Source organism: Streptomyces sp. NPDC059897 (genome assembly GCF_042730865.1).
GTDB lineage: Bacteria > Actinomycetota > Actinomycetes > Streptomycetales > Streptomycetaceae > Streptomyces.
On record NZ_JBHWKQ010000053.1, the window covers coordinates 1 to 50271 of the forward strand.

Annotated in this window: 39 protein-coding genes and 1 tRNA gene; 24 read left to right on the forward strand and 16 right to left on the reverse strand. The window is 71.3% G+C overall.

Going from position 1 to position 50271, the window contains the following annotated elements; translation table 11 throughout:
- Nucleotides 1-117: 117 nt before the first annotated feature.
- Genes ACFV9W_RS35005 through ACFV9W_RS35015 form a run of 3 tightly spaced genes read right to left on the reverse strand, consistent with a single transcriptional unit; the run spans nt 118 to nt 2661 of the window.
- Nucleotides 118-357 (reverse strand): hypothetical protein, encoded by a 240-nt coding sequence (locus ACFV9W_RS35005; protein WP_385769334.1) that lies wholly within the window; start codon nt 355-357, stop codon nt 118-120.
- Between the two features lie 20 nt (nt 358-377).
- Nucleotides 378-2420: a 4-alpha-glucanotransferase gene (gene malQ / locus ACFV9W_RS35010; RefSeq protein ID WP_385769336.1), complete on the reverse strand. Its 2043-nt coding sequence runs from the start codon at nt 2418-2420 to the stop codon at nt 378-380.
- 4 nt (nt 2421-2424) lie between these two features.
- The gene (locus tag ACFV9W_RS35015) at nt 2425-2661 is read right to left on the reverse strand and encodes a hypothetical protein (RefSeq protein WP_385769338.1); all 237 of its coding nucleotides are present in this window, start codon (nt 2659-2661) and stop codon (nt 2425-2427) included.
- 292 nt (nt 2662-2953) lie between these two features.
- On the opposite strand from ACFV9W_RS35015, the gene ACFV9W_RS35020 reads away from it, so the two are divergent.
- The 5 genes from ACFV9W_RS35020 to ACFV9W_RS35040 all read left to right on the forward strand — a co-directional run bounded on the left by ACFV9W_RS35020 (nt 2954) and on the right by ACFV9W_RS35040 (nt 9192).
- Nucleotides 2954-5929: a beta-N-acetylglucosaminidase domain-containing protein gene (locus ACFV9W_RS35020; protein WP_385769340.1), complete on the forward strand. Its 2976-nt coding sequence runs from the start codon at nt 2954-2956 to the stop codon at nt 5927-5929.
- A gap of 138 nt (nt 5930-6067) precedes the next feature.
- On the forward strand, nt 6068-6511 hold the full coding sequence (locus ACFV9W_RS35025) for a hypothetical protein (protein ID WP_385769342.1): 444 nt from the start codon (nt 6068-6070) through the stop codon (nt 6509-6511).
- 70 nt (nt 6512-6581) lie between these two features.
- Nucleotides 6582-7871: a hypothetical protein gene (locus ACFV9W_RS35030; protein WP_385769344.1), complete on the forward strand. Its 1290-nt coding sequence runs from the start codon at nt 6582-6584 to the stop codon at nt 7869-7871.
- On the forward strand, nt 7868-8455 hold the full coding sequence (locus tag ACFV9W_RS35035; protein WP_385769346.1) for a hypothetical protein: 588 nt from the start codon (nt 7868-7870) through the stop codon (nt 8453-8455). Before ACFV9W_RS35030 ends, ACFV9W_RS35035 begins: the two co-directional genes overlap by 4 nt.
- Nucleotides 8452-9192 (forward strand): ABC transporter ATP-binding protein, encoded by a 741-nt coding sequence (locus tag ACFV9W_RS35040; protein WP_385769348.1) that lies wholly within the window; start codon nt 8452-8454, stop codon nt 9190-9192. The genes ACFV9W_RS35035 and ACFV9W_RS35040 overlap by 4 nt, the downstream gene beginning before the upstream one ends.
- Before the next feature lie 43 nt (nt 9193-9235).
- Here ACFV9W_RS35040 and ACFV9W_RS35045 read toward each other — a convergent pair whose 3' ends face one another.
- Nucleotides 9236-9409, reverse strand: a complete 174-nt coding sequence (locus ACFV9W_RS35045) for a DUF397 domain-containing protein (protein WP_385769350.1) — start codon at nt 9407-9409, stop codon at nt 9236-9238.
- Between the two features lie 3 nt (nt 9410-9412).
- Entirely contained in the window at nt 9413-10255 is an 843-nt protein-coding gene (locus tag ACFV9W_RS35050) for a helix-turn-helix domain-containing protein (protein WP_385769403.1), read from the reverse strand.
- A gap of 260 nt (nt 10256-10515) precedes the next feature.
- On the opposite strand from ACFV9W_RS35050, the gene ACFV9W_RS35055 reads away from it, so the two are divergent.
- Nucleotides 10516-11397: an ATP-binding protein gene (locus tag ACFV9W_RS35055; RefSeq protein ID WP_385769352.1), complete on the forward strand. Its 882-nt coding sequence runs from the start codon at nt 10516-10518 to the stop codon at nt 11395-11397.
- Nucleotides 11398-11459: 62 nt separating this feature from the next.
- Here the strand turns inward: ACFV9W_RS35055 and ACFV9W_RS35060 are convergent, their stop codons facing one another.
- On the reverse strand, nt 11460-12536 hold the full coding sequence (locus ACFV9W_RS35060; RefSeq protein WP_385769354.1) for a mechanosensitive ion channel family protein: 1077 nt from the start codon (nt 12534-12536) through the stop codon (nt 11460-11462).
- Between the two features lie 316 nt (nt 12537-12852).
- On the opposite strand from ACFV9W_RS35060, the gene ACFV9W_RS35065 reads away from it, so the two are divergent.
- The 14 genes from ACFV9W_RS35065 to ACFV9W_RS35130 all read left to right on the forward strand — a co-directional run bounded on the left by ACFV9W_RS35065 (nt 12853) and on the right by ACFV9W_RS35130 (nt 31236).
- A complete protein-coding gene (locus ACFV9W_RS35065; RefSeq protein ID WP_326023161.1) occupies nt 12853-13389 on the forward strand; it encodes an HNH endonuclease in 537 nt (178 codons plus the stop codon).
- Nucleotides 13390-13595: 206 nt separating this feature from the next.
- Complete coding sequence (locus ACFV9W_RS35070) at nt 13596-14777, forward strand: ROK family protein (protein ID WP_385769356.1); 1182 nt, start codon at nt 13596-13598, stop codon at nt 14775-14777.
- Between the two features lie 52 nt (nt 14778-14829).
- Nucleotides 14830-16167, forward strand: coding sequence for an ABC transporter substrate-binding protein (locus ACFV9W_RS35075; RefSeq protein ID WP_385769358.1), 1338 nt, complete (start codon nt 14830-14832; stop codon nt 16165-16167).
- A gap of 18 nt (nt 16168-16185) precedes the next feature.
- Nucleotides 16186-17121 (forward strand): carbohydrate ABC transporter permease, encoded by a 936-nt coding sequence (locus ACFV9W_RS35080; protein WP_385769360.1) that lies wholly within the window; start codon nt 16186-16188, stop codon nt 17119-17121.
- A 5-nt stretch (nt 17122-17126) separates the two neighbouring features.
- Nucleotides 17127-18038 (forward strand): carbohydrate ABC transporter permease, encoded by a 912-nt coding sequence (locus ACFV9W_RS35085; protein WP_385769362.1) that lies wholly within the window; start codon nt 17127-17129, stop codon nt 18036-18038.
- A gap of 9 nt (nt 18039-18047) precedes the next feature.
- The gene (locus tag ACFV9W_RS35090) at nt 18048-19313 is read left to right on the forward strand and encodes a 6-phospho-beta-glucosidase (RefSeq protein WP_385769364.1); all 1266 of its coding nucleotides are present in this window, start codon (nt 18048-18050) and stop codon (nt 19311-19313) included.
- Entirely contained in the window at nt 19304-20293 is a 990-nt protein-coding gene (locus ACFV9W_RS35095) for an N-acetylglucosamine kinase (RefSeq protein ID WP_385769366.1), read from the forward strand. Before ACFV9W_RS35090 ends, ACFV9W_RS35095 begins: the two co-directional genes overlap by 10 nt.
- A gap of 225 nt (nt 20294-20518) precedes the next feature.
- Nucleotides 20519-21976, forward strand: a complete 1458-nt coding sequence (locus ACFV9W_RS35100) for a hypothetical protein (protein ID WP_385769367.1) — start codon at nt 20519-20521, stop codon at nt 21974-21976.
- Nucleotides 21977-21990: 14 nt separating this feature from the next.
- Nucleotides 21991-23043: a glutamate ABC transporter substrate-binding protein gene (locus ACFV9W_RS35105; RefSeq protein WP_385769369.1), complete on the forward strand. Its 1053-nt coding sequence runs from the start codon at nt 21991-21993 to the stop codon at nt 23041-23043.
- An 83-nt stretch (nt 23044-23126) separates the two neighbouring features.
- Nucleotides 23127-24443 (forward strand): hypothetical protein, encoded by a 1317-nt coding sequence (locus tag ACFV9W_RS35110; RefSeq protein WP_385769371.1) that lies wholly within the window; start codon nt 23127-23129, stop codon nt 24441-24443.
- Between the two features lie 53 nt (nt 24444-24496).
- A complete protein-coding gene (locus tag ACFV9W_RS35115) occupies nt 24497-27187 on the forward strand; it encodes a tetratricopeptide repeat protein (RefSeq protein WP_385769405.1) in 2691 nt (896 codons plus the stop codon).
- A gap of 2 nt (nt 27188-27189) precedes the next feature.
- Nucleotides 27190-28482 (forward strand): protein phosphatase 2C domain-containing protein, encoded by a 1293-nt coding sequence (locus tag ACFV9W_RS35120; protein WP_385769373.1) that lies wholly within the window; start codon nt 27190-27192, stop codon nt 28480-28482.
- A 47-nt stretch (nt 28483-28529) separates the two neighbouring features.
- Nucleotides 28530-29876, forward strand: coding sequence for a VWA domain-containing protein (locus ACFV9W_RS35125; protein ID WP_385769375.1), 1347 nt, complete (start codon nt 28530-28532; stop codon nt 29874-29876).
- Between the two features lie 58 nt (nt 29877-29934).
- Entirely contained in the window at nt 29935-31236 is a 1302-nt protein-coding gene (locus ACFV9W_RS35130) for an FHA domain-containing protein (RefSeq protein WP_385769377.1), read from the forward strand.
- Nucleotides 31237-31285: 49 nt separating this feature from the next.
- Here ACFV9W_RS35130 and ACFV9W_RS35135 read toward each other — a convergent pair whose 3' ends face one another.
- Entirely contained in the window at nt 31286-32278 is a 993-nt protein-coding gene (locus ACFV9W_RS35135; protein ID WP_385769379.1) for a methyltransferase domain-containing protein, read from the reverse strand.
- Between the two features lie 115 nt (nt 32279-32393).
- Here ACFV9W_RS35135 and ACFV9W_RS35140 point away from each other — a divergent pair, with 115 nt between their 5' ends.
- Nucleotides 32394-32798 carry a globin gene (locus ACFV9W_RS35140; protein WP_385769381.1) on the forward strand — a complete coding sequence of 135 codons (405 nt, stop codon included), beginning with the start codon at nt 32394-32396 and terminating at the stop codon, nt 32796-32798.
- A 137-nt stretch (nt 32799-32935) separates the two neighbouring features.
- On the opposite strand, the gene ACFV9W_RS35145 is transcribed toward ACFV9W_RS35140, so the two are convergent.
- Genes ACFV9W_RS35145 through ettA form a run of 3 tightly spaced genes read right to left on the reverse strand, consistent with a single transcriptional unit; the run spans nt 32936 to nt 35699 of the window.
- A complete protein-coding gene (locus ACFV9W_RS35145) occupies nt 32936-33619 on the reverse strand; it encodes a hypothetical protein (protein WP_385769383.1) in 684 nt (227 codons plus the stop codon).
- Nucleotides 33616-34035: an acyl-CoA thioesterase gene (locus tag ACFV9W_RS35150; RefSeq protein ID WP_385769385.1), complete on the reverse strand. Its 420-nt coding sequence runs from the start codon at nt 34033-34035 to the stop codon at nt 33616-33618. Before ACFV9W_RS35150 ends, ACFV9W_RS35145 begins: the two co-directional genes overlap by 4 nt.
- A complete protein-coding gene (gene ettA / locus ACFV9W_RS35155) occupies nt 34035-35699 on the reverse strand; it encodes an energy-dependent translational throttle protein EttA (RefSeq protein ID WP_385769387.1) in 1665 nt (554 codons plus the stop codon). The genes ACFV9W_RS35150 and ettA overlap by 1 nt, the downstream gene beginning before the upstream one ends.
- 262 nt (nt 35700-35961) lie before the next feature.
- Here ettA and ACFV9W_RS35160 point away from each other — a divergent pair, with 262 nt between their 5' ends.
- Nucleotides 35962-39006, forward strand: coding sequence for a BTAD domain-containing putative transcriptional regulator (locus ACFV9W_RS35160; protein ID WP_385769389.1), 3045 nt, complete (start codon nt 35962-35964; stop codon nt 39004-39006).
- Between the two features lie 59 nt (nt 39007-39065).
- Here the strand turns inward: ACFV9W_RS35160 and ACFV9W_RS35165 are convergent, their stop codons facing one another.
- The 5 genes from ACFV9W_RS35165 to ACFV9W_RS35185 all read right to left on the reverse strand — a co-directional run bounded on the left by ACFV9W_RS35165 (nt 39066) and on the right by ACFV9W_RS35185 (nt 46187).
- Nucleotides 39066-39860, reverse strand: coding sequence for a PE-PPE domain-containing protein (locus tag ACFV9W_RS35165; RefSeq protein WP_385769391.1), 795 nt, complete (start codon nt 39858-39860; stop codon nt 39066-39068).
- Nucleotides 39861-40050: 190 nt separating this feature from the next.
- Nucleotides 40051-41571 carry a Cys-Gln thioester bond-forming surface protein gene (locus ACFV9W_RS35170; RefSeq protein WP_385769393.1) on the reverse strand — a complete coding sequence of 507 codons (1521 nt, stop codon included), beginning with the start codon at nt 41569-41571 and terminating at the stop codon, nt 40051-40053.
- A 307-nt stretch (nt 41572-41878) separates the two neighbouring features.
- Entirely contained in the window at nt 41879-42412 is a 534-nt protein-coding gene (locus ACFV9W_RS35175; RefSeq protein ID WP_385769395.1) for a single-stranded DNA-binding protein, read from the reverse strand.
- Nucleotides 42413-42537: 125 nt separating this feature from the next.
- The gene (locus ACFV9W_RS35180; RefSeq protein ID WP_385769407.1) at nt 42538-44538 is read right to left on the reverse strand and encodes a GTP-binding protein; all 2001 of its coding nucleotides are present in this window, start codon (nt 44536-44538) and stop codon (nt 42538-42540) included.
- Between the two features lie 5 nt (nt 44539-44543).
- A complete protein-coding gene (locus tag ACFV9W_RS35185; protein WP_385769397.1) occupies nt 44544-46187 on the reverse strand; it encodes a dynamin family protein in 1644 nt (547 codons plus the stop codon).
- A gap of 333 nt (nt 46188-46520) precedes the next feature.
- On the opposite strand from ACFV9W_RS35185, the gene ACFV9W_RS35190 reads away from it, so the two are divergent.
- Both ACFV9W_RS35190 and ACFV9W_RS35195 read left to right on the forward strand, forming a co-directional pair.
- Nucleotides 46521-46593, forward strand: a tRNA-Arg gene (locus ACFV9W_RS35190).
- A 377-nt stretch (nt 46594-46970) separates the two neighbouring features.
- A complete protein-coding gene (locus ACFV9W_RS35195; protein ID WP_385769399.1) occupies nt 46971-48503 on the forward strand; it encodes a CBS domain-containing protein in 1533 nt (510 codons plus the stop codon).
- Nucleotides 48504-48537: 34 nt separating this feature from the next.
- Here the strand turns inward: ACFV9W_RS35195 and ACFV9W_RS35200 are convergent, their stop codons facing one another.
- On the reverse strand, nt 48538-50124 hold the full coding sequence (locus ACFV9W_RS35200) for a serine/threonine-protein kinase (RefSeq protein ID WP_385769401.1): 1587 nt from the start codon (nt 50122-50124) through the stop codon (nt 48538-48540).
- Between the last annotated feature and the right edge of the window lie 147 nt (nt 50125-50271).

Consider the following 50271-nt stretch of genomic DNA (forward strand, 5'->3'; position numbering starts at 1 on the left):
CACTTCTGCGTGACGTCCTGGAGACGGCGGGCGGCACGTCCCCCACGCCAGGGGGGGGCCCCCCCGCCCCCCCGGGGGGGGGCCCCCTCGACGGGGAAACCTCGGGGAAGCTGAGCCTCAGCCCTGCTTCGGCTGCTTGCGGGACTTGTCGCCGAGCGCGACCAGACCGGCGATCACCAGGAACAGCACGATCGGCGTCACCACGTAGAGGCCGAGCGTCTCGATCACGCTCAGGCCGGTACCCGGGTCGTCGCCGTCGTCGCGCGTGAGCGCGAGCGCGGGGGACGACATCAGCAGCATCATCAGCGTCGTACCGGAGGCCAGGGCGCCGGCGCGCAGGGCGTTCTTCTTGTCCACGAGCCCAACGTAGCGAACGCCTAAACGGGCCGCGCGTCCGGGGGGCCTGTAAGGGGCACTTCGGCTCCCGGGCGCGGCTCCGCGAACACGCCGAGCAGGGCGTGCGCGCGGGGCGACGCGGCCAGTTCCTCCAGCGTGACGGGCCGGCCCGCGGCGTCGGCGACGGGCAGCCGCCAGTTCGGGTACTCGGCCCAGGTGCCGGGCAGGTTCTGCGGGCGCCGGTCGCCCACCAGGTCGGGCAGCCACACGCCCGTCATCCGGGCGGGCGTGCGCCACAGGAACCGGTGGACGGCCCGCACCGCCTCCTCCTCGTCGTGGGTCCCGCGCGCGAGCAGGCCCATCCGGGCGAACAGGGCGAGCCACTCCGCGACCTCGGCCGCCGCCTCGGCCCCGCTCGCCGTCGACAGGCCGAGCCGCTCCCGCAGCCGTACGTCGTCGCCGCTCAGGCGGGCGGCGGTGGACGGCAGGTCGTGGGTGGTGGCGGTGGCGACGCAGTCCGTGCGCCACGCCTCGGCGGGGACGGGCCGCCCGTCGCCGTCCCAGTCGCGCTCGAACCACAGCACCGACGTGCCGAGCACCCCGCGCGCGTGCAGCGTCCCGCGCACGCCCGGCTCGACGGTGCCGAGGTCCTCCCCGATGACGTACGTGCCCGAGCGCGCCGCCTCCAGGAGCAGCACGGCGAGCATGGCCTCGGCGTCGTACTGGACGTAGGTGCCCTCGGTCGGGGGTTCGCCCTCGGGGATCCACCAGAGCCGGAACAGGCCCATCACATGGTCGATGCGGACGGCGCCCGCGTGCCGCATCACATTGCGCAGCAGGTCGCGGAACGCGGCGTAGCCGGTCTCCGCGAGCCGGTCGGGGCGCCACGGCGGCAGGCCCCAGTCCTGGCCGCGCGCGTTGAACGCGTCCGGGGGCGCGCCCACGCTGATGCCCTGCGCGAAGACGTCGCGCTGCGCCCACGCGTCGGCGCCGCCGGGGTGCACGCCGACCGCGAGGTCGTGCACGAGCCCGACCGGCATGCCCGCCTCGCGCGCGGCGCGCTGCGCGGCGGCGAGCTGCCCGTCCGTGAGCCAGGCGAGGCGGCAGTGGAAGTCGACGCGGTCCATCAGCTCCCGGCGGGCGCGGCCGGTGGCCGCCGAGCGCGGGTCCTGGAGGGCGGCCGGCCAGGCGTGCCAGTCGGGGCCGTGCACCTCGGCGAGCGCGCAGTAGGTGGCGTGGTCCTCCAGGGCCGTGCCCTGCGCGGCGAGGAAGTCGCAGTAGGAGGCGCGGCGGCCGGGGGTGAGCGGCACCGCGTGGATCGCCTCGAGCGCCGTCCGCTTCAGCGCCCACACCGCGTCCCGGTCGATCAGTCCGCCCCCGGTGAGCACCGCCTCGCGCAGCCGGGCGGCCTCCCTGGCGTGCTGGGGTACGTACGCGTACTCGGGGATGTCCTCGATCCGCAGATGGACGGGGTCGGGGAAGCGGCGTGAGGAGGGGCGGTACGGGGAGGGGTCCGTGCCGCCTTCGGGGCCGCTCGGCACCGCCGCGTGCAGCGGGTTGACCTGGACGAATCCGGTGCCGTGGGTGCGGGCCGACCAGGACGCCAGATCGGCGAGGTCCGCGAGGTCGCCCATGCCCCAGGAACGCGAGGACAGCAGCGAGTACAGCTGGACCAGCAGGCCGTGGGTGCGCGGCGGCGGGGCCGGGGCGGTGGGCGGCGCGGCGATGAGGTGGGCCTCCGCGGTGCGCCCGTCGGGCGTGGCGACGCGCAGCCGGTGCGCGCCGGGCGGGGTCGCGGTGCCCGGGTCCCAGGGGTCGAAGCGGTCCCCGCCCTCGGGCCGCAGCCGCAGCTCGGCCCCCGCGGGCAGGCGCGCCGCCCAGTGCGGGACGCTGCCGTCGGCCCACACCACCACGGTCGGCGGCAGCAGCCGCTCGGGCGCCTCGGCGGGGTCGGCGGTGACGTCCACGCCGAGCGCCGCGAGGGCCGCCGCCACCGCCGTGTCCGAGGCGTGGACGGTGCGGCCCGGCGCCGGGGAGTAGGAGGTGGCCACTCCGTGCAGCGCGGCGACCCGGGCCTGCGTCATGGGCTCAGAGGAGGCCGCTCGGGCAGCCCGCGGCCAGGCCGTTCGGCGTGGGCTCGGAGGTGAGCGGCGCCTCGTCGTTCATGGGCGGCTCGGAAGTCAGGGGGGCGTAGTCCGTGAAGGCGGGCTCGCTGGTGAGGGGAGATTCGAAGGAAGAGGTGCTGGTGACGTCGGCGTCGTCGAGCATGCTGAGGTCCGCCTGTTTGGAGAGGGCCGAGAGCAGGAGCTGAGCTGATGCGGCCACGGGGGCCTCCTTCGTCGTAAGGCGTCGGGAGTCGGAGCCCTACCCAGAAGGTACGGGCGCAGACCTTTTCCGTGGGACAACGTGTTGCTGGTCACATTGTGTATGACGAAAGGAACTTGATCAGAGGGCCGGGGAAACCGAAAAAACTCCCGTCCGACCAGGCAACTCGTCGGTAGGGCCGGTTCCCGCCCATCGACGGCCGCCTCCCTTCTATCCTTGTGCCTCTTGAGTCGGATTCGAACCCACATCGGCTTCGAACCGGCATCGGCTTCGGACCAATGAGGAGTACGCCGTGCAGCTCCGGCGCAGGAAGAGGGCGGCCGCCCTCGCGGTCGCCGTCATCGCCGGGACGCTGGGCGGCGCGACGGGTGCCGCGGCCGCTCCCCCGAGGCCGGGGACGACCACGGGCGACCTGAAGCCGGACGCGAAGCTGCCCGCGGTGTGGCCGCGCCCGCAGTCCCTCAAGGCGTCGGACGAGGCGGCCGGGGTCGAGGTCCCGGACCAGGTGACGCTCGTGGTGCCGCGGGGCTCCGACCCGTACGCGGTGGACGCGCTGCTCAAGGCGCTGAAGGACGCGGGGGCGCGGGACGTCCGGCAGGTCCACGCCGAGGCGGACGTGCCCCGGGGCGCGCGGCTCGTGGTGCGGCTCGCCACCGAGTCCCCGCAGGTCAGGAGTGGCGCGGGCGACTACCGCCCCGACTCGGGCAAGGGGCGGACGGGCCCGCTCGACGCGACGCTGCGGGGCCTCGGCGCGAGCGCCCGCGGCGATCTGCCGTCCGGCGGCTACCGGCTCGCCGTGGGCCGCGCGGCCGGCACGCCGACCGTCGCCATCGAGGGCGTCGGGGACGACGGCCTGTTCCACGCGGCGCAGACGTTCCGGCAGCTGATCGACGGGCGGACCGTCGCGGGAGTCGTCGTACGGGACTGGCCGGGCACGGCGGTCCGCGGTCTGACGGAGGGTTTCTACGGCACGCCGTGGACGACGGAGCAGCGTCTTGAGCAGCTCGACTTCATGGGCCGCACCAAGCAGAACCGCTATCTGTACGCGCCCGGCGACGACCTGTACCGCCAGGCCCGCTGGCGCGAGACGTACCCGGCCGACCAGCGCGCCGACTTCCGAAGGCTCGCCGAGCGGGCCCGCGCCAACCACGTGACGCTCGGCTGGGCGGTGGCCCCCGGCCAGGCGATGTGCATGTCGTCGCCGGACGACATCAAGGCGCTGACCCGCAAGCTCGACGCGATGTGGGCGCTCGGGGTGCGAGCGTTCCAGCTCCAGTTCCAGGACGTGTCGTACAGCGAGTGGCACTGCGAGTCGGACGCGCGGGAGTTCGGCTCCGGGCCCGACTCCGCGGCGAAGGCGCAGGCGAAGGTCGCGAACGCGGTGGCACAGCACATGGCGGCCCGGCACCCGGGCGCCGAGCCGCTGTCCCTGATGCCGACCGAGTACTACCAGGACGGCGCGACGGAGTACCGCACGGCACTCTCCCGCGATCTGGACGACGCGGTGGAGGTCGCGTGGACGGGCGTCGGCGTGGTGCCGCGCACCATCACCGGCGGTGAACTGGCGGGCGTGCAGAGCGCGTTCGGCGGCGGGCACAAGCTGCTCACGATGGACAACTACCCGGTCAACGACTTCGCGCAGGACCGGATATTCCTTGGCCCGTACATGGGCCGGGAGCCCGCCGTGGCCTCCGGTTCGGCTGCGGTCCTCGCGACGGCGATGGAGCAGCCCGCGGCCTCCCGCATCCCGCTGTTCACGACGGCGGACTACGCCTGGAACCCGCGCGACTACCGGGCGCAGGAGTCCTGGAAGGCCGCGATCGACGACCTCGCGGACGGCGACGAGCGGACCGAGGAGGCCTTGCACGCCCTCGCGGGCAACGACGCGTCGTCCGTGCTCGGCGCGGACGAGTCGGCGTATCTGAAGCCGCTGATCTCGGCGTTCTGGAAGGCGCGCACGACGACGGACCCGGACGGCAACAAGGCGGCGGCGAAGGCCCTGCGGGACGCGTTCACACAGATGCGCCGCACGCCCGCGGCCCTCGACGGCACGGACCTCGACTCCGAAGTGCGGCCCTGGGCCGACAAGTTGGGCCGCTACGGGCAGGCGGGCGAGGCCGCCGTCGACATGCTGGAGGCGGCGGGCCGCGGCGACAAGGCGGCGGCATGGAAGGCGGCACGCCGCCTGTCCGCCCTCCGCGAGGACGTGAAGAAGTCGAACGTCACGGTCGGCAAGGGCGTCCTCGACCCCTTCCTGAAGCGGGCCGAGAAGGGGTTCGCCGCCTGGTCGGGCACGGACCGCGCGGACGCGTCGAAGGGCACGAAGGCCGAACTCCCGCGCCCCCGCGCCCTGTCCACGGTCACGGTCCTCGCCGACCCCGACACCTCGGGCACGGTCGAGGCGCACGTCCCCGGCGAGGGCTGGAAGCGGATCGGCTCGCTCGCGGACGGCGGCTTCACGGAACTGAAGGCGCACAACACGCGCGCGGACGCGGTCCGCGTGCGGGGCGCGTCCGACGACGCGGTCGCCCACATCGTCCCCTGGTACGCGGACTCCCCCGCGGCCTCCGTCACCCTGGCCCGCACCGAGGCGGACCTGGAGATCGGCGGCAGGACCGAGCAGGTGACGGCCCACCTGACCGGGCAGCGGCCCGACAACGTGCGCGGGAAACTCACGGCGAAGGCCCCGCACGGCATCAAGGTCGAGCTGCCGGACCAGTCCGAACTCCCGCGCGGCACCAAGGTCGACGTACCGGTGAAGGTGACGGTCCCCTCGACCACCCCGGCGGGCACGTACGAGATCCCCCTCCGCTTCGGCGACGAGACCCGCACCTTCTCGGTGCGCGCCTACCCCCGCACGGCGGGCCCCGACCTGGCCCGCTCCGGCAAGGCCTCCTCGTCGGGCGACGAGACCCCGGACTTCCCGGCCTCCGACGCCAACGACGGCAAGGCGACGACCCGTTGGTCCTCCCCCGTGAAGGACGGCGAATGGTGGCAGGTGGAACTCCCCGAGCCCACCCGCCTCGGCCTGGTCACCCTCCACTGGCAGGACGCCTACGCCAAGCACTACCGCGTCCAGACCTCCCCCGACGGCCGCACGTGGCGCACGGCGGCGACGGTCCGCGACGGCCAGGGCGGCCACGAGTCGGTGCGGATGGACGCGAAAGACGTGCGCTTCGTGCGGGTCGTGGGGGACAAGAGGGCGACGCAGTACGGGTTTTCGTTGTGGTCGGTGGGGGCGTACGGGGTGGCGTCCGAGCGCGACTGACGCATCTCGGCCAACCATTTCGGCCAACCCCAGAGATCAGTTGACGCGTTCACGGCAGCACCATAACTTTACGCCGTTCACCGGAGATTCACTTTCCGGATGACCTCTTCTCATCCATAACTCCCTGGGGGGGGACGCATGTCCGAGAGCATGTCAGCGAGGAAGAGAGTCGCAGGAATCATCGGAATCACATCCGCTCTGATCCTTGCAGGGGCGCCGGCGGCGTGGGCCAACTGGTCCGGCTCGATCGGCAGCGCGGGCAGGGGATTCGAGTCCCGCCGCTGGGACGATTCGAGCTACTCGCAACTGTGGTTCACAGACTGCGCCATACAGTCGCCCAGCAACACCAAGCAGACGGAAGTCGCCATCTGGGAAGACAACCTGGCGTCACCCGACAACAATCACGGCACCAAGACGTTCACCAACTGCTTCAACGGCAATTCGGCACAGAGCATGGGCGAATGGCACGGCCTGCCGTCGGACAACTACTACTTCCGCCTCCAGGACGTCGGCAGCAATGGTGACGGTCTGCTGTGGGTGACCAAGGTGACTGTGGACACAAGCGCGGCCGACCAGAACTGAGGCCTGGAAACACCTTGCTGGGGCGTCACGCGCAGAGCGTGGCGCCCTTGCCTCGGCCCTGGAGAGCCACGTGAACTTCCGTACCAACCTGAGCGCGAGCAGCGCGCGTTGGGCAGCACCATTCGCACTGGGACTCGCCCTCTTCTATTACTTCGGCAACGGGCTGTCCGTGATGCCGTCGGCAGAGCACTACGCGCCCGCACTGGCATCAACGTCCATCAGCACGGTCTACGCGGTCGCCTACGCAGTCGCGGCGGGACTGGCCGCTTGGGAGAGCGGGCGGGTCGCACGGTCAGGGGTCTGGCTCCTGGCGCCAGCCCGTTCCCGTTACCGGATCGCGTTGAACGCACTCACCCCAGCCCTCCTCCTGGCCTGGCTCATGCTGTGCCTCCCGGTGGCGCTGGCCCTCGGCAGCGCGGGCACCCTCCCGACTCTGCCGTCTCTCGGCCCGCTCGTGATGGCCCTGCTGCTCTGCTGCGCGCACAGTGCTATCGGCTTCGCGATCGGGATGCGTCTCAATCCTGTGATCGCCGCCCCCATCCTCGCTGTCGTGGTCTGGGTCGCCGTGGCGTTCTCCTGGGCCACAGACACGTTCTGGCTGCGCCATGTCCTCGGCCAGTACCCGACCGACATGGATTACGGCGAGGCCGCCTCCCTGAGCTCGCTCCTTCCTCACATTCTGCTCACCGGCGGGCTCGCCCTCGCGGTTGCCCTGTGGTGGCTGCCAATCCGCTACGCGGCCCTGCGGGCCGTGCTCTGCGTGGCCGTGGCGGTCGGTGGGCCCGCTCTCGCCCACCGAATGACCGCGGACTGGGGTCCCAACCCGCCGTTGCTCACCGGACAAGTAGACATGCGGTGCCTCGGGAAGAGCCCTCGGGTCTGCATGCCCGAAGAGACGTCCCCCGCCGACATCGCACGCGTACGACGTGAGTCCGTGGCCGTACTCACCGCACTCTCCGAAGCAGGTGTCCCTGCGAAGCCGGCAGTCATCACGGACCGCATCGTCGACGGCCGCTTCGGCCGCCCCTCGACCGACCGTGTCTGGCGCGTCTCCCTGACGGATGCCGTCCGTCAGAACGGGGTGCGGTATCGACTCCTTGCCGCCGCCGTTCGGTTCCCCTGCTCACGGCCCGACACGGAAGAGGCGCGCCCCGCCATGTTGTGGGCCGCCGCCGTCACAGGCCAGGCCGACGTCTACCAGCGGCGGATGGCGGCCGAGGACGACCCTCAAGTGGACAACAGTGCAAAGGCATTGGCCACATTGACGGCACAGGTGAGGAAGGTGCGTGAGCAGCCGGCCGCCTCGCAGGCCCGCTGGTTCGAGCAGGCTGTGACCCACTCCTGTGCGAGGACGCCATGACTTGGTGGTTCAAGGCGCGGCAGACGCACACCGTGCTGGTCGCGGCGCTCGTGGCATTCACGCTGCTTCTCGCATTGGTGCACAACGTCACGGTGATGTTGCCCTCTCTCACCGGTGGCAGCGCACATGTCGTCCTCACCTTGTTCGTGCCCGTGCCTCTGATCGCGGCCCTCGCGCACTGCTTGGATTCACGGGCCCGCGACCCGGAAACCACCGGGGTCCGTCCCATCGCCGTACTGGACGTGGCGCTCAGTCTGGCGACCGTGCTGGCTTCCGGAGTATTGAGCTTCTGCACGGCTCTGTGGGTCGAGGACGGGCAGCCGCTGGCAGCGGTTCGCAACACTGCTTTCCTCGTCGGGCTGATGCTGAGCGCCCGGCCGCTGATGGGCTTGTCCTCATCACTCGTACCTGTCGGCTGGCTCCTGGCCGTCTGCCTGCTCGGGTTCCGCTCGACGAACGACCCCGCCTGGTGGACTGTGGTGCCGGAGCCGCCAGGTACCCCACACGCTGCCGTGGGCGCCGCCCTCGCTCTCGTGATCGGCCTGAGCATCCAGCTCCGTACCGCAAGGACATTGAAGGCATGACCCTGGAAATCGATTCGTGCACGTACTCGTACAGCCGACGCAAGCCCCCGGTGTTGGCCAACCTCTCCTACCAGCTCCCTGAAGGGCTGACCATCCTGCTCGGCCCGAACGGGGCAGGAAAATCAACGTTGTTGAAACTCGCCGCCTCGGTGCACCGGCCGGCCTCGGGTTCGATCTCCCTGGACGGTCTGGCCTCCACGACCAGCGCGTACCGTCGGTCAGTCGCGTGGATGCCACAGGACATCGTGCGGATGCCGTCCCTCACCGCTCGCGAGTACGTCGCCTACATCGGCTGGTTGAAGGGCATGCGCAAGGACTCCGCATGGAAGGAGGCCCGCCGCGCCCTGACCCGGGTCGAGCTCACGGACAAAGCCGACACCAAGACCAGCCAGCTCTCGGGCGGCCAACTGCGCCGCGTAGGCGTGGCCGGCGCCCTGGTCCACAATGCCCGCGTACTCCTCCTGGACGAGCCGACCGCGGGGATGGACCCTCGCCAACGTCGCGTCTTCCGGGACGTGCTGCGCGGCCTCACGGGTGACATACGCGTGCTGATGTCGACCCATGACATCGCGGATCTCGCCGAGGAAGCGGACCATGTCTCCGTCCTCTACGACGGACGCATTCTGCAGGACGGACCCACCACCTCTTTCCTCGCACACACCCCACCCGGCACGGCTCCGGGCCGTGCGGCCGAGGGCGCCTACTCGGCGATCCTCACGCGACATGGAGCGGACTGACGGGGCGCCCGGATGCGCCGGGGCGGTCTTTTCAGCCCCCGACTCATTGCAGCTCCTTGATGAAGCGAACCCAACTGGCCGCGGTGACCCGGACTATGACCCCGTCGACACCCTTCGAGTCGCGGACCGCCACGGTCCGGGGAACGTTACGGGCGACTTCGACGCACTCTCCGCCCGTGTTGCTGTAGCTGGACTTGACGAAGACGAACTGGGACACGGGTCAGATCTCCTGGTGAATCTTGGCGATGAGCTCGGTCGAGTCGCGCTGTGCGAGGCTCAGGCGGGCGGTGCGGTCGAAGAAGTCGCTGTACGCGGCGCTTTCGGCCTCGTTCTCCACCCACACCGTAGACGCGATCGTGTCGGCGTGGACGACGTCGACCGCCGCGGATTCCGCGAACGAGACGATCGTGAACGGTCCAGTGATGCAGGGGTGTCCACCTGCGTGGTACGGCAGGACCTGAAGGCGGACGTTCGGCAGTTCGGCCACGCTCATCAGGTGCTTCAACTGAGCCCGCATGACGGCGACGCCTCCGATCAACTGCCGGAGCGCCGCCTCCCACACGACGGCGTACACCTGCAAGGGGCGGTCGCCGTGCAGCCGCTCCTGTCGGCGCATGCGCACTTCCACGAGACCTTCGATCTCGTCGGGATCCTCCCAGACACCGGCTCCCTCACTGACCGCGAGCGACCTGGCGTACTCAGGGGTTTGGAACAGCCCGGGAACCAGGGAGAGTTGCCAGGTGCGCAGTTGGCTGGCGGCGTCCTCCATCGCGATGTACTCGGTCAGGGTCCCGGCGTTGGGGGCCTGCTGCCACCAGCCCTTCGCCTTGCGGCGTTCGCGGTCGAGCCTGGCCAGCTCGGACAGCCTGGCCACGGCACTGCGGTCCTCCAGACCGTAGAACTCGCACAGCGCGCGGATGTCCGGATCCCGCATGGGGACCCACCCGCGCTCCATTTTCACGATCTTCGAGTTGGTCGCGCTGATGGCCTCGGCCGCCTGTTGCTGCGTCCGCTCCGCGGCGTCGCGCAGCCGCAGAAGCTCACCACCGAGCCTTCGCCCCAACACAGTTGAGACCCGATTGCCAAGTTGTGCCGGTCGATTCACCGGCTCAGTGTCGCCCAGTGAGCGTCGTCTCGTCGACGACCATCACTCGTTGGGGACAATTGTCTCCGAGCCGATTGCGCCCAGCCCACCGGTCCCGCTACGTTCCGTACTCAACAAGCCACCCGGCGCAACCAGTTGGCGGAAGTGCACCGACCTGCCCACCCGCAGGCGCGGCAGAGCCACCGTCGACCACCCGACCGCACAAGGAGGTGCGCGTCATGGCCGACCCCGAATCCGAAGGCGATCAAGGCGCTGTCCGCCACGCCGACACCGTCGACTACACACCCGTGGCCCGCAGCGTCCCGCTCGCCCGCCGCCGTACCGCGCGGCTCGTGGCCGAGTGGGGGCACCCGGGCCTGGCCGGGGACGCGGCGCTCGTCGTGTCGGAGCTGCTCACGAACGCGCTGCTCCACGGCAGCCTCCGCGACCGCCTGATCCGCGTGCACCTCCACACCACCGACACCGTGCTCCACGTAGAGGTCAGCGACCCGCGTGGCGAACGACCGCCGAGCCCGCGCGCGGCCGACGGCACGGACCAGTTCGGACGCGGCCTGCTACTGGTGTCGATGCTCGCGGACCGCTGGGGCTGGGCGCCCCGGACCGTGGGGAAGACCGTGTACGCGGACTGGGACGCCTGCGCCACCGGCGCCCCGTCCGAGCCTTCTTCGCTCGTCGACGAGAAGGTGCGACGGGAATGGCGCTGGCGTGGGCCCGTGCCACAGGAGAGCCCTCTCGTTCCCGCACCCGGGCTGACGCTGCCCGCGTTGCGGCAGGCCGTGGCCACCGTCGCGCCGTCCCGGCTGCCCGAGTTCTTCCAGGACCTGCAGAGGGCGTTCGTACGAGCAGGCGACGAGGACAGTGTCGTACCGATCCGCATGTTCCATCGGCAGTGGGGCGTGATCGTCGAGATCGAACGGCATCCGGAGACCGCGCGCAGGCTGCACGCCGCAGAAGAGGCCGTGAACAGCCCGGACCCCGAGGTGCGGGAGCGGGCCGTCCAGGAGGCCGGCGACATCGTACGGGCGGCGCATCGACGGATCGGGATGCCCGAGGAGGAGCGAGCCGGCGTTCACACTGAGACCCACATCCAGGCCACCTAGACATGACGACGGGGGTGCGGGAGAACCGTCTCCCGCACCCCCGTCGCCGTACCGACAGCCGCCTACTTCGACAGATTCGCCGGCGGAATCGGCGACGCCGCCAGTGACTGCGGTGACGTGGACGACGCGTAGGCCGACGGGGCCGACATGCCGGCCGTCGGGTCGGCCGGGGTCTCGCCCTCCGGCTGGATCGGGATGCCGCCGACGATGCGGATGCCCGCCTCGTCGAAGGCCCGCTTGATGCGCCAGCGCAGCTCGCGGGAGATGGTCAGGGCCTTGCCGGGCATCGTCTTGGCGGAGACGCCGACCACCATGGAGTCGAGGAGGACGCTGTCCAGGCCGAGGACCTCGACCGGGCCCCACAGCATCTCGTTCCACGGCTCGGACTTGCTCATGTCCTCGGCGACCGCCGTCAACGTGTCCTTGACCTTGTCGAGGTCCTCGTCGGAGCGGACGGTGACGTCGACGGCCGCGGTCGACCAGCCCTGGGAGAGGTTGCCGATCCGCTTGACCTCGCCGTTGCGCACGTACCAGATCTCGCCCTGCTCGCCCCGGAGCTTCGTCACGCGCAGGCCGACCTCGATGACCTCGCCGGAGGCGACGCCCGCGTCGATGGAGTCCCCGACGCCGTACTGGTCCTCAAGGATCATGAAGACGCCGGAGAGGAAGTCGGTGACGAGGTTGCGCGCGCCGAAACCGATCGCCACACCGGCCACACCGGCGGAGGCCAGCAGCGGCGCGAGGTTGATCTTGAAGGCGCCGAGCACCATGAGGGCCGCGGTGCCGAGGATCACGAACGAGGCCACGGAGCGCAGCACGCTGCCGATGGCCTCCGAGCGCTGGCGCCGTCGCTCGGTGTTCACAAGAAGACCACCGAGTGCGGTGGTGGCACCGCTCTCGCTGCGGCGGTTCATCCGGTCGACGAACTTGGTGATGGCGCGGCGTATCACCGCGCGCAGCACGAAGGCGATGACGATGATCAGCAGGATCCGCAGGCCCACGCTCAGCCAGGTGGACCAGTTCTGCTCGACCCAGCCGGCGGCCTGTCCGGCCTGCTCCTGGGCGTCCTTGAGGGTGGGTTTCGCGGGGTCGGACGAGGCGTCGCTCGCCCCCGTTTCCGACAGGACGGACAAGATCACGGCAGGTACCTCCAGGCGTAGCCATCTGCCCGCCTCGGGACGATGCTCGGGGACAGGAGCGGGCAGACCCACCACACTAACGGGGCATTGTGTGTGGATCATCGTCACATTCGACGGAGAGACGGTGCTCACGTGAAGCCGCGTGGCGCAGCAGGGGACTTCACCGGCCCAGGACCGGGAATGAGGTTCCCTGTGGTCGAAAACACTCCAAGGCCGTTACGCGGACATGGTGGCGCCATGACCAGCCGTGAGGGGAGACTGGCTAGGAGATCGTCCCGGCGCGAGCCACGCGCCGCCGGCGTACAAGGAGGCATCCGTGCCGCATGTCCTGGTCCTCAACGCGTCGTACGAGCCCCTTGGCGTCGTACCGCTCCGCCGCGCGCTCGTACTCGTCCTCGAGAACAAGGCCACGTGCCTCGAGGAGTCCGGCGCCTTCATGCACAGCGCAACACGTACCGTCGCCGCTCCCAGCGTCGTCCGGCTCAAAAGGTTCGTCCGGGTTCCCTACCGGGGGCCCGTTCCTCTGACCCGACGCGCACTGTTCGCCCGTGACGGCGGCCGGTGCATGTACTGCGGTGGCGTCGCAACCAGCGTCGACCACGTGATCCCGCGCAGTCGCGGGGGTCAGCACGCCTGGGAGAACGTGGTGGCGTCGTGCCGCCGCTGCAATCACACGAAGGCCGACCGCCACCTGGTGGAGATCGGCTGGCGTCTGCGCCACAAACCGGCTCCGCCGTCGGGCCTGGCCTGGCGCATCATCGGGACCGGACATAGGGATCCGCGCTGGCTGCCCTACTTGCAGCCGTTCGGCGCGGACGAGGCCCTGGCCCGGATCGAAGGCATTTCAGCCTGACTTCGATCCGGGCTTTCGCTGTCCCGCGCAGCTTTCCGGCGCGGGTGTCCTACGCGAGTCCCGCGCGGGTGTTCTCCGCGCCTTGAGGGGCCGCGCACGTGAAGTGCGCGGCCCCTCCCCTATTGACCGCACCCGTACGGGCGGCTTAGTTTCCTCGCACCCCGATAGGAAAGTTTCCTAACAGTACGAGGAGGCGGGTCCCCGCAATGGTCCACACCGCGGCCGGCACCCCCGGCACCCCCAGCGTCCTGCGCGCCATGAACGACCGCGCCGCGCTCGACCTCCTCGTCGCCCACGGCCCGCTCACCCGCACCCGGATCGGCGAGCTGACCGGGCTCTCCAAGCCGACGACCTCCCAGCTCCTCGGCCGCCTCGAAGCGGCCGGGCTCGTGCGCACCACCGGCAGCCAGAGCGGACGGCCCGGCCCCAACGCCCTGCTGTACGAGATCGACCCCGGCGCCGCGCACGTCGCCGCCCTCTCCGCCGACCCCACCGGCATCACCGCCGTCGTCGCCGACATCACCGGCGCCGAACGCGGCCGCCGCCGCATCGAGGCCCACGCCGTCAGCGAGGACGTCCGGCACCGCACCGCCCAGCTCGTCGCCGAGGCCGTCGACGGGGCCCTCGCCCAGGCCGGGCTCGGGCACGGCGACCTGACCGCCACGGTCATCGGCACCCCCGGCGCCATCGACCCGCACACCGGACAGCTCCGCTACGCCCCGCACCTCCCGGGCTGGCACTCCCGCACGCTGCGCGACGACCTCGCGCAGGTGCTCGGCACCCCCGTCTCCATCGAGAACGACGTCAACCTCGCCGCCGTCGCCGAGCAGTACGAGGGCGCCGCGCAGGACCACGACGACTTCGTGCTCGCCTACGTCGACGAGGGTGTGGGCGCCGCGATCGTGCTCGGCGGAACGCTGCTGCGCGGGGCGACCGGCGGCGCGGGCGAGATCGGCTACATGCCGCTGCCGGGGGCTCCCCTGGCGCGCGGCGGCTCCGACTCCGTCGCCCGCTCGGACGGGGGCGGCGGGCTCCAGAGCCTCGTCGCCGCCGCAGCGATCCGTGAACTGGCCGGTGGGGTAAAGGACTTGGGCGAGGCGCTCGCCGCGCAGGACGTCCTCGACGAGGTCGCCCGGCGGCTCGCGACCGGCCTCGCCGCCGTCGTCGCCGTCGTCGACCCCGAACTCGTCGTCCTGTCCGGCCAGGTGGCCCGGTGCGGCGGCGACGCCCTGCGCGACCGAGTCGAGGCCGAGCTCACCGGGCTCGCTCTGCCCCGCCCCCAGCTGCGGATCAGCGACCTGCCCGGCGACCCCATCCTCACCGGCGCCCTGCGCACCGCCCTCACCCAGGCCCGCGCCACCGTCTTCGACACCAGCACCCCCGCGTAACCCCTCTCCCTCCACAGCACCCCAACCCCCGTACACGTAAAGGACGTTCGCCATGCCGCGATGGCGCATACCCCTGCGCGCGCCCGTAGGGCTCGCCGCGGCCGGACTGCTGCTCGCCGGCTGCGCCAATCCGAGTACCGGCAGCGCCGCCGACGACCCGACGAAGCCCGTGACGCTGAAGTTCTGGCACGGCTGGTCGGCGCCCGGCGAGGTGAAGGCGATCAACGAATCGATCGCCCGCTTCGAGAAGCTGCACCCGAACATCAAGGTCGAGGCCACCGGCAATGTCACGGACGCCACGACCAATCAGGCCCTGCGGGCCGGTGGCGACGAGGCCCCCGATGTCGTCTCCTCGTTCACCACGAACAACGTCGGCCAGTACTGCGACTCCGGCATGTGGGCCGACCTCGACCCGTTCATGAAGAAGACCGGACTGAACAAGGACAAGGTCTTTCCGAAGTCGCTTCTCGACTACACGAGTTACCGCGGCAATCAGTGTGCGCTGCCGCTGCTCGCGGACGCCTTCGGCATGTACTACAACAAGGACGCCTTCAAGGAGGCGGGCATCGAGCGGCCGCCGCGGACCATGTCCGAGTTCGTCGCCGACTCCAAGAAGCTCACCGTCAAGAACGGCTCCTCGTACAAGCGCGTCGGATTCATGCCGGACTTCCGGCTCTACCAGAACAGCCCGGACCGGCTGTTCGCCCAGTGGGGCCCCAAGTACTTCGACAAGAAGGGGAATTCACGGCTCGCCGAGGAGCCCGCCTCGTACGAATTCTTCAGGACCGCGAGGAAACTCCGGGACGCGCAGGGCGGATACAAGGCGCTTGAGCGGTTCCGGACCTCGTTCGGCGACGAGATGTCGAACCAGAACGCCTTCCTGAGCGGAAAGCTCGCCATGCACATGGACGGCGAGTGGCGCGGGCTCATGCTGAACGAGGCCAAGGCGAAGTTCGACTGGGGCGTCGCCCCGCTGCCCGTCCCCGACGACCAGGCGGAGACGTACGGGCGCGGCTATCTGACCGGCACCGTCGCCGGTATCGCGCACAGCAGCAAGCACCAGAACGCGGCCTGGGAACTGGTGAGGTTCCTGACCTCCGACACCGACCAGGTCGTGAAGTTCGCCAACGCCATTCACAACGTGCCGTCCACGTTCGCCGCGCTCAAGTCACCGGAGCTGGACGCCGATCCGACGTTCCGCACCTTCCTCGACATCGCGGAGAACAAGCACAGCCAGGTGATGCCGCCCTCGGCGAACGGCGGCATGTACATCACGCAGTTGCAGGACTTCTCCTACGGCGAGGAGGCCGGTGAGGTCCGCGACCTGAAGTCGGGTCTGCGGCGCCTCGACAAACTCATCGACGCCGACACCCTGCAGTCGCAGAACTGAGGAACGGGACATTCTCGTATGGCACTCACCCTTTCCAGGCCTGCCCGCCGCAGACTGCGCACCGTGGGCTTTCTCTCCCCCTGGCTGATCGGATTCAGCGCCTTCTTCGCCTATCCGCTGCTCGCCACCGTCTATTTCTCGTTCATGCACTACAACCAGATCAAGGCGCCCACCTTCGTGGGGCTGCGGAACTGGGTGTACGTGTTCCGGGACATGCCGCTGTTCGGGCCCGCGCTGTGGAACACGGTGTGGCTCGTCGTCGTGATGGTGGCGCTGCGCGTGGTGTTCGGGCTCTCGCTCGGACTGCTCGTCACGAAGATCAAGAGCGGTGTCGGATTCTTCCGGACGGCCTTCTATCTGCCGTACCTGGCGCCGCCGGTGGCCGCGACCGTCGCCTTCGTCTTCCTCCTCAACCCGGGCTCGGGCCCGGTCAACGAGCTGCTCGCCAAGGTCGGCATCGAAGGACCCAACTGGTTCAACGACCCGACGTGGGCCAAGCCCTCGCTCGTCCTGCTCTCGCTGTGGGGCATCGGCGACCTCATGGTCATCTTCATGGCCGCGCTGCTCGACGTACCGAAGGAGCAGTACGAGGCCGCCGAGCTCGACGGCGCGGGACCCTTCGCCAAGTTCCGCTACGTGACGTGGCCCTCGATCACCCCGATCGTCATGTTCGCCGTGGTGACGGGCGTCGTGCAGACGATGCAGTACTACACGCAGGCCCTCGTCGCCGGAAAGATCGCCTCTGGCGTCTCCATCGGCCCCGGCACCGTCATCCAGCCGGGATACCCCGACCACTCGACGCTCACCGTCCCGCAGCTCGTCTACTCGATGGGCTTCCAGAACTTCAACACCGGCGCGGCGTGCGTGCTCTCGCTCGTCCTGTTCGCCATTGCCATGGCCGTGACCTCGCTGCTCATGCGCAAGCGCTCGGGTCTGCTCGCGGCGGAGGACTGATCGACATGACCACTACGACACTCACGCCGGCCCCGTCCGTCACCGCCTCGGGGTCCGCCCCCGAGCGCGGCCCGGCAGCGCGCCGCGCCCGCCGCCAGCGCGTCCTCCACTGGATCGCCGTGCACAGCATCGCGATCGCCGTGGCGCTGCTCTTCGTCCTCCCCTTCGTCTTCGTCTTCCTCACCTCGGTGATGAGCGACGGGCAGGCGATGAGCGGCGACCTGTGGCCGGACTCCTGGCACTGGGAGAACTACAAGGCGGTCCTCCAGACGGACGGCTTCCTCGACTGGTGGAAGAACTCGCTGCTCTACGCGGGCCTCGGCACGCTGTTCACCGTGTGCTCGGCGATACCCGTCGCCTACGCGCTCGCCAAGTTCCGCTTCCGCGGGCGGCGCACGGCGATGCTCCTCGTCATCTCGACGATGATGCTGCCGCCGCAGGTCATCGTGATCCCGATGTACCTGGTGTGGGCGCAGCAGTTCCACCTGTCGGGGTCGCTGTGGCCGCTGATCATTCCGATGGCGTTCGGCGACGCGTACTCGATCTTCCTGCTCCGTCAGTTCCTGCTGACGATCCCGAAGGAGTACATCGAGTCGGCGAAGGTCGACGGCTGCGGCGAGCTGCGCACGCTGCTGCGGATCGTGGTGCCGATGGCCAAGCCGGGCATCGCCGCGGTCGCCCTCTTCCAGTTCTTCTATTGCTGGAACGACTACTTCGGGCCTCAGATCTACGCGGCCCAGAACCCCGCTTCCTGGACGCTGAGTTACGGCCTGGAGTCCTTCAAGTCCGCGCACAGCGTCAACTGGAACCTGACGATGGCGGCCACACTGCTCGTGATGGCGCCGGTCTGCCTCGTCTTCTTCTTCGCACAGAAGGCCTTCGTCGAAGGCGTCACCCTCACCGGAGTAAAGGGCTAAGGGATTTCTATGAAGCTCGCCGTGGTCGGCGGAGGATCGACCTACACACCCGAACTCATCGACGGGTTCGCGCGGCTGAGGGACACGCTGCCGATCGAGGAGCTCGTCCTCGTCGACCCGGCCGCGGACCGCCTCGAACTCGTCGGCGGCCTCGCCCGCCGCATCTTCGCCAAGCAGGGGCACCCGGGCGTCATCCGTACGACGTCCGACGTGGACGCGGGCGTCGCCGGCGCCGACGCGGTCCTCCTCCAGCTCCGCGTCGGCGGCCAGGCCGCCCGCAACCAGGACGAGACGTGGCCGCTCGACTGCGGCTGCGTCGGCCAGGAGACGACCGGCGCGGGCGGCCTCGCGAAGGCGCTACGCACGGTCCCCGTCGTCCTCGACATCGCGGAACGGGTGCGCCGCGCCAACCCGGACGCCTGGATCATCGACTTCACCAACCCGGTGGGCATCGTGACCCGCGCACTGCTCCAGGCGGGCCACAAGGCCGTCGGCCTGTGCAACGTCGCGATCGGCTTCCAGCGGAAGTTCGCGAAGCTCCTCGACGTGGCGCCCGCACAGGTCCACCTGGACCACGTCGGCCTCAACCACCTCACGTGGGAGCTGGGCGTCCGCCTCGGTGGCCCCGAAGGCGAGAACGTACTCCCCCGCCTGATCGCCGAGCACGGCGACGCCATCGCCGAGGACCTGCACATGCCGCGCGCGGTGGTCGACCGCCTCGGCGTCGTCCCGTCCTACTACCTGCGCTACTACTACCAGCACGACGAGGTCGTACGGGACCTGCGCACGAAGCCCTCCAGGGCCGCCCAAGTGGCGGAGATGGAAGCTCAGTTGCTGAAGATGTACGCGGACCCTTCCCTCGACGAGAAGCCCGAACTGCTCGCCAAGCGGGGCGGCGCCTTCTACAGCGAGGCGGCGGTCGACCTGGCCGCTTCCCTGCTGGGCGGCGGCGGTTCGCCCCACCAGGTGGTGAACACGTACAACAACGGCACGCTCCCCTTCCTCCCCGACGACGCGGTGATCGAGGTCCAGGCATCGGTCGACGCGAAGGGCGCGAAGCCGCTGCCCGTCCCGCCGCTCAACCCCCTCTACTCGGGCCTGATCGCGAACGTCACGGCGTACGAGGACCTGGCCCTCGACGCGGCCCTCAAGGGCGGCCGGGACCGCGTCTTCAAGGCGCTCCTCTCCCACCCCCTCATCGGCCAGATCGAGTACGCGGAGAAGCTCACCGACGAACTGATCGCACACAACCGGGAGCACCTCCCGTGGGCATGACGGTCCTCGCCATCGACGCGGGGAACAGCAAGACCGACGTCGCGGTGGTCGCGGCCGACGGCACCGTCGTCGGCGCGGCCCGCGGCGGCGGCTTCCAGCCGCACCGGACGAACGCCGAACCGGCGGTCGACGTCCTGGCCGAAGCGGTCGACCGGGCGTTCGCGCAAGCGGGGGTGACATCGGTCGACCACGTCTCGGCATGCCTCGCCAACGCCGACCTCCCCGTGGAGGAGCGGCAGTTGGCGCACGCCCTGACCGCCCGCCGCTGGGGCTCCCGGGTCGACGTCCGCAACGACACGTTCGCCGTGCTGCGCGCAGGCCTCCTGGAGGACGCCGAACCGCGCGGCGTCGCGGTCGTGTGCGGGGCGGGCGTCAACTGCGCCGGCATGCTCCCCGACGGCCGCACGGCCCGCTTCCCCGCGATCGGCCGCCTCTCCGGCGACTGGGGCGGCGGGGGCGGCCTGGCGGAGGAGGCCATCTGGTTCGCCGCACGCGCGGAGGACGGCCGCGGCGACCCGACGGCCCTGATGCACGCCCTGCCCGCCCACTTCGCCCTCCCTTCCATGTACGCCCTGATCGAGGCGCTCCACCTGGGCCACATCCCGACGTCCCGCCGCCACGAACTCACCCCCGTCCTCTTCGCGACGGCGGCCGACGGCGACCCGGTGGCCCGCGCCCTCGTCGACCGCATGGCCGACGAGGTGGTGTCGATGGCAACGGTCGCGCTGCGCCGCCTCGACCTGTTGGAGGACGCGGCCCCGGTCCTCCTGGGCGGCAGCGTCCTGGCGGCTCAGCACCCTCAACTCAACGACCGCGTACGTACATTGCTGTCCGAGCAGGCCCCGCGAGCGACCCCCCGGGTGGTCACAGAACCCCCGGTCCTGGGCGCGGCGCTGCTGGGCCTGGACGCGACGGGAGCGCCTCCAGAGATGCACGCCCGAGTACGAACCCACTACAAATCAGAGCCCGTCGACGATTGAGGCGCGGGCACATATCAAGCCCCTGCGGCGATTGAGCAGCGGGGCCCGGGGCGGAGCCCCGCGACCCCAACCCCGGCGCCGCGCACACAAAAGGGGAACCGAACCCCAGCCCCCCACGTGTTCCCCAGCGGAGCGCTTCCGCACAAGATCCAGCGAATGCCCGTGCGGATGTCAGTCGCGGAAGCGATACTTGCGCTCGACGTACGACCATGGGGGAGGGTCGAAGTGACATACCCGTCGAACGGGAGCGCGGCGCCACCAGAGCGCCCCGCCGCCGCGCCACCGGTCCCGGGCGTGCCACCGCAGCCACAGCGGGGCGGCCCGCCCGGGCCACCCGGCGCGCCCGCGCCCCGGCGGCGTACCGCCTGGGCCGAGGGCGTGGACCGGCTGAAGGCGGGGGCCACGACCGAGCCGGGCCGGCTGCGCATCATCGGCGCCGTGCTCGCGCTGCTCGTCGTGGCGTTCGGCGCGACGACGGCCTGGCAGATGACGGACCGCTCGGCGGCGGCGGACGACGTGCTGCACTCCAGCCAGCCGCTGAGCGCCGACGCCGCCGACATCTACCGCTCGCTCGCCGACGCCAACACGGCGGCGTCCAGCGGCTTCCTGGCGGGGGGCCAGGAACCGGCGGCGGTGCGCGACCGGTACGAGCGGGACATCAGGCGGGCCGCGGACAAGCTGGTGACCGCGGCGACGAGCACCGACCCCGGCACCCGCTCGGCGGGGACGATCGCGGAGCTGAACAAGCTGCTGCCGCAGTACAAGGGCCTCATCGAGCGGGCCCGGGCCAACAACCGGCAGGGCTTCCCGCTGGGCGGCGCGTATCTGCGGTACGCGAACGAGAAGATGCAGACCGAGATGCTCCCGGCCGCCGAGGACCTCTACAAGACGGAGAACCAGCGGCTGCGGAACGACTACGACTCGGCGACGCCCTACCCGTGGATCGCCATCGCCCTCGGCGTGCTCGCTCTCGCGGGCCTCGCGTGGGCGCAGCGGCGCAACTACCGGCGTACGAACCGGGTGTTCAACCAGGGTCTGGTCGCCGCCACCGCCGCGTCCACCGTGGTGCTGCTGTGGCTCGTCGTCGGTCACACCGTGGCGCGCAGCGGACTCAGTGCCTCCTACGACCATGGCGTACGGTCCTTGAACGTGTTGCACGACGCGAGCATCGCGTCCCTGAAGGCGCGGGGCAGCGAGAACCTGACACTGGTCAGCCGGGGCGCCGAGACGGTGTCCGTGAAGGGCGAGACCAAGGACAAGTACGACGTCGACTTCCAGCAGGAGATGACCGAGCTCGCCGGCAAGCTGAACGCCGCGTACGCGCTCGCCGACGACGAGGGCGACACCGCGGGCCGGGCGCCCGTGACCAAGGCGAACGACAGCATGAAGGAGTGGCGCAAGCGCCACCAGGACGCACGCGCGCAGGACGACTCCGGCAACTACCAGGGCGCGCTCGACAAGATCATCGGTTCGAAGAAGGACAAGCCGACAGGTGAATGCTTCGATCTGGTGGACAAGAATCTGGACACGGCCCTCGTGCACGAGCAGCGTCAGTTCAGTGACAAGGCGAGCGGCGGCCGCGACGCGATGACCGGACTGCCCGTGGGCGCCGCGGTGCTGGCGGTGCTCGCCGCGGCGGGCGCGGTGTTCGGCATCGGGCGCCGGCTTTCGGAGTACCGATGAGAGGGGGTGCGGCAATGGAGAACCAGAGCACGGTGCGGAAGGTGACCCTGCGCGGCTGGGGCGGCGTGGCCGCCATGGCGGTGGCCTGCGCCCTGACGGCGGTGTTCGCGCTGCTGCTCCCGGTGACCCAGCAGCAGCGCCCCTCGTCCGACGGCGCGACGAGCTACGCCTCGGGTGGCGTCGCCGAAGGCACGCAGGCCAGGGCGGAGGCCTGCGACCCCTCGGCGAAGGGCAAGGAGCCGGAGCGCAGCCTCTCCCCCTCGGGCAGCGAGAGCGGCAGCGCGGTGCGCGCCATAAAGGACCGCGGCTATCTCTCGGTGGGCGTCGACCAGAACAGCTACCGCTGGGGCTACCGCGACCCCAACAGCTCGGCGAAGAACAGCGAGTTGGAAGGTTTTGACATCGATCTCGCGCATGAGATCGCGGGCGAGATCCTCGGCGACCGGGACGCGGTGCGCTTCCGCGCCATCCCCACGAACGAGCGCATCCCGGCGATCCAGCGCGGCGACGTCGACATGGTGGTCCGCACGATGACCATCAGCTGCGAGCGCCTCAAGGACGTCGCGTTCTCCACCGCGTACTTCCAGACCGGCCAGCAGGTGCTCGCCCCGAAGACCTCGGACATCAAGGGGTACGGGGCCTCGCTCGCCGGCAAGCGGATCTGCACGGCGACCGGTTCGACGGCGGCGTCCTCGCTGGACGACGGCAAGAAGAAGCCGGTGGCCGAGGGCGGCCTCCCGCAGAGCACCGACATCTCCACGACCGTGCCGAACCAGCTGGACTGCCTGGTGCGGCTGCAGCTCGGCGAGGTCGACGCGGTGGTCACCGACGGCGCGCTCGCCGCGAGCCAGGCCGCGCAGGACCCGACGGTGGAGCTGAAGGGCGAGCCGTACACCAAGGAGTTCTACGGCGTCGCCATGAAGAAGGGCGCGGACGACCTGGTGCGCCGGGTCAACCAGGTGCTGGTGGACTACCGCAAGTCGGACGGCTGGCAGAAGTCGTACGACCACTGGCTGAAGCCGGCCCTCGGCTCCTCCTCGGGGCCGCCCGCACCGAAGTACCAGTAGCGACAGGCAGGACGCACGACACGGCACACAGCAGGCGGCACGGCAGGGACTTGACGGAGACTCGGGAAAGCGAGAGGTGATCGATGGGCGTCGCGGGACCCGCCGGCCCAGTGATGGACCGGGACGAGGTGGACCGTGCCCTGGCCCGGCTCGGCGCGGAGCACGAAGCGATCGAGACGTCTCTGCTCGCCCTGCAGGACCACGCGGGGCGCAGACTCCTGGAGGGCGCCCGGCTGACCGGGACGACCGAGGAGCGCTGGGCCTCGGCCGAGCAGGAGATCACGCTGCTGTGGGCGTACTTCGACGCGTACGCGGACGCGCTGCGCACGGCGCGCGAGGTCCGCTCGCGGCGCCGGCTGCCCAGCCGCGGCGACCTGGTGGAGCTGACGGAGCTGCTGCGCGGCGAGTCCGTCACGATCGCGCCCGGCCCGGTGCTGGAGGGCGCGGGCGGCACCTCGCCCTCGATCACGGGACCCGCGAAGCTGTCCGAGCAGTTCACGCTCGCGGCGCTCGTCGACCGGATGAACGCGCTGTACGCGTCGTCCCTGGACATGGTGGTGGCCGCCGACGCGGTGTGGTCGGCGCTGCCCGCCCGTATAGACATGCTCGCCGCCGAGCTGGCCCGTACCCGGCAGCTCGCGCACTCGGTGGGGGTGCGCCCCGGTGAGCATCCGGCGGGCGACGACCTGGAGCGGATCACCGGCTCGCTGACCCTGCTGCGCGAGGAAGTGGTCTCGGACCCGCTCACGTACTGGCGTAGGACGGCGGGGAGTTCGGCGCCCGGCGGCGGCCGCCCCGACACGACGGCGTACGACCGGGAGGCGCGCGCCCTGGAGGACGTGCGCCGGGAGATCGAGGCCGTGCTCGGTGTGCGGCAGGACGCGGAGGCGCGGCTCGGCCGGCTGCGGGACGTGCTGTCGCGCGCGGACCGCACGCTCGCGGAGGCGAGGTCGGCGCGCGGCGAGGTCCTCGCGAAGATCGCGGGCTCGGACGTGCCCGCGGTGTCGGGTCCGCCGACGGCGCTGCAGGAGCAGTTGGCGAAGGCTGCCGAGTACCGCAGGCACGGCCAGTGGAACCGGCTCTCGCCGCTCCTGGAGTCGCTGGAGTCGAAAGCGGAGGAGGAACTGCTGCGTGCCCGCACCGAGTTGACGGCGGTGACGGCGCCGCTGGCGGTCCGCGCGGAGCTGCGCGGGCGGCTCGACGCGTACAAGGCGAAGGTGGCACGGCTCGGTTTCGCCGAGGATCCGTTCCTGGTGGAGCGGTACGACGCGGCGCGGCGCATGCTGTGGAGCGCGCCCTGCGACCTGCGCGCGGCGGACGCGGCGGTGCTGCGGTATCAACGGGCGGCGGTGGACGCCCTGTCCGCGCCCGCCGACAGAACGGCCAGGGGGGAGTCGTGAGCGTGGCGCCACAGAAGTGCGGCAGAGCGGGTTGTACGGGCTCGTACGAGGACATGGGCGGGGAGCTGTACTGCAACACGTGCGGCCTAAAGCCGGAGACGGCCGGTGCTGGTGCTGGTGCCGGCGCTGGTGCCGGTGGCACCTACGGGGGCAGCGCCCCCACGCACCGGCCCGTCGCCCGGCCGCAGAGCGCGCCCGTGGCCGCCCCCGCGGCGGCGTCCACCTGCCAGCGGCCCGGCTGTTCCGGTTCCTACGAGGACATGGGCGGCGGCGAGCTGTACTGCGACATGTGCGGGCTCGCCCCTGTGGTGTCGCCGAGCGGCATGGTGGCGTCGCCGCCGACCGGGATCGCCGGTGGCGGGCAGCGCGGTTCGCAGAGCTCCGGCTCCAGTTCGCGGGCCTCGGCCAGGACGTCGGCGCGTTCCTCGCAGTCCCGCAGGTCCGTCTCGGGGCGGCTCTCCCGTTCCCTGTCGGGGAGTTCGACCTCGCGTTCGGTGTCGGTGCGCAGCTCCGGGGCGGGCGCGAGCGGTTCGGGCCGGGCGCGGCTCGGCGTCGGCCTGGTCAATGTGCCGGACGTGCCGCGGCCCGACCCGCGCGCGATGGTGCAGGAACACCCCGAGGTCCCCGAGCGGAAGCGGTTCTGCTCGCGCTCCGACTGCGGCGCCCCGGTGGGCCGTTCGCGGGGCGAGCGGCCGGGCCGCACCGAAGGCTTCTGCACCAAGTGCGGCCACCCGTACTCCTTCGTGCCCAAGCTCGACACGGGCGACGTCGTGCACGGCCAGTACGAGGTCGTGGGCTGTCTGGCGCACGGCGGCCTCGGCTGGGTCTATCTCGCGGTCGACCGGGCGGTGTCCGACCGCTGGGTGGTCCTCAAGGGCCTGCTCGACACGGGTGACCAGGACGCGATGGCCGCCGCGATCTCGGAGCGCCGCTTCCTCGCGGAGATCGAGCACTCGAACATCGTCCGCATCTACAACTTCGTCGAGCACCTCGACCAGCGCACCGGCTCCCTGGACGGCTACATCGTCATGGAGTACGTGGGCGGCAAGTCGCTCAAGGAGATCGCCAACGAGCGGCGCACCCCGCAGGGCAGGCGGGACCCGCTGCCGGTGGAGCAGGCGTGCGCGTACGGCATCGAGGCCCTTGAGGCGCTCGGCCATCTGCACAGCCGCAATCTCCTCTACTGCGACTTCAAGGTGGACAACGCGATCCAGACCGAGGACCAGCTCAAGCTCATCGACATGGGCGCGGTCCGCAGGATGGACGACGACGAGAGCGCGATCTACGGGACGGTCGGCTTCCAGGCGCCCGAGGTCGCCGAGCTGGGGCCGTCCGTCGCCTCGGACCTCTACACCGTGGCCCGGACGCTCGCGCTGCTCACCTTCGACTTCCAGGGCTATACGAACGTGTTCGTGGACTCCCTGCCCGACCCCGACAACATCGAGGTGTTCCGCAGGTACGAGTCGTTCTACCGGCTCCTGGTGCGCGCCACCGACCCGGACCCGGCCCGCCGCTTCGCCTCGGCGCAGGAGATGGCGGAGCAGCTGACGGGCGTGCTGCGCGAGGTCGTCGCGCTCCAGACGGACCGGCCGCGGCCCGCCCTGTCGACGCTGTTCGGGCCCGAGGTGAAGGTCACGGACACGGAGCTGTTCGGCCGGTTCGAGGGCGAGGTGTCGCCGCTCGGGGCCCGGGAGGCCCCGGTGCGCGCACGGGGCGGCAGGGGCCCGCGGAAGGCGGCGGCCGCGCTGCCCCCGCCGCCGGTCGCGCCCGCGCTGCCGCCGTCGTCCGCCGAACTCGTCAAGCCGCTCCAGGCGCAGGGCACGGCGCTCGCGCTCCCGGTGCCGCGCGTCGACCCGGCGGATCCGAACGCCGGGTTCCTCGCGGGCCTGATGGCCTCGGCGCCCGGCGAGCTGATCGCGGCCCTGCACGCGGCGCCCGCCGACTCCCTGGAACTGCGGCTGCGCGAGCTGCGGGCCCGCCTCGAAATGGGCGAACTCGACCCGGCGGCGCGCGGACTGGCCGCTCTGGAGGCCGACCATCCCGACGACTGGCGGGTGGTCTGGTACCGGGGCGTCGCGGCGCTCGCGACCGGTGACCACACGAACGCGGCGCTGTCCTTCGACGCCATATACGACGCGTTCCCCGGCGAGCCGGCGCCGAAGCTGGCGCTCGGCGTGTGCGCGGAGGTCCTCGGCCAGCTCGACAACGCGGCGGAGTACTACCGCCTGGTGTGGTCGACCGACCCGAGCTATGTCAGCGCGGCGTTCGGCCTGGCGCGCGTGCAGCTCGCCTCCGGTGACCGGGGCGGCGCCGTGCGCACCCTGGAGTCGGTGCCCGAGTCGTCGATCCACTACACGGCGGCGCGGGTCGCCGCGGTGCGCTCGCGGCTGCGGGGCCGCACGGCCCAGGGGCTGAACGGGGACCCGTTGCTGAACGACCTGACGGCCGCCGCGGGACAGGTCGAGGCGCTCGACGCGTTCGGCCTCGACGCGGTGCGCCGCGAGCAGTTGTCCACCGAGGTGCTCGGCACGGCTCTGGACTGGGTACTCTCCGGTAGGCAGGGTTCCGGTCCGCCGCAGGGTCCCGTGCGCACGGTGGTGCTCGGCAGCGATCTGGACGAGCGCGGCCTCCGCCTCGGTCTTGAGCGCTCGTACCGGACCCTGGCCAGGCTCGCTCAGCGCGGCGAGGAGAGGATCGAACTGGTGGAGCGGGCCAACCGCTACCGCCCCCGGACGTGGGTGTGAGGATGTCGCAGACGCACAAGGCGGCCGCAATGTCAGTGTGTCCCAGCTGCGAGGAGCCTCTGGAGGAGGCCGATCGCTTCTGCGGGGCGTGCGGATACGACCTGTCGGCGGCTCCGCGGCCAAGTGCCCCGGCCGGCGCCGACGCCGCGGCGGAGCCCGCATCCGTGGAGTGGCCCGCCGCCCCCGACCTGGACAGTTCGGATCTGCCCGCCCCGGTGCACCTGCCGACCGATCTGCAGGGCACCGACTCGGGCGGCACCGAGATCCCCGCCGCCGTCCGCTTCGACGACCCGCCGGCCGACGACGGGTTCCGGATCGCCGCACCCGACCCGCGCACCGCGACACCCGAGCAGCTGGGCGCCGCGACGCCCCCCGCCGGCACCAAGCTGTGCGTGGCCTGCCGCTCCGGGCATGTCGACCCCGACGGTTACTGCGAGAACTGCGGGCACGCCCAGCCCCGCGAACGCGACCACATGGAGCAGGAGTTGGGCGCCGTCGCCGCGGTCAGCGACCGCGGTCTGCGCCACCACAGGAACGAGGACTTCTTCACGATCTCCTCGGCCGCGCTGCCCGACGGCTCGGCCGCGGTCGTCGCCGTGGTCTGCGACGGCGTGTCGTCGGCCACCCGGCCCGACGACGCCTCGCTCGCCGCGTCCCGCGCCGCCACGGAGGCGCTGCACGAGGCGCTGCCGCGCGGCACACACCCGCAGCAGGCCATGCACGAGTCGATCGTCGCGGCCGCCGAGGCGGTCAACGCCCTGGCGGACGAGCCGGAGACGGCCCGCGAGCACAAGCCGCACCAGAACTCGCCGGCGTGCACGTTCGTCGCCTCGGTCGTCACCAAGGAACTGCTCATCGTCGGCTGGATCGGCGACTCGCGCGCCTACTGGGTGCCCGACGACCGCGAGGCGCCCGCGGCCCGGCTCACCGAGGACGACTCGTGGGCCGCGCAGATGGTCGCGGCGGGCCTGATGAGCGAGGCGGAGGCGTACGCGGACGAGCGGGCGCACGCGATCACGGGCTGGCTCGGCGCGGACGCGTACGAACTGGAGCCGCACACCGCCTCGTTCAAGCCGGACCGCCCCGGCGTGGTCGTGGTCTGCACGGACGGGCTGTGGAACTACGCGGAGTCCGCCGACGAGATGGCCCGCGTGCTGCCCGCGGACGCGGCCCGCAACCCGCTGCACAGCGCCCAGGTGCTGGTCGGCCACGCCCTGGACGGCGGGGGCCACGACAACGTAACAGTGGCGGTGCTGCCGTTCCCTGTGCCGCAGTCGGGGGCAGGATCGGCGTAGCGCGGGAAAGCCGCACAAATGGTCTTGTTCAGGGGGGACATGACACCATGGCAAATTTCTCGAAATCGCAGCGACCGCAGTTCGCCGTCGACGTCTACCAGAACGAATTCCTGCCGGAGGGCGGCCGCGACGTCAACGCGATCGTCACGGTGACCTCGACCGGGGGCGGCACCGTGGGCGGCGCGGTCAGCGCGCCCCACCTCTACAGCGTGGCGAGCGCGGGCACGGACGCCGCGGTCGCGCTGATGGTGGACTGCTCGGGGTCGATGGACTACCCGCCCACCAAGATGCGCGGCGCCCGCGAGGCCTCGGCCGCCGCGATCGACGCTCTGCGCGACGGCGTGCACTTCGCGGTGATCGCGGGCACGCACGTGGCGAAGGAGATCTACCCGGGCAACGGACGCCTGGCCGTCGCGGACACGACCACCCGCGGGCAGGCCAAGCAGGCGCTGCGCAAGCTGTCCGCGGGCGGCGGCACCGCGATCGGCACCTGGCTGAAGCTGGCCGACCGGCTCCTCGCCTCGGCGGACGTGTCGATCCGGCACGGCATCCTGCTCACCGACGGCCGCAACGAACACGAGTCGCCGGAGGATCTGCGCACCGCCCTCGACGCGTGCGCGGGCCGTTTCACCTGCGACGCCCGCGGCGTCGGCACCGACTGGGAAGTGAAAGAGGTCACGGGCATCGCCTCCGGCCTCCTCGGCACCGCCGACATCGTTGCCGACCCGGCCCATCTCGCCGAGGACTTCACGCAGATGATGGAGACGGCGATGGGCAAGGAGATCGCGGACGTGGCGCTGCGGCTGTGGACGCCGCTCGGCTCCGAGATCAAGTTCGTGAAGCAAGTCGCCCCCACCGTCGAGGAGTTGACCGAGCGGCGCACCGAGGCGGGCCCGCGCGCCGGCGACTACCCCACGGGGTCCTGGGGCGACGAGTCCCGCGACTACCACGTGTGCGTGCGGGTGCCGGAGGCCGATCTCGGCCAGGAGATGCTCGCGGCCCGCGTCTCCCTGGTGATCCCGCAGCCGGACGGCTCGGCGCAGACCCTCTCGCAGGGCCTCGTGCGTGCGGTGTGGACGGACGACATGGTGGCCTCTACGTCGATCAACCCGCAGGTCGCCCACTACACGGGCCAGGCCGAACTGGCACAAGTCATCCAGCAGGGACTCGACGCACGAAAGTCGGGCGATGCGGACGGGGCGACCGCGAAGCTGGGCCGCGCGGTGCAGCTGGCGGCCCTGTCGGGGAACGCGGATACGGCCAAGCTGCTTTCGAAGGTGGTGGACGTGGTGGACGCCGCGGAAGGTACTGTTCGATTGAAAGCGAAGGTCGCGGAGGCCGACGAGATGACTCTCGAGACCCGGTCGACCAAGACGGTTCGCGTCAAAAAATAACCACCCACGCACTACGGCAAGCCCTGCTTGCACTTGAAGGAGAGGGGGAAGCGCCGACATGCCGACCTGCCCGAACGGACACCAGTCGGGTTCCGAAGACTGGTGCGAGGTCTGCGGTCACCGCATGGCCGGTGCCGTGCCCCCGCCCCCTCCGCCGCCCCCGGCCGCCGGTTACGGCTACCCGCAGCCGGCCGCGCCGCAGGCGCCGCAGGGTGGGGCCGGTACGCCCGAACTGTGCCCGCAGTGCCGCACGCCGCGTGAGGGCGGCGCGCCGTTCTGCGAGGAGTGCCGCTGGAACTTCCTCACGAACACGGCGACGTCGTACACGCCCGCCGCCCCGAACCCGCCGCTGCCCACGTCGGGCGGCCAGGGCGGCCCCGGGGCGCCCGGCTTCCCGCCGCAACAGCAGCCGCAGGACCCGCAGGGCCCGAACCCGGCGCTGCACTTCCAGCAGCAGCCCCCTGGCCCCGACTCGTACGAGTACCAGGGCTCGCGGCCCTCGCAGATGAACCGGCCGGCGGAGCCGATCCCGCCGTCCCCGTTCGGAAACGAGCCGTCGGGCCAGGCCCCGCCGCCGCCCCCGCCGTCCTTCGAGGGCCACGGTTCGTACGAGACCGGTGGCGGTCCCCCGCAGGGCTTCCAGCAGCAGGCTCCGGCGCCCGCCCCGGCGCCGCCCGCGCAGCCGGGCCCGCCGCCCGGTCCCGCGCAGCCCGTGCAGCCGGGGCCCATGCAGCCCCCGCCGCCCGGCTTCCCGCAGCACCACGACCCGCAGGGCCCGCCGCCTCCGCCGCCCAACCCGTCGTTCGGCGGCCAGGGCGGTCCCGGTGGTCACGGCGGTCCCGGTGGGACCAACGGCGACGACTGGATGATCCCGCCGCCGTCCGACCCGTCGATGCCCGCGGGGCCGTCGACGACCCCGCCGCCGTTCCAGCAGCAGCCGCAGCAGCAGGGCCCGATGACGTGGTCGGCGACGATCGGTCCGGACCGCGACTACTTCATGGCGATGATGCAGCGCAGCGGCCCCGAGGCCTCGGGGCTCAACCTGCCCGCGTACTCGCCGGAGCAGCAGCGCCAGCTCACCGGGAACCAGCTGTCGATCGGCCGGCGCCGGCACTCCACCGGGGAGTCCCCCGACATCGACCTGTCGGTGCCGCCGGAGGACCCGGGCGTCTCGCACCAGCACGCGGTGCTCGTGCAGCAGCCCGACGGCACGTGGGCGGTCGTCGACCAGAACTCGACGAACGGCACGACGGTCAACGGCGGTGACGAACCGATCCAGCCGTTCGTCCCCGTGCCGCTGCAGGACGGTGACCGGGTGCACGTCGGAGCGTGGACGACGATCACGATCCGGCGCGGCTGAGCACACGCGGTCGTAGCGCAGTAACGAAGCAGCGGAGTTGCCGGGTGCCCTACGGGGTGCCCGGCAACTCCCATGTGTGGGGCCCTTCCGGATCGTCGAGCCACGCCCACTGGCGGCCCTCGCCCCGCACGGTCACCCCGAACCGCTCCCGCTCAGGCCTGCCCTCCCGCTCCCACAGCGCGAGCACGTCGTAGGGGTCCAGGTGCCCCGACGCCAGCGCGAGCAGGAACCGGAACGACTCCTCGCGCAGCACGGGGTGCGGCAGTCCCCCGCCCCGCGGCTCGGGCGCCCGGCCCGCGCCGCCGCGCAGCGCCATGAAGTACGCGGGCGTGTGCAGGAACCGCCCCTGCGCGTACCGCCCCGCCACGTCCCGTACGTCGAGGGCCACGAGCCCGGTCGACACGGGTGCCAGGATCCGCGCGCCGGGCCGGCACTGCCCGATCCACTCCACCGGCACGGAGGGCAGCGCGCACGTCGCGATGATCCGGTCGTACGGCGCCCGCTCCGGGCAGCCCCGCGCCCCGTCGCCGGTGACGACGGCCGTCCGGTACCCGGCAGCGGCGAGATGAACCCTGGCGGACTCGGTGATCTCCGGATCGAGGTCGACGGACGTGACGTTCCCCGCACCGACCCGGTGCGCGAGCAGCGCGGCGTTGTACCCGGTCCCCGCCCCGATCTCCAGGACCCGGTCCCCGTCCCGCACCCGCAGCTCCACGAGCATCCGCGCCATCAGCGACGGCTGGCTGCTCGACGACACCAGTTCCCCGTCCCGCAGCCGGGTGGCCAGCGGCTGGTCGGCGTAGGCCCCGCGCAGCCACCGCTCGCGCCGCTCCGGATCGGGATGCTCCCCCCACAGTCGCTCGTACCCTCCGGTCACGCCCACGAAGTAGTACGGCACGAACAGATGCCGCGGCACCTCCTCGAACGCCTCCCGCCACGCCGGGTCCGCGTCCCAGGCGCCACTGTGATCGATCTCGCGCACGAGCGCGGCCCGCGCCCGTACGGCGAGCTGCTCCAGGTCCCGGGTGTGCTCTGCGCCCATATGTCCACTGTCCTGCGCCGCATCGGAATCGGCGAGCCCTGTTCCGGTGCGGGACGGGGCCGGGGCCCGGCCTAGGACTCGGGTCCTGGTCCGGTGCGTCTGAGAGCATGGAGGGGTGACTGAGATCCCGCGCGACACGCTTCAGGAGCAGACGTTCTACGAGCAGGTGGGTGGCGAGGAGACGTTCCGCCGCCTGGTGCACCGCTTCTACGAGGGCGTCGCACAGGACGAGCTGCTGCGTCCCATGTACCCGGAGGAGGACCTGGGCCCCGCCGAGGAGCGCCTCGCCCTCTTCCTCATGCAGTACTGGGGCGGCCCCCGCACCTACAGCGACAACCGCGGCCACCCGCGCCTGCGGATGCGCCACGCGCCGTTCCAGGTCGACCGCGCGGCCCACGACGCGTGGCTGAAGCACATGCGGGTGGCGGTGGAGGACCTGAACCTCTCCGAGGAACACGAGCGCACGCTGTGGAACTACCTGACGTACGCGGCGGCGTCGATGGTGAACACGGCGGGCTGAGCCCGACTTCAGGGGCTTGGGGCGGGTGATCCCATCGAGCCGCGGCGGCGGGTGGGCAATTCAAGCCCCGCTCTTGGACGAGAGCCAGCGGGGTCCGGGGCAGAGCCCCGCGACCGCAGCCCCCTCTCGGCCCCCACTTACGCGGGGCTGAGGGAAATCCCACCCAGCGTGGCCGACGCCCGCCGAACCGCCACGGACCCGTACGCGGTACGCAACCGCACCCACGCCCCCGCGGCCAACAGGTCGACGTCGGCCCCCCGCAGGAACCCGAGGGACGCCGCCGCGTGCACGATCCGCACCGGCGCTCCACTGTCGCCGATCTCCCGCGACCACACCTCACGCCCGATCTGGTCGAGCGCTCCGCGGGTCCGTTCCTCGGGCGCCAGCCCGTCGACCCGGGCCCGGAACTCCGCCACGGCGGCCTTCACCAGCCCGCGCAGCGCATCCGCGTCCGGGAACCCGGCCACCCGCTCCCATCCGCCGAGCGGCGGCAGCACACCGGCCCAGGGCGGCCCGGTGACGGCGCCGGGAACCGTGGCGGTGGCGGTCCCCTCGTCGAGGGAGTCGAGCAACTCCCCCGCGGAGACGGTCACATCGAGGGTGTCGTCGATCCCGTTCTCGTACGGCTTGAGCAGCCGCGCCGTACGCACGGCCAGCACCTCGAACGAGGGCGGCCGCCCGAACACCGCGAGCGCCTGCCCACCGGCCTGCGCCCGCAGCCGCACGGCGGCCGCCTTGTCGTAGTGCAGCAGCCGGCCGAGGAAGGCGGCGAGATCCGCCGCCTCCCCCGAGTCGGCCAGGAACAGCACGGGCGCGCTCATGCGACGAGCGCCTCCGCACGGTCCGCGTCGTCCCGGTACTCGTCGAGGAACTCCCGCTCCTCGGCGGTGATCCGGCGCGGCCGCTGCGCCTCGAAGTCGAACGGCACGACGACCGTCGAGGCACGCACGTACACGACGTCCTCGTCCTTCACCTCGTACGACAGCGTGAACGAAGCCGCCTTTATCTCACTCACCCACAGCTCGATGTCCACGGGCCGGTGCCGGTGCACCAACTGCCGCTTGTAGTCGATCTCATGGCGCGCCACGACCGACCCCTGCTGGAAGTCCTTGTCCGGGCGGAACAGGAAATCGATACGGGCTTCCTCCAAGTACCGGAGGAACACGACATTGTTGACGTGTCCGTACGCGTCCATGTCGGCCCAGCGCAGGGGGCAGGCGTATACGTGGCGAGCCATCAGCCGCGGGTCAGCTTCTTGTAGGTGGCGCGGTGCGGACGGGCCGCGTCGGCACCGAGCCGCTCGATCTTGTTCTTCTCGTAGGACTCGAAGTTGCCCTCGAACCAGAACCACTTGGACTCACCCTCGTACGCGAGGATGTGCGTGGCGACCCGGTCGAGGAACCACCGGTCGTGGGACACGACGACGGCACAGCCCGGGAACTCGAGCAGCGCGTTCTCAAGGCTCGACAGGGTCTCGACGTCGAGGTCGTTCGTCGGCTCGTCGAGAAGCAGCAGGTTGCCGCCCTGCTTGAGGGTGAGCGCGAGGTTCAGACGGTTGCGCTCACCACCGGAGAGCACACCGGCGGGCTTCTGCTGGTCCGGCCCCTTGAACCCGAAGGCCGACACGTACGCACGCGACGGCATCTCGACCTGCCCGACATTGATGTAGTCGAGCTCATCGCTCACCACGGCCCAAAGGGTCTTCTTCGGGTCGATGTTGGCGCGGTTCTGGTCGACGTAGCTGATCTTGACGGTGTCGCCGACCTTGATGGAGCCGGAGTCCGGCGTCTCGAAGCCCTGCAGCATCTTGAACAGGGTGGTCTTACCGGCACCGTTCGGACCGATGACACCGACGATGCCGTTGCGCGGCAGCGTGAAGCTCAGGTCGTCGATCAGGACCTTGTCGCCGAACGCCTTGCCGAGGTTCTCGACCTCGACGACGACGTTGCCCAGTCGCGGGCCCGGCGGGATCTGGATCTCCTCGAAGTCCAGCTTCCGCATCTTGTCGGCCTCGGCCGCCATCTCCTCGTAGCGGGCGAGACGCGACTTCGACTTGGTCTGCCGCCCCTTGGCGTTAGACCGCACCCACTCCAATTCCTCCTTGAGCCGCTTCTGCCGCTTCTCGTCCTTCTTGCCCTCGACCTTGAGGCGCTCGGACTTCTTCTGCAGGTACGTGGAGTAGTTGCCCTCGTACGGAATCGCGCGCCCGCGGTCGAGCTCGAGGATCCACTCGGCGACGTTGTCCAGGAAGTACCGGTCGTGAGTAATGGCCACGACGGTGCCCTTGTACTGGGCGAGGTGCTGCTCCAGCCAGTTCACGGACTCGGCGTCGAGGTGGTTGGTGGGCTCGTCGAGGAGCAGCAGGTCGGGCGCCTCGATCAGCAGCTTGCAGAGCGCGACGCGGCGCTTCTCACCACCGGAGAGATTGGTGACACCCCAGTCGCCGGGCGGGCAGCCGAGGGCGTCCATGGCCTGCTCCAGCTGACCGTCGAGGTCCCACGCGTCGGCGTGGTCGAGGTCCTCCTGGAGCTTGCCCATCTCCTCCATGAGCTCGTCGCTGTAATCAGTGGCCATCAGCTCGGCGACCTCATTGAAGCGCTTGAGCTTGCCCATGATCTCGGCGGCGCCGTCCTGCACGTTCTCCAGAACGGTCTTGGACTCGTCGAGCTTCGGCTCCTGCATGAGGATGCCGACGCTGTAACCGGGCATCAGGACGGCGTCACCGTTCGACGCCTGCTCGATGCCGGCCATGATCTTCAGGACGGTCGACTTACCGGCACCGTTCGGCCCGACGACGCCGATCTTCGCTCCAGGAAGAAAGTCCAGGGTGACGTCGTCGAGGATCACCTTGTCGCCGTGCGCCTTGCGCGCCTTGCGCATGGAGTAGATGAACTCAGCCAAGAGAAACCGTCCGGCAGTCGAAGTGTGTATCGCAGTAAGGGGCCCGCGTGCTGCGGCTCCACCGCGTGAGGGCAGATACACCCCATCTTGCCGTACAGCCACCGCACGGGGGAAACCCGTATCGGTGCAGCGCCCTGAACTGCGGGTTCTCGACGTGGGCCGGTAGCCCGGTGGTCACTGTGTGTCGCGCTCCGCGTGCAGGTCTTGTGGGGGTCGGGGCAGGGGCGGACGGGGGCGATCAAGGCGTGGGTAGTCTCGCCGCGTGCCGATTCCGAGCGAGTTGTCCACGGAAGTGAACCCGCGGGACCCGCGTCCGCACTTCGGTCTGCTCGGGCCGCCCCAGGCCTGGCGCGGCGGCGACGCCCTGGAGCTCGGGCCGGTGCGGGAGCAGGCGCTCCTGGTGGCGCTGCTGTTGCGGCCCGGGAGGACGGTCGGCCGGCAGCAACTGCTCGACGGGGTGTGGGGGACGGAGCCGCCCGGAACGGGGACGAGGGTGATCCCCGTGTACGTGCACCGGTTGCGGCGCCGTCTGGATCTGCCCGGGCAGCCGCGTTCCGTGATCGAGACCGTGCGCGGCGGGTACCGCTTCGTGCCCGGCAGCGCGTCCGTGGACGTCGCGCGGTGGGAGGCGGGCGTCGCCGAGGCGCACGCGGCGAGGAATTCCGGGGATCTCGGCGGCGCCGTCGACGCGTGGTCCCGTGCGTTGGAGCTGTTTCGCGGCGAGCCCCTGGCCGGGCTGCCCGGGCCCTTCGCGGAGGGCGAGCGGCTGCGGCTCGCGGAGCAGCGGCTCCTGGCGGCGCAGGAGAGGGCCGAGTGCCTGCTGCGTTCCGGGCGGCACGCCGAGGCGCTGGCCGAGCTGTTCTCCCTGACCACGGCCCACCCTTACAACGAGGCGCTGGCCACCCTGCTCATGCGCGCCCTGCACGCCGCCAACCGGCAGGCCGACGCGCTCGATGTCTACGCGACCGTGCGCCGTCGGCTGGTCGACGGGCAAGGGGTGGAGCCCGGCGCCGAACTGCGGCGGGTGCACGCGGCGGTGCTCCGTGGAGACGACCCGTTCCCGCCCGGCGAGGCCGCGGGGCGACGGCCGGCCGTCCCCCGGCCGCGTACCGACGATTCGCCCCGTAAGCACCGCGCCCGCTACGAACTGCCCGTCGACACCAGCAACTTCACCGGCCGGGAGCGCCAGCACCAGCTGCTCGTCGCGCCCGCCGACGCCCAGGAGGTCACCGTCCGGGCGGTCGACGGCATGGCAGGCGTCGGGAAGACCGCGCTGGTGGTGCGCGCGGCACGGGCCCTGCGCGGCCGGTACCCCGACGGCTGCCTGTTCGTGGAGCTGCACGGGCACCGCGAGGACCGTGAGACGGCGGGGCGGCAGCGCGTTCTGCGCCGATTATTGCGGGCGGTGGGCGCCGGCGAGGGGCAGGACTCCGAGGACCTGGACGAGCTCGCCGCGTCCTGGCGGGCGGCCACCGCCTCCCTCCGGCTGCTCCTCGTACTCGACGACGCCGCCCGCGCCGAACAGGTGCGCCCCCTGCTGCCCGCCGGGCCCGGCTCCCTGGTGATGGTGACGAGTCGCCGGCGCCTGATGGGCCTCGACGCGCACCGCAGGGTCTCGCTGTCACCTCTCGGCATCGACGAGGCGGCCGAACTGCTGACCCGGATGGTCGGGGTCGGCAGCGAGGAGGGGGCGGCGGCCGAGGACGTAGCGGCGGCGGCCGGAGCACCCGCCTACCGTGAACGGGCCGCCGTACGCGAGCTGGCCACCTTGTGCGGGCGGCTTCCGCTGGCGTTGCGGATCGTCGGCGCGCGGATCCAGGACCGGCCGCCCTGGGCGGTGGAGGCCCTGGCCGCCCGGTTGACCGACGACGAGCGCCGCCTCGACGAACTCGCCGTGGAGGACCGCAGCGTCGAAGCCGCGTTCGGGGTCTCCTACGCCCAGCTCCCGGCCGCCGAGCAGCGCGCCTTCCGCGTCCTGGGCCTCTCGCCGACCGTGCGGCTCGACCGGCTGACCCTGGCCGCCCTCCTCGACCGGCCGCCCGCCGACGCCGAACGCGCCCTGGAGAACCTGGCCGAGGCGAGTCTGGTGCAGCGGGTGACCGTCGACCGCTACCGCCTGCACGATCTCGTGGCCGTCTACGCCCGCCGCGTCGCCGCCGCCTCCCCCGACGAGGCCTCCGCGGCACGGGAACGGGTGCTGCGGCTGTACGTCGCCGCCACCCGCTGCGCCAGCGACTGGGGCACGTCGTCCACCCCGACGGGCCCGCAGGGCACCGGCCCCTTCACGGGCTGGGAGGAGGCGACGGCCTGGCTCGACGAGGCGGGCGGCGAACTGGTCGACGTGGTCGGCCAGGCGGTCGCCGTCGGCCGGATCGACGAGGCCTGCTGGATCGCCGAGGGCCTGGTCGACTACCTCACCAGACAGGGCCGGTTCCACGAGTGCCGCACCGCGCTGGAGATGCTGCTCCCGCTGCTCGGGCGGGCCACCGACCGGCGGATGGACTCCGCGCTTCGCACGGGCCTCGGCATTCTGTACGGGGTCCAGGGCCGGTACCGCGAGGCCCGCGCCTGGTTCGCCGAGGCCCTGGACATCAGCCGCCGCGCCGACGACCGCCACGAGCAGGCCCGCGCCTCGGCCGGTCTCGGCACCTTCGCCAACCTGGAGGGCCGGGTCGCCGAGTCCATGGAGCACTTCGCCGAAGTGCTGCGCCTGGCGGGCGAGTTGACGCACGACGACTGGCTCACCGGCTCGATCCTGACGCGGGCCGGCGACATGCACCACCAGCTCGGCGAGCACGACAAGGCGTACGACCGCTACCTGAAGGCCATCGCCCTGGCCGAGAAGGCGGGCAGCCCACGGCTCCTCGGCAAGACCCTGCTCCGCCTCGGCGGGCTCCAACTCGACCTGGGGCGGCCCACCGAGGCCGTCGGCACGCTCGGCAAGGCCGAGAGCCTGGCCCGGCGGCTCGGGGATGTTCCCCTGTACGCCGCCGCCCTCGACCGGTTGTCCACTGCCGAGGCCGACCTGGGCAATCCGGAGGCGGCCGCGGATCTGCGGCGCCGGGCCCGCACGGTCCTGGACGAGGCGACCGACGCCGCCCCTGAGACCGCGCTGCGGCACCGGCTGCTCTGGCACGGAGCCGTGGCCGAGGACCTGTCCGGCTCCCGCGACTTCTTCGAACGCGGCACCGCCCTCCCCGACGCCGACGCCAACCGGCAGCGCATCTCCCGCGTCCTCGACGACCTCGGCGGCCGAAGACCCGGGCGGGAACAGGCACCGGACGGGGATGGTCCGGCCGGCCGCTAACCGGCCGGACCACTCCCCCGATCCCCCGTTCCCCCGTTCCCTCAGGTGGCCCTACGGCCCTACACCGGGTCTCCGTTCCGGTTGAGCCACTGAACGCCGTTCCCGCCGGTCTGGGTGAGGCTCTTGGGGATGGCGACCTCCGGGTACAGCGGGTGCACGTCGAAGTACCCGGGCGCGTTGGTGAGGGACCGCAGGTCGCACACCGGGTCGCCGACGATGCAGAACCGCTTGACCGGGATCCCGTCGAAGTCCGCCGGTCCGGCGCCGGGCGCGGAGGCCACGCCGGGGATGCCGAGCCCCTTGGGGACGCGGGCCCCGAAACCGGTGTCGGGCTGCATCGGATCGGCGTAGAGCATGCCGTCCACCTGCGACTTCGGGATACCGGTGTCGCCCTTCGCGATCTGCTGGAGCACCACGTCCGCCGCCTGGGCGCCCTGCGAGTAGCCGGTGATGGTCAGCTGGGCGCCGGGGTGCGCGTTGTGGGTGTCCTGCGCCGCCTTCAGCCCCCGCTCGATGCCCAGTTGCACGCTCGCGTCGTACGTCGGCGCGGTCAGGGCCTCGGGGTTGACCTTCCCGGAAGGCTCGATGAGTCCGCCTGAGGGGCCGATGACTGGGCCCGCGGAGGCCGGGTAGCAGACCTTGACCGCGGTGGCGCCGAGGCCGAACGCGTCGTTCGCGGCATCGTACGAGGACGTGGTGTTGGGGCAGCCGTCCTTGTTCGTCGTCGGACCGGTGCCGCCGATCTCGATGTAGTAGTGCTCCGCGCCGTCCGCGTGCGCGGCCGGCGCGAACGCGACGGCGCTGCCGGCGGTCAGCACCGCCGCCACGGCAACGGCGCGAACCGCCCCCGCCACCCTGCTCCTCCTCGGCATGCGCGCTGTCGACATGTGCGATCCCCCTTGGGTTGTGGACGTACCGGTCAACCAACGCACTCGACGCTAGGGACCGGCGATCACATCCCGTTGACATGTGGATGACAGCGCAGGTGGGGCGGGGGTGGCACGCTCATCCGGTGCCGGGGAGGCAGCCCCCCGGCACCCGCCGTCACTCGCCGTCGCCGACCTGGTCTTCGCCCTGACCTTCGGCCGGCGACTTCTTCTTGCGGCCCATGACGACCGACGCCCCGCCGATCAGGACCAGCAGCACCGCGATGCCCGCGATGATCGGCGTCGAGTTCGAACTGCCCGTCTCCGCCAGGTCCGTGCCCGTGCCCGTGCCGGAACCCGTACCGCCGACGGAGGCGGGGCTCGGCTGCGTCGTCGCCTGAGTCCTCAGACCGCCGCCCGCCGTGGAGCCCGCCTGCGAGGTCGTCGCGCAGTCGAGCACGCCCCGTATCCGCTTCTCGAAGCCGTGCCGCCCCTTGATCGTGAAGTCGTACGCCTGGTCCTCCTGCAGCGGTATCGTCACCGTCCGCGTCCGACCTGCCGGGATCGTGTACCGGTTACCCATGAGCGTGAACGTGTACGGCGCGTCCCCGCTGTTGGCGGCCGTGATGTCGACGCCGCCCTTCGCGCAGTTCTCCCGCGCGGACAGCGCGGGCACGGCGCCCTCGCTCGCCCAGGTCGCCGTCGCGGTCGCGGAGACCGTGGACTCGCTGGAGCCCGCGAGGATCTGCGTCTGGCTTCTGGTGTCGGAGGCGAAGGCGCGGCCGACCGGAACCGTCGTCGACGCCTGCACGGTCAGCTCCGCCGAACCCGCCTTCGCCCGCTCGGGTACGTCGAAGTAGAGCCGGCTGCCGTCCTTCGCGGTGGTGACGGGCTCGCCCTTCTCGTCGACGAGCTTCACCCCGTCCGCGGCGGCCTCGACGGGCGGCATCACCGTGACGCTGTCGGCGTTCGTGCGCACCGTGACCGGGCCGACCCGCTGCCCGGCTCCGGACTTCGCCCCGGCCGGAGACGGGGAAGCGGAGGGCGACGCGTCGTCGCCGGGCCGCGCGGAGACCGCCTGCGGCGTCAGGGTCAGCGAGGCCCGCGGCTCCGCGAGGTCGCGCGCGCTGCGCTGCAGATAGTCGGCGAGCTTCTCGGCGGCGGGGCTGACCGCGTCGACGTCGACCTTGTCCGAGTAGCGCCAGATCGCGACCTGCGTACCGGCCGCGGCCTCCTGCTCGGTGAGGCTCCCGGCGCGCGCCTTGCGGGCGAGCGCCGCGAGATCGTTGACCTGCGGATACGAGTTCTGCAGGATCCAGCGGATGCGCCCCGCGTTCGCGTTGTCGTGCAGCGACGTGCCGGACCAGGGCGTCTCCCGGTACTTGGCGTCCGGCTGCGTCGGGTTGTGGATGTCGACGCAGTACGTCTGGAGCGTCCCGCCGTCGTCGACGGCCATCCGGAACAGGCCCGCCGACACCTCCTCGTCCTTCCCGGCCTCGTGGATCACGGCCGCGCCGTACGTCTCCAGGCCGGCCAGAGTGGTGCTCGCACCGCTCTGCTCCGTGGCACCGTCGTCGGCTTGCGCGACGCCCGCGCCGGATATCGCCCCTGTCGCCATGAGTCCCGACATCAGGGCCGCCGCGGCGAGACGGGCTGCGCCTCGTCCACGCCGTGCGGTCCGTGAGCACACAGAAAACACGAAATTCCCCTTCAGGCGGGACGGGTGGTCACATGGGGGGTGGTGTCCCGCCGGCAGAATCAACGCCAACCACGGTCATTCGGCTGGCCCTTGCACTCCCGACTCGTCGCTGCACCTGGTGCGCAGAGGTCCCGACGAGCCCCGGAGTCACGCTCGGCATCCTAGGGAAATGATCTTTGGCGATCCCCGGAGCCGCCTTCCGGCAACCGATCCGAATCGCAATCGTTATCACCAACACCGTTTCCGAGCTGGGCTTATCGACAAATCGCCAGCATGTCGGTGCCGATAAGCCGCAGTTCGGCCACGGTCATCCCACGGGCTGCGGCTCGGCCAAGTCGGGCTCGGTCCCTTGCGAGTTCGCCGCGTCCAGCTTCGCCGCGTCCGACTTCGCCGCGTCGGACTTCACTACGTCCGGCCTCACCACTTCCGGCCTCACTACGTCCCACGGAGAGTCACCCCGCGGCGCGCTCTCCACACGAGGTTGCTGCACCCGGCGGAACGCGGAGGTGCCGCGCGACAGGTCGTGCCCGATCGCGACCGCCTCGATGTCCGCCGACGTCCAGTGCTGCCCGCCCCGCTCCTCGTCGCGCACCTTCAACTTGCCCTGCACCATGACCGGTTCACCGAGCGCCAGAGAGCTCTGCACGTTCGTCCCCAGGGCGCGCCAGGCCCATACCGTGAAGAAATTGGTGTGCCCGTCCACCCACGTGTTCTGCACCCGGTCGAAGCGGCGGGTGTGCGCCGCGAGCCGGAACCGGGCGACCGGTCCTGTCGGCAACTCCCGGAACACCGGTGTCGTCGCCACGTTCCCCACCACGGTCACCATCGTCTCGCTGCTCATCCGGAACCCCTCCCGTTGCCCCCGCCCGGCCCGGCTCGGCCGCGGCGTCCGTGCGCGGCCCGAGCCCTTCCCGAGCCGCGATCACAGATTGCCCCCGCGCCGCGATCCCCGCCGACGCCTGTGGCCTACCCGCGGGTTGTGGAAACTCCCGTCACTCCCCCGGCCACCCGCACGTACTGCTCCCGCACCTCCCGGTACCGCAGCAGCTCCGCCGCGACGGGGTCCAGCACCCGCGCCCGGCCACAGGCCGCAGCCGCGTCCCTGAGCCGCCGCTCGGCCTCCTGCCCGTACCGTCGCGCGGGCCCCCTCGCCGCCATCCGGCAGGACCACTCCACGCACGGCCCGCCCACGAGCCCCGCGAGCACCAGCAGTAGTGGCACACCCAGATTCGCCGAAAAGACCCCGACGAGCTGCCCCAACAGCCACAGCACGCCCAGGACTTGCAGCAACGTCATGCCCACCTGGGCGAACACCGCGACCGGCCACCAGCCGGGCCGCGGCGGCCGACCGGCCCCGTGCTCCGGCTTCAGCCGCTCGGACACGGCGCCGGAGGCGACATCGGACGCGGCGTCGGACGCCAGCTCGTCGAGTGCCTCGGGCAGCCCCTCCCCGCCCCGCGTCGCGGCCTCGCGCACGGCCTGTCCCCACGCGGCCGGCAGCCCGGTCGCCGCGGCGTCGCCGACCACCCGCACCGCATGCTCGACGCGCTGCCGGGCCGTGACCTCCTCGTCGTCGGCCGGGACCACGGGAGCGGTGACGGTCGAACCGACCGCGCGCCGCTCCTCGTACCAGCGCCAGAGCCTGAGCCACGGGGTTCCGCAGGCCCGGTTGGCGCCCCGGCTCCACTCCCGCTCGGCCGCCTGGCCCGCCGCGGCCGCGCCGACGGCCTCGGCGAGCCGGTCCGCGAACTCCTCGCGGGCCTCCTCGCTCAGCCCGCTCTGCCGCCCGGTCGCGTACACCTGCTTGAGACGGTCGGCTGCGGCGTCGACGTCGGCGCCGATCCGGCGCGCGGCGGCCCGGTGTTCGGCGGTGACCTGGTCGAGGCAGTCGCGCAGGTCGTCCACGCCCTCCCCGGTGAGGGCGGAGAGCGGCAGCACCGTGGCGCCGGGCTCGCCGTGCTCGCCGAGCGCGATGCCGTCCTCGTCGAGCAGCCGCCGCAGATCGTCCAGGACCTGCTCGACGGCGTCGCCGGGCAGCCGGTCGACCTGGTTGAGCACGACGAACATCACCTCCGCGTGCCCCGCCATGGGCCGCAGATACCGCTCGTGGAGCATCGCGTCGGCGTACTTCTCGGGGTCGACGACCCACACCACGGCGTCCACGAGCCCGAGCACGCGGTCGACCTGGTCGCGGTGTTCGAGCGCGGCGGAGTCGTGATCGGGCAGATCGATGAGGACCAGCCCGTCCAGCTCCGCCTCCCCGTGCTCCCCCTGCTGCACCTGTGCGGGTCGGCGCCGCGCACGACCGGGAATCCCGAGCCGGTCGAGCAGCCCGGCGGCCCCGTCCGTCCAGCTGCACGCGATGGGCGCGGAGGTGGTGGGCCTGCGCAGCCCGGTCTCGGAGAGGGGCACCCCGGCGAGGGCGTTGAACAGCGTCGACTTTCCGCTCCCCGTGGCCCCCGCGAGGGCGACGACGGTGTGCCGCGACGACAGTCTCCGCCGGGCCGCGGCCTCGTCGAGCACCTGCCCGGCCTCGGCGAGGGTCGCCCCGTCGAGCCGGGTGCGCGAGAGCCCGACGAGCTCCCGCAGCGCGTCGAGCCGCTGCTTCAACTGCCCGTCGTACGTCCCCGATCCGGCCGGCACCGCCGCCTCGCCGCCCTGCTTGGCGACGCGCCGCGCGATGAGACCGTCGTCCCAGGGGGTGGACTCCGTACGCCCTTGGGGAATCTCCACGCCCTCGGAAGCGCCTGCCCCCGCGGACGCCACGCCCTCTTCCCGGGACGCCACCGCGACGCCCCCTGACGGCCCCGCATCCCCGAGATTGTCCGCGAGATCCGTGAGATCGGAGTCATCCGCGGCCCCGTCGCGATCGGCGGAATCGGCGGAACTGATGGGATCGATTGAATCGGCGGGATCGGCGGGGTTCCTGGGATCGGGATTGTTCTGATCCGTGACGGCGGCGGTCAGCGCCCTCACCTCACCTTCTGCAGCAGCGAAAGGGCCGCGATCAACTCGGCCTGGGATTCGGGGGTGATGTCGAGCGCGTCGAGCGGCGCGAGCCGGCGTTCGCGCTCCGCGCCGAGCACGGTGTCCAGGTACTCGCTCAGGAGCTGCCCACCCCGGTCGCGCAGCCGCAGCGCGCCCTGCGCGCCGATCCGCTCGGCCAGGTTCTCGCCCGCGGCCTTCCCCCGGCGCCCGCCGAGCAGGCCGGTGGCGACGAGCGCCGCGACGGCCTCGGCGTCGGGCGGCGAACCGTCCATGGCCTGCGCCGCGGCCCGCACCTCGTCCTCGGCGTACTCCTCGAGGACCCGCCGCCAGCGTCGTACGGCAAGACCGATCCGCTCCTCTACGGTCTCGGACTCGGGCCCCTGCCTCCGTAGTTCGGCGGCACGCGCGCCGGGTTCGTGCCGCCAGGCCTCGTCGACCCGCTCATCGGCCGCGGTCACCGCACACGCCAACAGGGAGCCGAGACTCTCCACCAGAGCGTCGAGCAGCTCCCCGCCCCCGCAGTCCGCCGGATAGCTCCGCCAGTGCTTCAGGGCGTTCCCCGAGAGCACGCCGCCCTTCCGCAAACGCTCCAGTACGCGCGCGTGCTCGGTCTCGTACGCGTCGTCCACGGCGGAGGTGAGCCGGACCATGGCGGAGTGCTGGGCTGCGACCGCCGACGCCAGCTCGGGCATCCGGGCGCGCAGCGAGTCGAGCGTGCCGCGGGCGGTTCGGGCCATGGCGCGGGCCCTCGCCTCGGGGTCCTGGGCGCGGTGGGTCAGCCAGGCGCGGAGCGGGGCGACGGCGGTGGCGGGCAGCAGTCCGCCGTTGCCGGTCGACTCCGGGAGCTCCGGCACGGTGAACCTCGGCACCTCGCCGAGCCCGGCCTTGGCGAGCAGCGCGCCGTACTGCCGGGAGACCTCGGAGACGACCTGGTGGGGCACTCGGTCGAGCACGGTCACCAGGGACGCGTCGTACTCCTTGGCGGTACGCAGCAGGCGCCAGGGCACGGCGTCGGCGTACCGGGAGGCGGTGGTGACCATGACCCACACGTCGGCGGCGCTGATGAGCCGTGCGGCGAGCACGCGGTTCTCGGCGACGAGGGAGTCGATGTCGGGGGCGTCGAGCAGCGCGAGCCCGCGCGGCAGGACCCCCGAGGTCTCCACGCGCAGCACGCGCGCCTCCGCGTCGGGAACGGGCTCGAGGTCGTCCTCCTCCTCGCCCTCCCCGTCCGGGCCGCCGTCGGCCTGCTTGGGCATCCACACGCGCGCGAGGTCGGGCAGCACCCGCACCCCGGAGAACCAGTGGTGGTCATCCGGATGGCAGACGAGGACCGGAGTACGCGTGGTCGGCCGCAACACCCCCGCCTCGCTCACGACACGCCCTACGAGCGAGTTCACGAGGGTCGACTTGCCGGCGCCGGTCGACCCGCCCACGACGGCGAGCAGGGGCGCTTCGGGGGCCCGCAGGCGGGGCACCAAATAGTCGTCGAGTTGTGCGAGCAGCTCGCCGCGGTTGGCACGCGCGCGTGGCGCCCCCGCGAGCGGGAGCGGAAAGCGCGCGGCGGCGACACGGTCGCGCAGCGCGGTAATTGCGTCGAGCAGCTGAGGCCGAACGTCCAAGGTCACCACACGTGAAGAATGCCCAATTTTGGCCGCATTATGAAGCATATGGCCACGCCTGCGCGCCGATAAGTCACGCGATACGGCACAGGAAGCACACAGCGGGATGGAAGGGGCGACTGGGGGCGCAGGCATAACGAGTGCACAACACCCGAGGCGTATGAAGCCAAAAGCGATGCAGGATTCGTACCTACCTGCGATTATCGGGACCGCTTCACTGAACCTCCACATCGTGGCGCGGAGGCGAAGCAGCAGGGGCAGGGACCCGGGAGCCCTATCCTTGTCCCCGGCAAGGTCACGGATCACCCCACATCCCCCGACCAAGCCACCGGCCACACACCGGCCCCCGTAGCTCAGTGGATAGAGCAGGCGCCTTCTAAGCGCTTGGCCGCAGGTTCGAGTCCTGCCGGGGGCGCACCTTTATGCAGGTCAGAGGCGGTTTTTAGCCCTTCGCGAGATCACTTGCGGAGGGCTTTTTCATTGCCCGTGAGGCTGTTTTGTGCAGATATAAACCCCTGGCTGGGGCGCTGCGTCCCACGTACGTCCCCCGTTTGGGGCGGCAACTTCCGCAAGACCGCCACTAGTCAGAGAGTCGCCCCTGGTCAGAGTCATGTTGACGAACAATCAGCCATGAACAGGGCAGGCGCCAAAGCGGCGCCTGCCCTGTTCATGGCTGCTGACTCAATCCGCTCCACGCCCGTGCTCGCACCGTCACACGCACGTAGATTCAGCTCCGACGTGAGCCGCGCGATGCGGATGCGTGCTCGAGGACTACGCAGGGGGACGGGAACCATGGTCAGGGCTTGGACGGTCCGCGGTGGCCAGTACGGAGAGCGCGAAGAGCAGGCGCTTGACGAAGGCGTGGTGATCGCCGGCTGGGAGGAGGTCGGCGATCTGAGCGGCTGCGCCTCAATCGCCGATGTGGGGGATGTACTGGCGGGGGCCTATCCGGAGGAGCCGGCCGGCCGGGTGGACAACTGGAAGCACCAGCTGTGGCGCTTCATCACGATGGAGACCGGGGATCTGGTAGTGATGCCCCGCAAGTTCCTGGGAGTCGTCGCCATCGGACGGCTGACCGGCGGCTACGAGTACCGGAGCGAGGCCGCCCCCGGCTTCCGGCACACGCGCAAGGTGGAGTGGGTGCGCAGCCAGGTCGAGCGGGCGGCGATCGGCGGCGACCTCCGCGACAGCATCGGTGCGTTCCTGACCGTGAGCGAGCTGAGCCGCCGTGACGCGGCCCACCGTGTCGAGACGCTGGCGCAGACCGGCGTGGACCCGGGCTACAAGGGCGCCGTGGAGCCGCCTGCGGACCCCGAGGCGCTTGAGCAGGACGTGCGCGACGAGGGCACCCGACAGCTGACCGCCCGGGACCTGATCGGCCTGTGGGGCTGGCAGAGGCGCACCGGTGACGTCATCGACCTCGTCGACAGAGAGCTCGCGGCTCGCGGTCTGCAGGTGGCCCCGCACTTCACGGAGGTGCAGCTCGACGGCCTGATCACGGTCTCCGCGGAGGAGACCACGCTGACCGGGGACACGGTCCAGGAGCCGCCGGGGACAGAGCTTGGTCACACCCCCACAAGGGTGGCGGGCGAGGACCTGAGTCGACACTGGCGTATCGGCAGCCTCCCCTTCGCCCGGGATGTGGTGACAGTCGGCTTCGACGAGCCGCTGAGTCGCGCCATCACGCGCATGGTCCAAGGCGACTTCTCACAGCTTCCCGTGGTGAACCGGAACAACGTGCTACGAGGAGTCGTCACCTGGGAGAGCATCGCCCGCGCCCAGCTGGGTCATCGCGGCGCGACCATAGCCGCGGCCCTGAACCCCCACCCGCTCACCGCTCAGGAGCAAGAAGAGCTGTTCGTCCGTATCGACGACATCCAGCGCCACGGGTTCCTGATCGTCACCGATGGCGACAACCTCGTGCTCGGCATCCTCACCGCATCCGACTTGGCCGATCAGCTCAAGCTGCGGGTCGAGCCGTTCATCCTCCTCGGCGAGGCGGAGCGGCGCCTGCGCCGCCTCACCGACCGTCTGCCCGTGGAGGAGCTGCCCACCGGTTCGGGAGTGCGCAAGACCCGTGCCGCAGGCAAGTACCTCACCCTCGGCCAGTATCCGGAGGTCCTCAAGGACGACACCTGCTGGGCGACCTTGGCGTGGCCTTACGAGCAGGACGACCTGGTGCGCCGAGTCGCCGCCGTCAAGGACTACCGGAACGAACTCGCGCACTGGGACATGGACGCTCCGGAGACGAAGACCGAGGCGCTGACGGAGACCAAGCAGCTGCTGAGCCTGTTGAAGCTGATCGACCACGATCCACGGCCATGACGGGCTGACCACTCAGGGCCGGGCCGTCCTCCCGTCAGGCGCCCGGCCCAGGGTCGTCGAGGCCGAGCTCGATCACCGCGAGCGCCTCGGCGATCTCGACCGCCAACTCGTCTTCCGGTCCACTGACCAGGACCACGTCCTGATACAGCGGCTCCAGCACCTCCTTGGCCTCCGCCGTCCGCCCCTGCGCAAGCAGCAGCATGCCGATGTTGTGCCGGAGCTCCACCGCTTCTTCGCTCGCATCACTTTCGACGGCGCGTACAACGTCCAGTACCTCCCTCAGCTGCGCCAGCGCGTCGGTGACCATGCCAAGTTCGGCGCGGCATCGAGCGGCCTGGGCACGACACGCACGGGCCTGCTCACTGGTCGGCCCGGCGATACGGGCATACGCGTCGGCAAGCGTGTCGAACTCCGGGCGCGCGGCGCGGTAGTCACCGCCGAGCAGGCGCACCGCGGCTCGCTGCCTGCGCAGTCCCAGGACGGCCCGGTTCTCCGGGCCGAGCGCGCGGGCCGCAGGTTCGATGACCTCGCTGAGCACGTCGACCGCCTGCGAGAACCGGTCCTCCATGATGAGCAGGTCTGCCTGGTCACGGGCTGCCCTGATGTCCTCGCGCAACTGGGTAGGCACCGGCATGGGTTGCGGCACCACGGGAGCCGGCCGGTCAACGGCGGGCGCCTGTTCACGAGCCCGGGGTGCGTAAGGCTTGCGGTAGAGAGCAGTCGGATCAGGCACTCCTGAAGGGCCTTGCCCGCCGTTGACGGTTGTCTCATCGCCAGGCTGCGGCAGGAACGGGAGCAGCCTTTCATATACCTCTTGCGTGTCGGCCGGCCGTTCCTCGGGTGCTTTGCCCAGCAGACACAGGACAAGTTCCTCCAGGGCCTGTGGCACCTCAGGGCGCAGCTGCCTCAGCGGAGTCGGGGCTTCGCTCACGTGCTGGTACATCAGGCCGAACTCGTCGCCTGCGGTGAACAGGAGTCGTCCGCTGAGCAGTTCATGCAGGACGCAGCCGAGTGCGTAGAGGTCTGTCTGCGGAGTGATCGTGCCGCCACGTACTTGCTCGGGAGCCATGTACTGGTACGTGCCGATGGGTGTCCCGGTGGCGGTCAGTTTCGTGACGTCCGTACGGAGCATGGCGGCGATACCGAAATCCAGGACCTTCACCGTGCCGTCGCGGGCGACCAGAACATTGGACGGCTTCAAGTCACGGTGGATCACCGGAACCTGGTGGGCGTGCGACAGCACCGTCGCGACCTGCGCGGCCACCGCTGCCGCCCAGCCGATCGGCAGCGGGCGCGCCGGATTGACGTACCGGGCCAGCGAGACGCCGTCGACGAGTTCCATCACCAGGAACAGCCGCTCCAGCGAGGCGTCCAGCACCGCGTCGTACACCTGAGGCACGCCGGGATGCTGAATGCGCGCGGTAATCCTGGCCTCGCGTTTGAAACGCTTGGCGAACTCCTCGGCGAGGTGCGGCGCCGCGGCCAGCGACGCCTGCCGAAGCAGCTTCACGGCCACCGGCCGGTCGAGCACGGTGTCGTAGCCACGCCACACATCGCCCATACCGCCGTGGTCAAGCTCCTCAAGGAGTTCGTAGCGGTCGGAGATGGGCTCGGGTGGCACGGTGCTCTCACTTCCTGCGCTGGTGACCGTGTGTAGGCGTTCGTGGTGTGACGGTGCGTGTCCAGTGTGACGACTGGGGTGATCATCCGTCCAGGCCAGGTTCAGCCAGGATCAGCGAGCGAGCGGTGCCGGGGATGCCCCGGCACC

Bases quoted from the DNA above. Each gene is read 5' to 3' on its own strand.
- malQ (WP_385769336.1), bottom strand. From the start codon at position 2,420: ATGACGCAGGCCCGGGTCGCCGCGCTGCACGGAGTGGCCACCTCCTAC.
- ACFV9W_RS35025 (WP_385769342.1), top strand. From the start codon at position 6,068: ATGTCCGAGAGCATGTCAGCGAGGAAGAGAGTCGCAGGAATCATCGGA.
- ACFV9W_RS35035 (WP_385769346.1), top strand. From the start codon at position 7,868: ATGACTTGGTGGTTCAAGGCGCGGCAGACGCACACCGTGCTGGTCGCG.
- ACFV9W_RS35040 (WP_385769348.1), top strand. From the start codon at position 8,452: ATGACCCTGGAAATCGATTCGTGCACGTACTCGTACAGCCGACGCAAG.
- ACFV9W_RS35055 (WP_385769352.1), top strand. From the start codon at position 10,516: ATGGCCGACCCCGAATCCGAAGGCGATCAAGGCGCTGTCCGCCACGCC.
- ACFV9W_RS35070 (WP_385769356.1), top strand. From the start codon at position 13,596: ATGGTCCACACCGCGGCCGGCACCCCCGGCACCCCCAGCGTCCTGCGC.
- ACFV9W_RS35075 (WP_385769358.1), top strand. From the start codon at position 14,830: ATGCCGCGATGGCGCATACCCCTGCGCGCGCCCGTAGGGCTCGCCGCG.
- ACFV9W_RS35080 (WP_385769360.1), top strand. From the start codon at position 16,186: ATGGCACTCACCCTTTCCAGGCCTGCCCGCCGCAGACTGCGCACCGTG.
- ACFV9W_RS35085 (WP_385769362.1), top strand. From the start codon at position 17,127: ATGACCACTACGACACTCACGCCGGCCCCGTCCGTCACCGCCTCGGGG.
- ACFV9W_RS35090 (WP_385769364.1), top strand. From the start codon at position 18,048: ATGAAGCTCGCCGTGGTCGGCGGAGGATCGACCTACACACCCGAACTC.
- ACFV9W_RS35105 (WP_385769369.1), top strand. From the start codon at position 21,991: ATGGAGAACCAGAGCACGGTGCGGAAGGTGACCCTGCGCGGCTGGGGC.
- ACFV9W_RS35110 (WP_385769371.1), top strand. From the start codon at position 23,127: ATGGGCGTCGCGGGACCCGCCGGCCCAGTGATGGACCGGGACGAGGTG.
- ACFV9W_RS35115 (WP_385769405.1), top strand. From the start codon at position 24,497: ATGGGCGGGGAGCTGTACTGCAACACGTGCGGCCTAAAGCCGGAGACG.
- ACFV9W_RS35120 (WP_385769373.1), top strand. From the start codon at position 27,190: ATGTCGCAGACGCACAAGGCGGCCGCAATGTCAGTGTGTCCCAGCTGC.
- ACFV9W_RS35125 (WP_385769375.1), top strand. From the start codon at position 28,530: ATGGCAAATTTCTCGAAATCGCAGCGACCGCAGTTCGCCGTCGACGTC.
- ACFV9W_RS35130 (WP_385769377.1), top strand. From the start codon at position 29,935: ATGCCGACCTGCCCGAACGGACACCAGTCGGGTTCCGAAGACTGGTGC.
- ACFV9W_RS35135 (WP_385769379.1), bottom strand. From the start codon at position 32,278: ATGGGCGCAGAGCACACCCGGGACCTGGAGCAGCTCGCCGTACGGGCG.
- ACFV9W_RS35145 (WP_385769383.1), bottom strand. From the start codon at position 33,619: ATGAGCGCGCCCGTGCTGTTCCTGGCCGACTCGGGGGAGGCGGCGGAT.
- ACFV9W_RS35150 (WP_385769385.1), bottom strand. From the start codon at position 34,035: ATGGCTCGCCACGTATACGCCTGCCCCCTGCGCTGGGCCGACATGGAC.
- ACFV9W_RS35175 (WP_385769395.1), bottom strand. From the start codon at position 42,412: ATGAGCAGCGAGACGATGGTGACCGTGGTGGGGAACGTGGCGACGACA.
- ACFV9W_RS35195 (WP_385769399.1), top strand. From the start codon at position 46,971: ATGGTCAGGGCTTGGACGGTCCGCGGTGGCCAGTACGGAGAGCGCGAA.